The sequence below is a fragment of the Gordonibacter sp. An230 genome (assembly GCF_002159915.1).
In the GTDB taxonomy this organism is placed as follows: Bacteria; Actinomycetota; Coriobacteriia; order Coriobacteriales; family Eggerthellaceae; genus Rubneribacter.
In genome coordinates this window covers 1-57671 of sequence record NZ_NFJP01000008.1, presented here as the reverse complement: position 1 = coordinate 57671, position 57671 = coordinate 1, and the positions used below count along the sequence as shown (strand labels likewise).

The window sequence follows — 57671 nt, the reverse complement described above, 5'->3', positions numbered from 1 at the left end:
CGATGTTGGGTAGGAAGTCCTCGCTTTCCGGCTCGACGACCACAGTGGGCTCGACACCCGGGATCTCCGCAAGCCGCGCGTACAGGCGGTCGCGCAGCGCGCGCAAGCGAACGGACTCGCCCTCGAGCATGCCCACGGCCGCATGGACGGCGGCGGCAAACCCCGCGGCGCCCGCCACGTTCTGCGTGCCGCTGCGCCTTCCGCCTTCCTGGCCTCCCCCGATCAAGTGCGCCTCGAAGGGCGTGCGTGAGCGCAGGTAGAGCGCGCCTGCGCCCTTCGGCCCTCCCACCTTGTGCGCCGACAGCGACGCCGCGTCCACGCCGAGCGCCCCAAGGTCGAGCGGGATCTTGCCAAGCGCCTGGACGGCGTCGGTATGGAAGAGCGACCCCGCATCGTGCGACGCGCGCGCGAGAGCGGCCACGGGCTGGACGCTGCCAACCTCCGAGTTCGCAGCCTGCACCGACACGAGCACCGTGTCGGGGCCAAGCGCTTCGGCGAGCGCGGAGGGTTCGACGAACCCCTGGCGATTCGGAGAGAGGCGCGTGATGCGAAAACCCTCCTTCTCGAGGCGGAGCACGGGCGCAAGGACCGCGTCATGCTCGACGGCCGTTGTGACCACATGCGGAATGAACGCAGCTCCCGCGCCTCGCCGGCGACGCTCCTTCGCCGCCGCGCGCGCGATGCCGAGCACGGCGGCATCGTCGGCCTCGGTGGCTCCGGAAGTGAGCACGATCTCGGAGGGGCGTCGAGCGCCCAGATCGCGGGCAAGCGAGCGGCGCGCGGCCTCGAGCGCCTCGAACGCGGCGCGTCCGGGACCGTGCAGCGAGTTCGCGTTCGCCCCCACGGCGAGGTTCGCACGACCGGAGACTTGGTAGGGCGCCATCGCGGCCGCAGCCTCCTCGCAAAGAGGGGCGGTGGCTGCGTAATCGAGGTAGACGTAGGTGTCGGGATCGAAGGCCACGGTCGATCACGCCCCCTTCGAGGCAGCCTCGAGCGACGCGAGGCGCGCGCTCTCCGCCTCGTCGCGCACCGCCGCGAGAGCTGCAGCGGGATCGCCGGCGGCAAACACGGCGCTGCCGCATACGAGCACGTCAGCCCCTTCCGCCGCCACGCGCGCCGCCGTGGCGGGGCCGATCCCGCCATCCACCTCGACAAGGGGATTCACCCCCAACGAACGCGCCAGCTGCACGACGCGCGCCACCTTCCCCTCGCTTCCTTCAATGTAGCCCTGACCCGAAAAGCCCGGCTCCACGCTCATGACAAGAACCATGTCCAGATCGGCCAAGACTGGCAGAAGCGCCTCGACCGGCGTGTCCGGCTTCACGCTCGCAGCCGCCTTTGCGCCGGCGGAGCGGATCGCCTCCACGGCGCGCGAGAGCTCCTCGGCGTCGAGCGGCTCAACATGAACGGTCACCGAATCCGCACCGGCGTCGAGGTACCATGGCAGCTGCTCGAGGGGGTTCGCGATCATCAGATGGACGTCGAGCGGCAGCGACGTGACGCGCTTGAGCGACCTCACCACCGGAACCCCCATCGTGAGGTTGGGCACGAAATGGCCGTCCATGACGTCGACGTGCACAAAACCCGCCCCCGCCTCCTCGACGAGGGCGACGTCTCGCCCAAGGTTCGCGAAATCGGCCGACAGGATGGACGGCGCGATCTTGACCGGTTCAAACATGCTCTGACCCCTTCCGTCGCATATACGTCGTCCATTCTAGCGCAACGCTTCCGCGCCCGCCCGTCCGACGTCGCCGAGAGGTGAAAAACACATGCCGCCCCTCCCCGCGGACGGGGCACCCCGACGCGCAAAGGCGCGAACGCCTGCCCATCGTCCTCGAAAAGGCCGACGCGACGACCGAGAGCCTGCACTATAATAGGAGGACCCGATCGAAAGAAGGCCCCATGACCATGCGCTCCGCCACGTATTACGCGTACCGCACGCCACACGGGCCCGTCACGATCCGCGCATTTGAAAGCGGCGTCACCAACGTCGCGTTCGGCGACGTGCCGATGGAGGGCGAACGACGCCCCAGCGAGCTCACCAACCGCGCAGCCACAGAGCTCCTGGAGTACTTCGCTGGCAAACGGCGCGATTTCGACCTGCCCCTCGCCCCCGAGGGGAGCAGCTTCCAGCTCGTCGTCTGGGAGGGCATGCGCGGCATACCCTATGGGGAGGCCCTCACGGCCTCTCAGCTCGCCCACGCCATCGGCAGATCCGGGTCGCACCGCGCGACGGGGGCGGCCGTGCGCAGGAACCCGCTCGCAGTGCTCGTGCCCGACCATCGCGTCGTCGGCGCGGACGGCCGTCCCTCCGGCACGGGCGCAGCCGCCCGGCTGCGCGGGGCGCTGCTCGACTTCGAGCGAAGGAACCAGGACACGGCCTCCTGAGAATCCCGCGCCGACCGCTCTCGGAATCCCTTGATCAGAAAGGCCTGCCGACTTGTGAACGTCTACGCCTCCAACATCGCTCCCGCCATCGTATCGCTTCCGTTCATCGCGCTCGCGATCACGTTGCCTTACCTCATCCACCAGCACCGAAAGGCGGACTCCGTGCCCTGGCTGCGCACCCTTGTCGTGTATTCGTTTGCGCTCTACCTCGTGTGCGCCTGCTTCCTCGTGCTCTTGCCCTTGCTCGCCAACTGCTCCGCCGTCGTTCTTTACGCACAAACGCCCCAGCTCGTTCCGTTCAACTTCGCTCGAGGGTTCTTGACAGAGAACGCGTTTTTCTGCGATGCCTACTCATTGTTTCCAACGTTTCGCAACCCTTACGCATACAAGGCGCTCTTCAACGTGCTTCTGCTCGTGCCACTCGGGATGTATCTGCGCTGCTACTTCCGACGCTCATGGCGGCAGACCCTCCTCATCGGCTTCCTGGTCACGCTGTCGTTCGAGGCCACGCAGATCACCGGGTTCTGGGGCCTCTACGAGCATCCCTATCGCCCGTTCGACGTGGACGACCTCATCCTGAAGACGCTTGGCGCGATGGTTGGTTTTTGGGCCGCGGGACCCGCCCTGCGCGTGCTGCCCGACATCCGGCTCATCGCCATGGAGACTCGCGAGGCTGGCGTGCGCGCGAGCGCAACGCGACGCGCCCTGTCGTTCGCCATCGATCTCGCGTTTGCCTTCGCGAGCATGACGGTTCTCATCTTCGCGCAGCTCTTCGTGGCTTTCAACCCTCACACGACCGCCGAGAGCTTTCTTTTCGTTCGTTGGATCGGATGGTTTCCGCTCGTGCTCTTCTTCGGAATCGTCCCCGTTGCCTTCAAGGGTCGAACGTTCGGACAGATGATCTTGAAGCTGCGCATCGTGCGACCAGACGCAGAGCCGGCGCGCTGGTACCAGATATTCGCCCGTTACGGTCTCCTTTTCCTGTTCGCCTGGACGTTCGTCGACATAATCATCGGCGTAGGGGTGCTTGACGTCCTCGCTGAAAGCTATCCTGGATGCCATGATGCCCCGCTCATCGACATGCACGACCCCACGACGACCAAGATATGGCTTGCTTTCATGGCGCTCTGGATCGCGACCCTCGTCGTGCGCGCAGTGCGGGCGAAGCTGAGAGGCGCCCCTTTCGTCATGCTCAACGGGGTGCTGTCGAACACGCGCGTCATGACGGAGGCCGGGGTGACGCTCATGAGGAAGCGCAAACTGGTGCTCGACGTGGACGAGGTGCGCGCCCTCGAGGGGCTTATCGCGAAGGACGGCACGCCGCTTTCCGAACTCATGGAGCGCGCGGGACGCGCCGTGGCCGAAGAGGTGCGCGCCTGGGTGCCCGACCCCGCGCCCGTCGTCGTGCTCGCGGGCGCGGGCAACAACGGCGGCGACGGCTGGGTGTGCGCCCGCATGCTCGCCGAAGAGGGCTACCCCGTCACGCTCGTCACACCCGACATCGCCGAGCGGATGAAGGCCGAGCCCGCGCGCTCGACCGCCCTCGCCGTGCTCGCCGACGCCGCTCGGGACAAGCTGCCGCTGCGCGTGCTCGTCGCGCCTAGCGCCGACATCCTCGACGAAGAGCTCGAAGGAGCGCAGGCCGTGGTGGACGCCGTCCTCGGCACGGGGTTTTCGGGAGAGGAGGTGCGCGAGCCCTATGCCTCGTGGATCAGGGCCGCCAACCGACGCCGCTTCGAAGGCGCGCGCGGAGCGGGCCGCGGCAGTCACCGCAAGCGCGCTTGCGAGCGCGGCGACCATGAGCGACGAGGCGAGTGTGCGCTTGTGCCGAAAGCTCACGACGCCCCCTTTGCCGTGTCCATCGACGTGCCGAGCGGGCTGTCGGCCCAAACGGGCCGGGCGGCCCGTCCCTGCTTCTTCGCCGACCTCACCGTAACGATGCTCGCCTTCAAACCGGGGTTGTCCTCCCCCGCCCCGCGAGCATGCGGCGTCATCAGGCTCGCCACCCTCGTCGACGTCGATCTTTACCTGGAACGACTCCGAGGCGACGGACATAAAGAGGCGTAAGAGGCCGAAACGCCAAAGGTTGCGGAAAGGAAAAGGGAAGCACCTCCGGGATGGGGGGTCCCGGAGGCGCTTCAGCAGTGCGCACCGAGGAGAAGGGGGGAATGTGCGCATGCTCACGGCCCGTCGGAGGTGTTGAGAGAGGGTGAGAGAGGGTGAGAGAGGGGGTTCACACGAGAGACGAGACGACGGGCGCTCGGTTAGGTTGTCAGGGTGCCGACCAACGGCGCGATGAACACTCTATCCGTCAACCTGTGCCCGTGCAACCCGTTCCGCATGACGGTGGACGCCCGGTCAACGCGTCGTTGCCATCATGTTGATCGGGAGGATCAGGCCCTTCGGCCGCAAAGCCTCGTCCGTCGCCGACCGGGAGCAATCGCAAGCCCTGTCGGACAGTGCGCTTGAAGGCGTTCAGACCGACAACCCGTGGAACTCCGTCGTCAAAGGACGGCTCGTGAGCGCGCGAGCCAGCTCGAGCGGATCGGCCCCCTCCCACACCACGCTGCGCACGACATCGGTGATAGGCAGCTCCACATCGTATCGCGCGGAGAGCACGGCGAGGGTCTTGCAGGCAAGTGCGCCTTCGGCGACCATATGGGTCTGCGCGGTGAAGTCCGCAAGCGTCCCCCCTTCGGCGACGAGCCTTCCGAAGCGGCGGTTCCGGGAGTGCTCGGAAGTGCACGTCGCGACAAGGTCGCCCGCGCCGGCCAGGCCCATGCACGTGAGCGCCCGCCCCCCAGCGCGCGCGACGAGGCGGCTCATCTCAGCCAAGCCCCGCGTCATCAGCATGGCCGCCGTATTGTCGCCGAACCCCAGCCCATAGCTCACGCCCACCGCAATGGCGATGACGTTCTTGAACGCGGCGCACAGCTCGACCCCGCGCACATCGTCGCTTGTGTAGGTGCGGAACGACTCCGACGCGAACACCTCCTGAAACAGAGCCGCCGTCTGCTCCGAGGAACTGGCGATCACCGTGCCGGACGGGACGCCTCTGACAACCTCCTCGGCATGGTTCGGACCCGACAGCGCGGCCAGACGGTGCGCGCCGCCCATCTCGGCCTCGAACACTTCCACCGGCAGAAGGCCGCTGCCCTCCTCTACGCCTTTCGAGCAGATGACGATGGGAAGACCGTCGCCCGCCAGGCGGGCCAGCCTCCGCGCCACATCGCGCATAAGACTCGACGGCGTGACGATCACAGCCGCCTGAGCGCGTTGGAGCGCGTCTTCGTACGAGTCCGTCGCCGCGATCCCCTCGCGCAATTCAACGTCGGAAAGATAGCGCGGGTTGCGGCGCTCCTCGTTGATCGAACGCACCACCTCCTGCTTTCGGGCCCATAGCCCCACTTCGTGCCCATTGCCCGCCAGCACCTGCGAAAGCGCGGTACCCCACGACCCCGCGCCGATGACCGCTATCCTCATGGCCGTCCTTTCCACCGCGCCGACCGACCGGCGCGTCTCCCTTCTCCTCTAGGAGGCTCAGGCCTTCCTTCCGCCGATCCTGCTTTCCGTGCCCGCCCGCAAACGTGCGATGTTGCCGCGATGCGCCCATATCACGGTGAAGGCCGCCAGCGTGCACAGGGCGATGGGCGCCGCCTCGCCCCAGAACAGGGCAAGCGCGAAGAAAGGGCATGCGAGCGCGGCGGCAAGCGATCCCGCCGACACGCGCCGCGTCGCGGCGACGACGATGGCGAACAAGGCGAGCTCGAGAAGCGCGCCGATCCAACCGAACGTCGCGAAGAGGCAACCCACCGCAACCGCTATGCCTTTGCCGCCCTTGAAACCCAGCCACGGGCTGAAGACATGACCCCAGATGCAGCCAAGGAACGCAAGGGTCACCATGAGGTCGTAGGAGACGGGGGATTGCGAAGAGAGACCGCCCCCCGGCACGAGCAGCCAGCATGCCGCAAGAGCCAAACCGCCCGAAGCAAGCCCTTTGCCGAAATCGAGCAAGAACACCGCTGCGCCTCCGGCCTTGCCCATCGTGCGCAGGGCGTTCGTAGTGCCGATGTTGCCGCTGCCGTGCTCGCGAATGTCGGTGTGGAAAAACACCTTCGAGATGATCACGCCCCAGGGGATCGATCCGAGAAGCGCGCTCGCGAGGAACACCGCGGCGGCGGCGAACGTCGAGTTGACCGAGCCGGCAATTGCAAATCCGAAGATTGCGCACGCCCAGAGGCACAGCACACCCGCCGCGCGCCACCCGCGCAGCACCGTGCAGGATCGGGAGGAGGAGCCGTCCGCCATGGCTAATCCTTCTTCTTGAACTTCATCTGAATGGGCGTGCCCGTCAAGTCGAAGCGCGCGCGCAAGCGATTCTCAAGGAAGCGCTCGAAGTTGTCGGTGACGAGATCGGGACGGTTCGCGAAAAACGTGAACCGCGGCGGGCGCGTGGAGGTCTGGGTGACGTACTTCATGCGCAGGACGGACTTTCCGCTCGAAACCGTGTGCCCCGTCTCGCGTATCTCCCCCAACCAGGCGTTCAGCTTGCTCGTGGGAACGGTTTGGGAGAAGTTCGCGTATGCGGTGTCGACAGCATCCCAGATGCGATCGACCTTCTTGCCGGTGAGCGCCGAGACGGCGATGACCGGCGCGTAGCCCACGAACGTGAGGCGGTCGGCGATGCGCTCGCGGATCTCCGCCTTCGCCTCGGGTCCCTCGACGAGATCCCATTTGTTCAGCACGATGACCATGGCGCAACCGCGCTCGGCCGCGAATCCGGCGACGCGCTGGTCCTGGTCGGTCAGACCCAGCGTGGAATCAATGACGAGCAGCGCCACATCGGCGCGGTCGATGGCCCGCATGGCGCGCACGAAGCCGTAGTACTCCACGTCCTGGTCGATCTGGCTTTTGCGGCGAAGCCCCGCCGTGTCAACGATGGTGTAGCGCCTTCCGTTGCGCTCGATGCGCGTGTCGATAGCGTCGCGGGTGGTGCCGGCCACGTCCGAGACGATGGAGCGCTCGTTGTCGGTCAGCCGGTTCGTCAGGGACGACTTGCCGGCGTTCGGTCGTCCGATGATGGCCACGTTGACGCCGCCGTCCTCGTCGAAGCCACCGGCAAGATCCGCTTTGCGAAGCTCGTCGACCACCGCATCGAGCAGATCCCCCGTGCCGTGACCATGCGTGGACGACACCGGCCATGGATCGCCCAGGCCAAGCTGGTAGAATTCCCACAGCTCGTCGGTTCGGTTCGGCGTGTCCATCTTGTTCACGACGAGGAACACCGGTTTGTGCGTCTTGCGCAGAATGCGGGCCACCTCCTCGTCGTCGGCGTTGATGCCGGTCTTGCCGTCCACGATGAACACGATGACGTCAGCTTCGTTCGCACCGGCGATGGCCTGCGCGCGAATGGAGCCTTGGAAGGCGTCGTCGTCGCCCATCTCAATGCCTCCGGTGTCGACAAGCTTGAACGAGACGCCGTTCCAGTCTGCCTCGTGATAGGAGCGGTCGCGCGTGACGCCGCGCATCTCATGAACGATGGCCTCGTTGGCCTGGGCTATGCGGTTCACGAAGGTGGACTTGCCGACGTTCGGCCGTCCGACCACCGCGACGAGTGGTAAGGGCATGTGCTACCTCGCATAATAGGATCCGTTTGTTCGGTCGGGGGCCTGGGCGATGCGTCCGACCAGGTCGATGATCTCCAGGAGATAATCCGACGCATTACAGGATACCACGTACAGCGGCGCGCCCGCGCGCTTCTCCATATCCTCCAAACTCATATCGTCAAGCGTTACCGCGTCGTCGTTGAACACGATGCGAGGGACGACGAACAGCTCGCGAACGCGCCCGGCGGAGGATCCGCGGAGGGCCCGCACGGCACGGGCGATGTCGCATCCGCAGAGCAGTCCCGTCACATCCACGTTCCCCCCGAAGTAGTCGTTTTTCACGAACAGCGGCTCGAACAGGCCCGAAAGTGGACTTTGCGCCACAAGCGGCTCGAGGAAATGGAGCGTGGCCTCGCCCGTCACGTAGCGAATGCGCGCTCCGGCCGCGCGAAGGGCGCGCGCGGCGCGTTCGACGGAGCCCGCGTCCTCAGCCGCACGCCAGTCGTCTACGAACGAGCGGATGATGCCCACGCCGTCCTCGAACATGCCGAAGTCGCCGTAGGTCTCGGCTGACGGCAAGTTGTCGAGGAGCGCGGGCCCGAAGGCGCGCGCGTAGAACTCGTCGGCCGGGAAAGCCCACATGCTCCCACGCTCGGCGAGCGCCCGGCGCCGGTACGGCTCGACGAGGTCAATGACGGCGCGCGCCGCTTCCGAACTGTCGAAGCTGCGGTCGAAGGCATTTTGATGCTTCGTGAACCCGAGCGGCACGATGCACACGTCAAGGATGCCGGGACGCGCGTAAGCCCACTCCAACGTGTCAACGAGCACGGCTCCGTCGTTCTGGCCGGGTACGAGCACGATCTGCGCGTGGAACTCGATGCCCGCTTCAAGCAGCCGTTCGAGCGCGTCGATGCCGTGCTGCGCGTGGCGGCCGATCATGTCGCGGCGCACATCCGGGTCGGAGGCGTGCAGGGAGCAGCGCAAAGGGGAGATACGCTGCTCGACGATGCGCGCCTCGTCGTCGGCGTCGAGGTTCGTGAATGTGACGAAGGTCCCCGACAGAAAGCTCAGACGGTAGTCGTCGTCGCGCAGCGTGAGGGACGGGCGGGCGCCATCGGGCAGCTGGCGCATGAAGCAGAACGTGCAGGCGTTGCGGCACTGCCTTACGCCGTCGAACACGACGCCGTCGAATTCGAACCCCCATTCCTCGCCCGGCTCGCGAACGAGCTCGACCGTGCCCGCATCGCCGTCGAGATCGACGTAGCCGAGTTCGACGGCATCGTCCGCCGTAAGCCACCTCCAGTCGATGAGGTCGCGCACGGGAAGGCCGCCCACGCTGGTCACATAGCAGCCCGGCTCGAAACCCGCGTCATCGGCGGGACTGCCCGCCGCGACCGCGCGCACGAGAGCGCGCGGCCGCGCGCCCGCGCATCGGACCGAGCGCGCCTCGCGATCGGCATCTCGACAGGGATAGGCGCTCACGGCCATATCGAAGCCTTCCGAGGCCTTCGAACGCACGAGACGGAAAGCGCGTTGAAGCGCCTTTCGGACAGTCCTGCTGTTCGAATGTTGAAACCTGCTCGCATGCGGTCCATTCTCGCATACGTGCCGCCTCATCGCAACGGAATCGGGGCGGACCCTCTTCGAAGCCCCTCGAACGTCTCTGCTCTCGATCTCGCGAACCCATGTGGTCGCCTCCCAAACGTCACGACGACGGATACCGTATTGCAACCGCGCATCGCGTTGCCGCATGCGAAACCTCTTTGGACGCCCTCCGACCCGCGACGACGGTGCAGCACGGCATCGGCAACGTATCGGCGATTCGCAGCGACGACCTCGCCTCTCTCGCATGCCGACCCTAAAACCGCACGGAACGGCAAAACGGCGCAGCCCTCTTGGAAAAGAGCCGGCAAACCGCGCATCACCCGTATCGTCGATGCAGGATCGTCCATATGGGCGATCCCGTCCGCTTCGGCATTCCCTATCGTGGCAGGCGTAAACGGCCCGCAGGCCGACAAATCGATCAGAGGAGGACCGATGAGGAAGACATCTTTGACGAGAAGGCAGCTCCTTGGACTGGGGGCGACGGTCGCTGCCGGATCATTGGCCTCGGCCAGCCTCGGCGGCTGCGCTCCGGCAGCCAACACCGAAGCGCGAAAGGAAGGATCAGACGAGCCCGAACCGTCCCAAGAAGGGGTCGAATACGAGCTCAATCCGCAGGACGGGTCCTACACGGCGTTCACCACCGACTACTCCCATCTGTTCAGCTCCATGCAAGTGGGATCCCGCACCGTGAAGAACCGCATAGTGAAGTCCGGCGCCACTTCGCGCACGGTCTCCCAAGGCGCCGGCTTCTCCGACGACGTGAAGAACTTCTACGGCAGCATGGCCGCAGGCGGCGTGGGCTTGATCTGGATGGACCAGTTCGTCGACTTCACCGGCAAGGCGGCCAACGGCAACACCCCCATCGCCAACGACGAGGACGCGGCTCTGTGCAGACAGTTCACCGACTATGTCCACGACCAAGGAGCGCTCATCGGCATGCAGGTGTGGGGGCCATGGTCGCAATGCTCCTGCGACGGGGCCATCACGGCCCCTTTCGAGAATCGCGCCGCCGTCCGCAAGATGCTCTCGATCGACGAGATCCACGCCTTCCAGGCCGACCTCGTGCATCGTTGCGAGATGATGCAGAAGGCCGGCTTCGACGGCGTCACGCTCAATGCCGGATGCGACCACACCTTCTCTTCGTTCCTCTCGAGATTCTGGAACACGCAGCGCGATGACGAGTACGGCCCCCAGAGCTACGAGAACCGCGCGCGCATCCTCACCGAACTGATCGGGCAGATCAGAAAGGCATGCGGAGCAGATTTCATCGTCGAAGTGCTCTACAACGGCGTCGAGGACAACGTGGAGTACCTTGGAAAGAACGACGGTTGCATGACCATCGAAGAGGCGAAGGAATTCGCCCGGCTGTTCGAGAAGGCGGGCGCCGACATGCTCCAAATCCGCTACGGAGCCTACGGCTACCATGCCGCGTCGTTCTTCACCGATGCCCTGCACGCCGTGGAGAGCGGAAACACCGGCTATGGAACGCGCGTCGATTTCCGCCGTCATTTCGAAGGCAAGGTCAACGGACAGTTCGATGGCGCGTGCGCCTTGTTGGAGGTGGCCGCCGAAATCAAACAGGCGGTGGGCATTCCCGTGGGCACCGTCGGTGTCATGGACCCGCGTCTGGCTCCCGACCTGATCGACAACGCGCTCGCCGAGGGGAAGATCGATTACATCGCCATGACCCGTCCGCTCATGTGCGACCCCGAACTGCCAAACAAGCTGAGAGAAGGCCGTCGCGACGAGGTGGCACCCTGCAACCACTGCCTCACGTGCCTGCAGGCAGTACTCCCCCATCCTGTGACGGTGGGATGCCGCTGCAACGCCACGTTCGGCCGCGTGAAGGACGGCGGCATAAAAACAAGCGCGAAACCCGAGCCGGCCGCCTCGCCTCGCAAGGTCATGGTGGTGGGCGGCGGGCCCGCCGGCATGGAAGCCGCACGCATCGCCGCCGAACGAGGGCATGAGGTGACGCTTTACGAGGAGGACGGCTCTCTGAGCGGGCTCATGACTTTCGCCGCCACCGTGAAAGGCCCCCATGAGAAGATAGCTGACTTCTGCGCCTACCTCGAGCGCCAGCAGGAGGTGAAGGGCGTCACGGTGACGACCGGAACCAAGGTGGACGCCGGCCTCGTGGCAGAGGAGGCGCCCGACGTCGTGGTGGTGGCCGTGGGGGGCGTGCGCCCCGCCCTCGACGCTCCCGGCGCTGAGGGTTCGCCTTTGGTAAAGACCATCGAAGAGGCTGCCGCAGGAGCAGACCTCGGCGAACGCGTCGTGGTGGTCGGCGACAACCACCATGCCATCGACCTGGCCGTCTTCCTCATCAAGCGGGGTAAGGCCGTGATCATACTGTCTGGCCGCACGCAAGAGTTCTTCGACGTCGAACATCCTTCGTGGGTGCGCTACAGCACGAAGGCGTGGATGGAGAGCAAGGGCCTGCGAGTGTTTTACGAGTCCGCCCTCCTCGCCATCGAAGAGGGCGGTGTGAGCGTCGCCACCAACTTCGGCGCCACCGTCTCCGTGCCGTGCGACTCCGTGGTCAACTGCCAGCCCTTGACGCCCAACACCGAGTTGTTCGACACGATCCCTGCCGACATCGAAAAACATCTCGTCGGCGATGCCGCCGTGTTCTCCACCATCGCCGAAGCCGTGAGCTCCGGCAACCAAGCGGCGCGCGCCATCTAACGCTTAACCGACACCGCCGGCGCGCCTCGAGGGCCCTCTTCGGAGGGCCCTCGCCCGTTCGAGACGGATGCGCCGTCAGAACGCCTGATCGATCAGCTCGTCGCGGCTTCCGACGCCCACCTTCTCGTAGATATGCTTGACATGCGTCTTCACAGTGCTCGATGAGATGAACAGCGTTCTGCCTATCCCCTCGTAGGATCTGCCCTCCAGAAGGCAGGAGAGCACCTCTTTCTCGCGCGGAGTCAACCCGTAGCGTTCGCCCATCCTCATGCTGATGGCCTCCTGCACAGGTGCGGAGGAACCCGCCGCGTCGGACACCTGGTTCACGGCGAGCACCACAACGTTGAAGGCGAGGTAAGCGAGGAGCACGGCCGTCAGGACTGCCGGCAAGGATGCCGGATCCAATGCAAAGGACAAGGCCTTGCCCGCCAAAAATCCCGCACCGTACACGACCATCTTCGCGGCGAACGGCGCCAAAGACGAAACGCCGCTGCCCCGTGAAGCCACGATGATGGCAACGAGCACGTGCACTTCGAACAACGAAAGCCCCACGTAGTACATTGCGTCGAAAAGCACGGGCAGGCCCGCCGCCCCGTCGAAGCGACCCAGCACGAGAGAAGCGAGCAAGAGGATGGTCGAGAGAGGGAACACCGCTCCGAAGAGGGCCGACCGAGCCTTGGGCCCATTGCGGCCGCAGAAGCCAAACACGAGGTTCAAAGCGCAGACCAGAAAAGCCGCGGCCAGTGCGATGGGCGGACGGTACTCTTCCACCGCGGCCTCGCCCCACGTGAGCCCGGTGCCGAACGCAACGGCCGCTGCGGCGGCGAAAGGGCCCCTCAGCGTGAACAAGAGGCCCTTCGCAAACCGTTCACGCCCGAGCGGCCCTTCAGACCTCGTCGCGCCGGCGCTCACGATGCGAAACGAGCGGTTGAGCATGGTCAACGACAGAGCCATCACGGCGCAAAACGCCACGCACCACACCCCTTGGCCGCGCATGTCCACGTACGTCACCGCGCGCGCAAGCGCACTGAGGACTAGCGCGCAGGAGACGGCCGCGAACAGGCGGGGAAGCGGCAGCACCTCGTAGACCTGCACCCACAACAGCGTATACAGCACGAACGCGCATCCGAACAGCATGCAGGCGAAAAGCTGGACGGCAAGGCCCCCTTGCCCGCCCATCACCAAACCCGCCTGATCGACCGCCACTCCGACGATGAAAAGCGCTCCGAGTGCAAGGCACGAACGCGCATCGGGTCTCAAGTCGAAACGGCCTCGGAAGGCCAGCAACGCGAGCGCAACCGCCGCGCACAGCATCATCGCAGCTTGAACGAACACGGGATGATAGTGAAATCCCACCTCGGGAGCGAAGGACAGCCGGTTGAAGAAAATATAGGCGTACACATAGTATCCCGCCAAACAAGAGAGGCGAAGGGCGGAGGCCCGCGGCCCTCGTCGCGGCAACGGGCTCACAGCTCCTCGAGGCGCGCCGTCACGGCGGCTATCTGCGATTCCGGGGTGGAGGCGCCTGCGGTGACACCAACGGTCCCACAGCCCTCGAACCAAGCGGGATCGATCTCGTCGGGCCCTTCCACATGGTGGGTGCGCGCACAAACCGCAGCGCAGATGTCGGCAAGGCGGGTCGTGTTCGATGAGTTGCGCCCTCCGATGACCACGATGGCGTCCACTTCGCCCGCGAGTGCGGCTGCAGCCTCCTGGCGTTGGCGAGTGGCGAAGCAGATGGTGTTCTTCACCTCGCACGCCACACCGTGCTCGGAAAGCGCGCCCACCACCGCGTCGAGCGTTTCGCGCGTCTGCGTGGTCTGCACGACAACACCTGCCGCCTCGCCCGTATCCTCTGGAAGATCGTCGGGCGAGGCCACCACGGCCACCTCGCCTCCCGCTTCGCGCGCGTACGCGACAAGGCCCTCCACCTCTGGATGCCCAGCCTCGCCCACCACGATGACGCGGCCGCAGCGCCGCGCGAGCTCGGCGGCCGCTTTCTGAGCGCGGGCCACATGGGGGCAGGTTGCGTCGATGAGAGGCAGTCCGCGCTCCTCGACGAGGCGGCGCACCGCAGGAGCCACGCCGTGGCTGCGGATTATCACCGGCCCGCCTCCCACGTCGTCAACGCCTTCGACGGCCCGCACACCACGCCTCTTTAAGTCCGCCACCACCTGCGGATTATGGATGAGAGGACCGAGCGTGGCCGCGCCGTCGCCCTCCTCCGCGGCGGCCAGCGCCATGTCGAGCGCCCTTTGAACGCCGTAGCACGCGCCCGCATGACGGGCGAGCATCACCTTCATGCGCGACCCCCTGCCTCGGCTCGCGCGATCCCCAGAGCGGACGCGACCTCCTCGGAAGTTCGCTCGGGCACAGGATGGCGGGCGAACTCGTCCGTGAAATCACGGCCCTCCGGGAACAGCGCCCGCATGTCCACCTGCTCGCGCGGCACGCGCAAAGACAGCGCGAAGCACTCGCGCATGGCGTACCAGGTGCAACCCTCAAGACGATCCTCCTTCGGCAGGAAATCGAAGTCCTCCACGAGGACGGGGTTGCCGTACTCGACGGTGATCTTCGGAAAGCGAAGGAACTTGCCCTTCTGCTTCACGAACTCGGCATTGCGCACGGTCATGGGAAGGATGGGCGCCTTGCCCATCTTGGCGATGAACGCCGCACCCGAATGGATCTCGGGCGTCTTGGAGCCTTTGCCGCGCCGCGTCCCCTCGGGCAGGATCCCCACGATCTCGCCGTTTTTCAGCATGCGCGTCGCGCGCTTGATAGCCGTGCGGTCGGCCGCATCGCGCTTGACGGGAAACGCCCCCACGCGCGAGAGTATCTGCCCGACAAAACCGTGCGCGTTGTCGAACAGGTTTTCACGGCCCATGAAGCGCACCCACTGCCGCGGGCGCGTGGCCAGGTACATGAACGCCACGTCCAAAAACGACGTGTGGTTCGCGACGATCACGACGCCGCATCTCCCGTCGAAAGCGCGAACACGCTCGCGATGGTCCACGCGGTAGCGGAAGCACGCCTTGAACACGCACGACAGGAAGCCCCAGATAAGGTTGCCCGCCCAATGCGGCACCTGCCGTCCTTCGGACACGCCGCCAAGGGGCATGTCCCACATCTTCTCGTAGGGAAGGATGAGGCTCATCGCGCCCCCTCGCTCCCATCGCCATCGACGCGCGCACCGACAGCCCGTCGCGCGAGCGCGCATATATCGCCGATCACGTCTTCGATGAAACGGCCCGTGGAGTCGATGCGAGCCGCATCTTCGGCCGCTCTGAGAGGAGAGGATGCGCGGGACGAATCGATTTCGTCGCGACGGCGGATGCCGGCGAGCACCTCGTCGTAATCGATGGACCCCACCCCGCGATCAACGTTTTGGCGCACGCGGCGATGCGCGCGCTCCTCGGCGGAAGCGGTGAGGAACACCTTCACCGGAGCCTCGGGGAACACGACCGTGCCGATGTCCCGGCCCTCCACCACGTAATCGCCCGAGCGGCCGATGCGCTGCTGCTGCTCCACGAGCGCCTCGCGCACGGCGGACACGGCCGACACGGGACTCACGGCGCGGTCGATCTCCGCCTCGCGTATGGCGGCGCTCACGTCCACGCCGTCGACAGCGACGCCCCTGGGCATGGGGTCCCCCGACCCATGCACGAAGGATATCTCGCATTCGCGCGCGATGCGGCCGAGCCCCTCCTCGTCGTCGAGCGCCACACCGTCCCTGAGCGCCCTCCACGCCACGGCGCGGTACATGGCGCCCGTGTCGAGACAGGAGAAACCGAGCTCTCGCGCCACGGCTTTCGCGACCGTGGACTTTCCGGCCCCGCTCGGGCCGTCGATGGCAATGATCATCGCGCCAACCTTTCGATGTCAAGAAGGAACCGGGGATAGCTGACCTCGACGGAGGCGAAGTTCTCGACTTCGACGGGAGATGTGCCGCACAGGCCGGCGAGCGCCCAGGTCATGGCGAGACGATGGTCGCCCTTGGAGTCGAAAGAGACGCCTTCGGGCGTGCGCAGACCGGGCTGTCCCTCGACAACGAGATCGTTGCCCTCCACCCATGCGTCCACGCCGAGGCGCCCCAGACCCTCGACGATGGCGGCCAGGCGGTCGGTCTCCTTCACGCGAAGCTCCCCCGCCTCGCGAAACACCGTCACACCGCGCGCGTGCGCGGCCACAAGCGCCAGCACCGGCACTTCGTCGACGATGGAAGCTATCTTCTCGGCCGGCACTTCGCACCCGTGCAGGTTCTGAGTGTGGCGCACCGAGATAACCCCGTAGGGCTCCTTTCCCGCCGCGCCCGTGCGGCGCACGCTCACGTCGGCTCCCATGCGCTCGAGCGTGCGCACGAAGCCGATGCGCGCAGGGTTCAGGCTCACGCCCTCGACGCGAACGGAGCTGCCAGACCGCATCGTCGCGGCGCACACGATGAAAGCCGCCGATGACGGGTCGCCCGGCACGCGAACTTCGCACGCTTTAAGGAGGGAGGGACCCGTCACGCTGGCAGCGCGGTCGGCGGCGGTGGTGTCCACGCCGAACTCGGGCAGCATGAGCTCGGTATGGTTTCGAGAGGGAGAGGGTTCGCGCAGGACGGTCGTGCCCTCGGCATAGACACCGGCTAGGAGCACGGCCGTCTTGAGCTGCGCCGAGGCCATGGGCGCATCGTAGGCGATGGCGCGCAACCGCCGCGAACCGCACACGGTGATGGGCAGCGTCTCGCGTCCCTCGGGCTCGAAGCGCGCGCCCATCTTCATGAGCGGCGCGGTGATGCGGCGCATGGGACGGCGCACGAGGGAGTCGTCGCCGGTGAGCTCCACGCGCACGTCCCACGGCGCAAGCACGCCCATGAGCAGGCGCGCGGTAGTGCCGGAATTGCCGCAGTCAATGGGGCCGTCGGGCTGGCTCGGCCCGCGCCCGCCCCATCCGGTCACGGCGCCCGCAAGGCTTCCGTCAGACTGCTCCTCGAGCGAGGCTTCGGCTCCGAGCGCACGCACTGCCCGAATGGAAGAGCGCACGTCCTGCGAGTCGAGCACGCCCGAAAGGCGCGACGTGCCCTCGGCCATCGCGGCGAACAGAACGGCGCGATGAGAGATCGACTTGTCGCCGGGCACGGAGATCGCGCCGGTCAGCGGCGCGGTCAGGGGCGCGAAGAGGGTCGTGCCGGATGTCTGGTCATGCGACATGGGCGTGCTCCTTTGCCGTCAAAGGACTGAACGACACCGAGAACCCCGCGTCGATGAGCCGCGACGACAGCTGCCCTACGTCGCCCTCGTCGGTGAGCACGAGGCTGAGCACGGCGCTGTCCTCAGTGACGTGATCGATTTCGATGGATTGGATATTGCAACCGGCCGAGCTTGCGTACGTAGTGACCTCGGCCACCACGCCGGGACGATCCTCCATGGGGATCCGCACCTCGACCAAGCGCTCGGTCGAGGGCACCCATGCGGCGGGCAGAGCCCGGCGCGCCTCGGCCGCCTCGGACAGAAGAGCAGTGAGCCGCGAACGGTCCCCCGAGGCGAGCGCGTCGGAGAACGACGCGATGATGCCCCGCATCTCGTCGAGGCCCGCCGAAAGCGCATCTTTGTTGTCGAACGCGATGCCGCACCACAGCTCCGGAGAGCCGGCGGCGATGCGCGTGGCGTCCTTGAAGCCCCCGGCGGCCAGGCGCATGAGCGCCTGCCTGTCGTCAGCGTGACGGTTGGCAAGCTGAACGAGCGAAGAGGCTACGAAATGCGGGACGTGACTCACCACGGCCACCGCTGCATCGTGCTCTTCGCGCGGCAGAACCACGACGCGGGCGCCGAGAGAGGTGACGAACTCGTGCATGCGCGCGAAATGCTCGGCCGGCGTTTCCGCGTCCGGACAGAGTATCCAGTGCGCGCCTTTGAACAAGTCGGGCCGCGCCCCGTCGATGCCGTTTCTCTCAGAACCGGCCATGGGATGTCCCGGCACGAAGTTCTCAGGATGCGGAAGCGTCCGCGCCGCCAGCCCGCAGATGCGCTTTTTCGTGGACGCCGTGTCGGTGACGATGCCGCGAAAGTTCCATGACGCGAGGCGCTCGAGATGTCCTTCGACGGCGTCCACCGGCGCAGCGAGCACCACGAGGTCGCAGCCCTCCTCGACGAACTCCCGGAAAGCCGCGTCGTCGGGATGGGAGGCCGCGCTCGCCCACTTGCGCTCAAGCGCCTCGTCGCGCGTGCGCGCGTCCACGTCGACGGCAAGCACCTCCGCACCTGGATGCGCCTCGTGGACGGCGGCGGCAAACGACGCGCCTATCAGGCCGAAGCCCACAACGGCGATGCGCCCGAAGCCCGATTCGCCTCTTTGCGCAGCTTGCCCTTGTGCCATTCGATCAGGTTCCTCCTTGTATGTCGCGCCGATCTTTCGCCCCGAACGGGGCCAAGCGAACTCAACGGCATTCTACCATTAATCTCCTCCGAAGGAGACGGCGTGCAGCAAGCACGTCTTTTCAGCAAACGGAGTTGGATTCCCGGATCATTCGCCGCCAAGGATGCAGGCGGCTTTGCGGGCCGGTCACACGCGAGCCCCCCCTCCCGCCCTTTGAGGAGAGAGCTTTCCCTCGATTAGGTCCAGAAAATTCATACCCTCCCCCTGTGCAAAAATACTGTAATATTACAAATCGCATATGAAATCGCCTCCTACGACGGAGGCGATTTCACGCGCCCTCATCCGGGGCACTCTATATATCTTCCTACAGAAAGACCGACCATGGACAAAACCGTCTACCTGTCAGTATCATCCGACATCGTTCACGAAGGCATCCTCAACGTCATGGAAAGAGCCTGCCAGCTTGGCACGGTGATCGTCGGGGTGCTCTCCGACGAGACGATAGCCTCCTACAAGCGCCCGCCGATCCTCGACGAGGACTCGCGACTGCGCATGTACGCGAACCTTAAAGGCGTCTCGCGGGCCATGCTTCAAAAAACCCTTTCCTATCGGGAAAACCTCCTCGAGGTCAGACCCGACTTCGTCGTGCACGGCGACGACTGGAGAACCGGCATCCAAAGCTCCGTGCGCAAAGAAGTCGTCGACACGCTTGGCGAATGGGGCGGAAAGCTGGTGGAGGTCCCTTACACGCGCGGCGTCTCCATGAGCGGCCTCGAGAGCGACCTGCGGGCGGCATACGCCTCCCCGGACGCGCGCAGGGGAGCGCTGCGGAAGCTGCTCGCGACGAGACCCCGCTTGCGCGCGCTCGAGGCCTCCAACGGGCTTTCCGGCCTCATCGTGGAGGCCGCCCGGTTCTCGGACCCCGAGTCAGGCGCGGTGCGGCAGTTCGACGCCATGTGGGTGTCCTCGCTGTGCGACTCCGCCTTCAAAGGCAAGCCCGACATCGAGCTCGTCGACTTCACCAGCCGCATCGCGACGATCACGGAGATCATGGAGGTGACCACCAAGCCCATCATCCTCGATGGGGACACGGGCGGGCGCGTCGAGCATTTCGCCCACAACGTCCGCACGCTCGAGCGCATCGGCGTGTCGGCCGTGATCATCGAAGACAAGACGGGGCTCAAGCAGAATTCCCTGTTCGGCACCCAGGTGCCGCAGCTCCAAGACGATCCTCACGCCTTCGCCGCCAAGATCCTCGCCGGAAAGAGGGCCCAAAGAACCCGCGACTTCATGATATTCGCCCGGATCGAGTCGTTCATCGCGAAGGCGGGCCTTGACGACGCCATGATGCGAGCCCGGATCTACCTCGAAGAAGGGCATGCGGACGGAATCATGATCCACTCGAAGGAAAAGGACGGCAAGGAGATACTCGAGTTCCTAAGCGCGTTTCGATCGAAGTGGCCCGAGGTCCCCGTCGTCTTGGTCCCCACCTCCTACAACCATATCACCGACGATGAGCTTTTCGGCGCGGGCGCGAGCGTGGTCATCCACGCGAACCATCTTCTGCGCGCCGCGTACATGGCCATGCGGAACACCGCCGACAGCATCCTGGAGCACGGACGGAGCAAAGAGGCCGACTCGCTGTGCCTTCCGATACACGACGTTTTGACCCTCGTGCCCAAGGAGCTGCCATGACCGAGATCCATCCGAGCGCGTTTTGCGAGGCCCTCGAGCAAAGGGGCCTCGAGTTCTTCTGCGGGGTTCCCGACTCCCTGCTCAAAGACCTATGCTCGCACTTGCTGGCAAACGTGCCTTCGAACCGCCACGTCATCGCGGCAAACGAAGGCAACGCCGTCGCCATGGCATGCGGGTGGCACGTGGCCACCGGACGCGCCGCGGTGGTGTACATGCAGAATTCAGGCGAGGGGAACGCCGTGAATCCGCTTTTGTCGCTCGCCGATCCCGACGTGTACTCGATCCCCATGCTCCTCGTAATCGGATGGCGCGGAGAGCCTGGTGTTCCGGACGAGCCCCAGCACCTCAAGCAGGGAAAAGCGACCCTGGCGCTCCTCGACGCGATGGGCGTTCCGTACGAGGTGCTCGACATCGATCGTTGGCGCGAGCAGATCTCCTCCCTTGAAGCGCGCATGCGGATCGAAAGCCGACCCGTCGCCCTCGTGGTGCGCAAAGGCGCGCTCTCCTCCTCCCCCTTGCCCCCTTCCGTCGAGCCCGCGCCCCTCACCCGCGAAGCGATGCTCGAGCTGCTCTTGGACAGCATCGGGAGCGACGACATCGTGGTGGCCACGACTGGGAAGACGTCCCGCGAGCTGTTCGAAGCGCGCGAGAGGCGAGGGCAGGGGCACGCGCGCGATTTCCTCACGGTGGGCGGAATGGGCCACACCTGCTCCATCGCCCTCGGCATGGCGCTCGGCTCCGATCGCACGGTGTGGTGCGTCGACGGGGACGGCAGTTTCCTCATGCACATGGGCTCGCTCGCCGTGGCGGGCGCGATGGCCCCCGACACGCTCAAATACGTCCTCAACGACAACGGCGCCCACGAAAGCGTCGGCGGGTTCCCGACCGCGGGACGGAGCGTCGACATCGCTGGCATCCTGCGCGCATGCGGGTTCGAAACGACCAGCGTCTCCGCGGAGCTCGACGCGAGAGAGGCTTTCGAGACGATGCGCGAACCGGGAAGGAAGGCCCTGGTCGTCCGCACGCGCCAAGGGTCGAGGCGCGATCTGGGGTGCCCGGACATCGCCCCGAAGGACAACAAGCTCGCAATGATCGACATGCTGACGGAAGGGGCGGGGTCCCGAGCATGAAAGCCCTGATATTCAACTCGGGCCTCGGAAGCCGCCTGGGAAGCATCGCCGCGAAGCGACCGAAGTGCATGGCGGCGATCAACGGCGAGAGCATATTCGCACGGCAGGTGCGCATCCTCTCCGATCTGGGAGTCAGGGACTTCGTGGTCACCACCGGCCCCTTTTCCGACCAGATACGCGAGGCGGCAACGCCGTTTCAAGCGCGAGGATGCTCGTTCTCCTTCGTTTCGAATGACCGCTACGCAGACACCAACTACTTGTACTCCTTCTGGCTTGCCCGAAACCTGCTGAGGGGAAACGACGTTCTCCTGCTCCACGGCGACCTCGTGTTCGATCGCTCGTTCGCGCGCAGGGCGCTCCTATCCCCCTTCGAATCGCTCGGAGCCGTGAACCGCGCGGCTCTGCCGCCTCGAAAGGACTTCAAAGCACGGGTCCTGAACGGGCGCATCGAGCACGTCTCCGTCGACGCATCGGGGCCTGACTGCTACGCCTTCCAACCGTTTTACCGGCTTTCGGAACGCTCTCTCGGACTCTGGCTCGACGAGGTGGAGAGGTTCGTGCAGCGCGGTGCCCTCGACGTTTACGCGGAAGAGGCCGCGAACAAGGTTTTTCCCCTGATGAACGTCGAAGCGCTATCGTATGAGGGCTGCTTCGTGGGAGAGGTGGACACCCCGGAGGACCTCCTTCACGCCGAAACCTGCGTCAAGCTGTTCGATTACGAGCAGCAGCCCGTCTACGAGGCCCTCGACCCCGGCTGCCGGCTCATCCTGCGCGATGCCGACGAAAGCGGCGAGCGAACATGGAAGGAGCTCCTCTCCCTCCACGGCATCGGGCGCCCGTTGGTCGTATGCGGCCCGCGCGCAAGGTCATCCGGACCGATCCGCGCCTATTTGGACGACTTGGATCATGCGGCGGCGTTCGACGGTTTCAGCCCGAACCCCACCTACGATCAAGCCGTCGAGGCCTTTCGGTCCTTTCGAGCGCAGCGATGCGACGGCCTGGTGTCCATTGGCGGAGGCAGTGCCATCGATCTGGCGAAATGCGTGAAAGCGCTCCTGGGCGCGCCCGACCCCCTCGAGCTCGGGACGCATCCCGACCTCCCCTCCCCTCGCATCGACGTCCCGCACATAGCCGTGCCCACCACCGCCGGAACGGGAAGCGAGTCGACCCGCTTCGCCACCGTGTACGTGAATGGCACGAAGCGCTCGATCAGCTCCGAGCGGCTCCTTCCCGACGCCGCCGTTCTCGACGCCCGTCTGCTATCGACGCTTCCCGATTACCAGAGGCGCTGCACGCTGCTCGATGCTCTTTGCCAGGCGATCGAGTCTCACTGGTCCGTGCGATCATGCGACGCGAGCAGGCCGCTCTCCGCGGAAGCGATGCGCCGCATCGCGCGCGATGCAGGATCTTACCTCGAAGGAGATGCCGCGGCGGCGCGCTCGATCATGACGGCCTCCAACTTGGCCGGAAAGGCCATCAACCTCACCACCACGACCGCACCCCATGCCCTGAGCTATGGACTGACCACGCTCAAGGGGCTGCCCCACGGCCATGCGGTCGCCATGTGCATGCCCGGATGTTGGCGCATCCTCGCGAAACGCGCCTCGAGCGATCCGGAGCTTGCGGAGAAGCTCGCCGAAATAGAGGGGTCGCTCGCACAGGAGACGTCGCGCGGTCCGTCGTCGGGACTCGAGGCGTTCGAGTCCATCGTCGAACTTGCGGGAACGGCTCGCTCGACCACCCTGTCGAACGACGACGTGGCACATCTGACGGGGACGGTCAACCTGGAGCGTCTGGCGAACTTCCCGGTCGAGCTTTCTCCGGAAGACGTGGCGGAGGTGTACCGCGGCATCGCGCGAGAACCGATTGCGGAGCACGTCGAAGAGCCGCAAGGGAAAGAAGCGTGACCGAAGAGACCGACCGCGCGGGACGAGCGTCCGCGCACGCTTCCCAAGACCGTACCGAAACGCAAGACCGATCGACCCCCGTTCGTCCCTAAAGGAGCAACTCATGGGCTTTCCTCTATCCGAAGCGCTCGCTGCCGCCATGCGGGCCTGTTACGATCTTGTCGGCGTATGGTGGGTGGTTCTGCTCGCCCTCGCCGTCGCCGCCAAAATCATCCTGTTCCCCCTCTCCTTGTGGAGCCATGCGAACAGCATCGCCATGGTGCGCCTCATGCCTCAGATCAATCGCATCAAGGCTCGCCATTTCGGGGATGGCGAGGCCATTTCGGAAAAGCAGCTCGAGCTGTACAGGCAAAACCACTACCACCCTCTCCTCTCCTTGGCGCCGTTCGCCGCGCAGATCGCCGTCCTGCTCGTCGCAGTGGGCGCCGTGAACTCCATCGCCGCCCAAGACGATCTGGGATTCTGGGGGTCCATACCCATGCGCGATGGCGGAGGATCATGGATCATGCCGCCCCTCGCCGCGCTCTCGGCGGTCGCGCTCGGATACTCCCAGAACCGCATCAACCCCCTCCAACGAGAGCAGGGAAAGCGCAGCCAGCTCGTCGCCAACGGCTCGTCTGTCGCCATCTCCTTCGCGCTCGGCATCTTCGTCCCCGCAGGGCTTGCGTTCTACTGGATTTGCTCGAACCTCCTTTCCATCGTCGTCCAAATGCTTTGCAACATCGTGATGGATCCTCGAAAAACCATCGACCGCGACGACCTCGAGGAAAGCAAGAAGGAGATCGCCCTGTTGGAATCGGTGGGAAGGACCTCCGATTCCCGCAAGAGAAGCCTCGAACTTGCACGCAGGGAAAAGGCCGATTACGAGAGGTTCTTCCGCGTGGAGGGAAAGCACGTCGTGTTCTACTCGGAGCGCGACGGGTTCTACAAGTACTTCCAGGGGGCGATCGAATGGCTCCTCGACAATTCGACCGTCCGCATCCACTACATCACGAGCGACCCCGATGACCGCGTATTCGAGCTTGCGAAGCAGCGCCCCCGCGTCATCCCCTACTATATAGGCGAGAGGAAGCTCATAACGCTCATGATGAAGCTCGACGCGGACGTGGTGGCCCTCACGCTCTACGAGCTTGGAAAGCATCACCTCAAACGCTCCCTTGTCCGCAAGGACGCCGAGTACATCCTTTTCCCGCACCACGCAACGAGCATGCACATGGTGTCGGCGGAGGGATCGTTCGACCATTACGACGCCGTGCTATGCGTCGGACCTCATCAGATCGAGGAGCTGAGACGCGAGGAGGAGCTGCGCGAACTTCCGAAGAAAGAGCTCGTCGCCTGCGGATACGATCTGATTGATCGCCAAATCGAATCATGCGCAGCCCTCGGAGGCGCGAAGTCGTCGCCGAACCGCCGTCCGACCGCTCTCCTCGCCCCCTCCTGGCAAGACGACTGCATCCTGGATCTGTGCGCCGTCGAAGTCGTCGAGTCGCTGATCGAAGCGGGCTTTCGCACGATCGTCCGGCCCCATCCCGAATACACCAAAAGAAACGCCGCGCGCTGGGACGCCCTCGTCGCGCAATGCCGAGAGCGTTTCCCCGAGCATCTCGAGTTCGAAGACGGGTTCAAGGCGGACGATCAAGGGTTGGGGGAGGCGGACCTGCTCGTCACCGACTGGTCCTCCATAGCCTACGAATTCTCCTTCTCAACCCTCAGGCCCTCCCTCTTCATCGACACGCCCATGAAGGCGAAAAACCCTCGCTGGGAAGACTACGGGATCATCCCGACCGACATCAGCCTAAGGAAGGAGACGGGAAGGGTCCTTTCCCTCGACGACGTCGGAACCGCAGGAGCCGTCGCCCTAGGCATGCTCGACGACGCGGAATCGTGGGCCAAAAGGATCGAAGCGAGACGCGCCGACTTCTTCTTCAACGGAAGACGGGGAGGAGAAGCCGCCGGAACATACGTCCTCGACCGCATCCTGTCCAAGCAGGATCATGCGCCGAAGGGGGGGGGGTGCGGCATGAGGACGGTCAGAAACCAGCAGCGCCTCCCGCTTGCCGTACTCGCGGTGGATGCGGTCTTTCTCCTCCTCGCGTCCTCTGCGCTTTCCCTCGCATGGACTCAGCCGGCATACGCCTACATCGACCCGTCGGTCGCAAGCTACACGGTGCAAGCCGTCGCAGGGGCCGCCGTCGCCCTTTCCGCCGTCGTCGGCACGGCATGGCGCGCAACGCGCAAGCGGCTTCTGGGAGTGCTCGGACTGAGCGAGGCGACCCGCAAGCAAGCCGAGCCTCCGGTGCGCTTCGTCGACCGCGACGATCCGGAAGGGAACGAAACGCTCCTGCAAGCCGACCAAGACGCCCGAAAGGACGCAAAACGGCTCCGGTCCCCGGTTCCGCTGCAGCCAATCCCCTGGCGCGGTCGTTTTCTCGGCATGCTCGCCCCCCTCTTGCTCGCAGCGCTCACCGTGTGCGTCTCGACGCCGCTCGAGATCGTCGCCAAGAACCCTAACGAATTCCTTTTCCTTCCGACAGACGCGCTGCCCGTGCTGGCCGCTTTCGCCCTGACCGTGTCCGTCGCCCTCTCGCTCGCCCTCTCGCTTCTGCGGGGAAAGGCCTATTGGATCGCGCTCGCCATCGTGTCCAGCGCGATCCTGTCGTCGTACTTCGCCATGTCCCAATTGGGATTTCTCGCCTTTCCCTCAAGGGGAGAGATGGACTTCTCGGATTATCCGTGGTTGCTCTTTGTATTCGACGCGTCTCTCTACCTTGCCCCATTCGCCCTGCTGCTGCTCTTCTTCTTGCGATTCCGCTCCAAATTCGCGCCCATCACCACCCTCACCGCCTTCGCGCTCGTTCTCGCGCAGACGGTGGGCTTGGCGGGCACCCTCGTCTCCCTTCCCGAGGCTGGCAGCTCGTCCGAAAGGCCTTACCTGACCACCGACGGCCTCTACACGCTCTCGGGCGAAGGCGACATCGTGGTGTTCGTGCTCGACATGTTCGACGACAACATCCTCGACAACGCATACGACCAAGCCCTCGCGCCCGAAACCTTGGCCGAATTCTCCGGCTTCACGCGCTTCGACAACGTCTCGCAGCTCGCAAGCCATACGCGCACCGCCATCCCGAGCCTCCTTATGGGACGGCCCTTTCTCGACCTCGACAGTCAGTCATGGTCGTATCAGCAGATCAGCGAGAACTTCGCGCAACGAAACCTGCTCGACGAGCTTCAAGAGCAAGGGTTCTCCACAGGCGTGTACTCCGCTTCCCTCCAAACCCACCTGGAGAGCATCGGCTCAAAAGCGGACAACCTCCGACCCGTAAACGAGCAGGAGGTGTCCGTCGACTGGGCGGGAACCGTGCGCTCCCTTACCAACCTGGGGCTCTACCGCGTATTGCCCCTCGCGTTCAAAAGCTCGCTTTACGAGCAAACGTATGCGGACGAGGTGAACCGCTCCGTCTTGCACGGCAGCACGGGGCCGTACCTGACGGACGACTACGCCTACTACCGGACCCTGCAGGAAACGGGCCTTTCCCTCGACGCCGAAAAGAAGTCGTTCCGCTTCATTCATCTGCACGGAGCCCATTGGCCCTACCACCTCGACAAAGCCGCTCAAAGGACGGACGACGAGACGGACGAGCCAACGCAGGCCCTCGGCTCCCTCGAGATCGTCTCCGAGTACCTGCGCCAGCTGAAAGAGCTCGGGGCGTACGACAGCACCACCATCATCGTCACGGCCGATCACGGGCTCGTGAGCGACGTCCTTCCTCCGAACGAGCGCCCCAACCCCGCCGTTCCCATTCTGCTCGCAAAACCGGCAACAGCCGGCAGCGAGCACTCCCCCCTTGCAACGTCGTCCGACCCCGTCTCCCATCAGGACATCTCGGCAACGATCCTCGAAGCTGCAGGAGGAAACGGCGACCAACGGGGAATGCCTCTGTTCGGAGAGCGTCCGGCCTCCGTCGACAGGAAATCGTACCCCATGATCGTCCGCGAAGAAACGGAGATCATCTTGGAGTACACGGTCGTCGGCGACGCTGACGACCCGAAGAGCTGGCAGGCCACAGGGCGATCCTGGGCTCCGGCGGGCGACAGCGACCAGGCCTAGGGGAGAGCCCCCCTCTCGTCAAGGTTCGCGCGAGAGGTGGCCGCATGCAGCGCGGCCACCTCTCGCTCCGAGAGCGCCCTCCACGCGCCTCGAGGGAGATCCCCCAGATCAAGCGGTCCGAAAGAATCTCGGTGAAGCGCCACCACCGGATGCCCGACGGCTGCGAGCATGCGCTTCACCTGTCGTTTCCTGCCTTCGTGCACGCAGATGCGCACGTAGGCGCGCTCGCGAGCGCGCCTACGGAGCGCATCGGCGCGCTCGCGCGAAGCGTTGGGCGCGACGACAGGGGGAACGTCGAGCACCCGCATGGCGCGACGCGCGTCCGCGCCTTCAAGCACGCTCGCTTCTGCAGGCTGGGAAGGACCGTCGTCGAGCTCGACTCCTTGACGCAGCAGCTCGAGCTCGCGCTCCGAAGGCCGTCCCTCCACGCAAGCAAGATAGCGCTTGACCACATGGCGCCTCGGATGCAGAAGGCCGTTACCCAGCTCCCCGTCGGTGGAGAACAAAAGCAGCCCCGTCGTGTCCGCGTCGAGCCGACCTACCGGGAACAGCCCCGGATGCGCGGAAACGGGCACGAGTTCGGCCACAGTCGGACGGCCTTGAGGATCGGACATCGTGGTCACGTAGCCGGCAGGCTTGTGCAGCATGATCGTAACGGGTCCGTCCGCAAGCCGCACCACTTTGCCGTCGACGGCAACTTCGTCCACGAGCGGATCGACCTTGCTGCCAAGCTCGGTGACCACGTTCCCGTTCACGGTGACACGGCCTGCCGTCATAAGGTTCTCCGACCCCCGTCGACTCGCCGCGCCGGCACGTGCGAGAAACTTCTGCAACCGCATGGGGACGATGCGGCCCGTTTCGTTTTCCTGACTCACAGCTCCTCCAAAATCGTCAAGAACTAGCGCAAAGCCTCATAAGGGCTCGATTCGCGCAAAAGCGGACCGAACCGCAAAGCGACCGGGAAACGCGGAAGGGGCCGCAGCGTCGACACGTCCTGCAGCTCGACAAAGCGGCGAAGGGGTCACTCGTCGTCTGTCTCGAAGGTCAAGTCATCGAAATCGATCTTTTCCACCAGACCGAACCCGCTCGCCATGGCGTCGGCAAGCATCTGCTGGGCAGCTCGGGCCGCCGCATCCTCATGCGCGGTCCGCGCGCCTTCGACCACCGCTTCGTCATCGAAGTCCAACTCCGCTCCGCCCAGCGGGTCATCCTGATCGGGCTCTCCATCCGCAAAAGCCCCTTCAGCGATGCGCACCTCCTCACGAGTAGCGGAAAGGCGCTCCCGGATGAAGGCGCGCGTGTCGTCGTCTGGCGCGAATTGGTCGAGATCGGGCAGATCGGCCGTCGAACGCAAACCGAACTTCTCCAGAAACGCGCGCGTGGTGGCGTAGAGCGTCGGGTTGCCCGGCGCATCAGCCGTACCCGCCTCGCGCACGAGGCCCTTCTCCACAAGCGAGTTGATGGAGCTGTCCGAATTCACGCCGCGCACGCCCGCCACACCCGAACGTGTGACGGGCTGAAGGTACGCCACGACGGCGAGCGTCTCCATGGCCGCATGCGAAAGCTTGCGCGTGTCCCACGAAAGAACGTAGCGCTCGATAAGCTCGTGAAAGGCAGGATGCGTGTACAGACGCCAGCCCCCCGCCACTTCGCGCAGCTGGACACCGCGACCCTCTTCGGCCAACTGCGCGCGCAGCTCGACGAGCGCGCGCTCGGCTTCGGCAGGCTCCACCTCCAGCATATCGGCCAGCGCGATAGTGCCCACCGGCTCGTCTGTGACGAACAGCAGCGCCTCAAGCGCCCCTTTCAACTGACCGTCCTGCAATCCCTGGAACATGACCTACCCCTCCTCGACCGACGTGAGGGCGTCATCACCATCGAGCAGAAGCTCACCCGACCCCTCGATATAGCGTATGTCGATGTCGCCGAACAGCTCCGACTGCTCAATCCTCACCATCGCCCGTTTATACAGCTCCAGGATGGCGAGGAACGTCACCACCACCACCGGCACGGGCGTGCGCTTGTCGACGAGCTCGGAAAAACGCAGCCTCTTCTTGTTCCGGATGCGCTGGTGTATGGCGCGCACGTGAACCTCTACCGGAATCGGCTTGGCCGCTATATGCTCGGATTCCAGCAGAAACACGTCTCGACGCGCGAGAGCGCGAGCCGCGAGAAGCGCCAAGCCTTCGAGCGTGACGTCCTTCAAATAGTCCGGCATGAGATTCAGAAAGCACGCATCGGGGCCGAACGGGCGCGAATGCATGCGCCCCTCGCTCACGAAGCGCGCGTGCAGCGCGGCAGCTGCGTTTTTGTATTGTTTGTAGGACAGCAACCGTTCAACGAGCAGATCGCGCGCCTCGCTGGGCGCCAGCTCCTCTAGCTCGTCGGTCGTCGCATCGCGGTCGCGAGGCAACAAGCTCTCGGCCTTTATCTCAAGCAATGTCGAAGCCACCAGCAGAAAGTCGCTTGCCACATCGAGGTCGAGGCTGTCCATGCGCTCCACCTCGGCGAGGTACTGGTCGGCGATCTGAGTGATCGAGATGGCCCCGATATCGACTTTCTGACGGCTGACCAGATGAAGCAGAAGATCGAACGGACCCTCGAAGCTGTCTATGCGAACCTTGTAGGACACGGATTCGCCTCTTCTACCCACCGAAGGAGAACAGGAGGTCGAACACGTTGTCCGCCGTGACGTCTAGATAGACGCCGACGGGATTCACGCGCAGCACATAAGGCACGAGGACGACCGCGACGAGGAACACCGGCATCGCATAGCGCTGCACCTTGTAGTACTTCGGCAGATACTTCGCCGGCAGGAAGAACGCGAAGATGGACGAGCCGTCAAGCGGCGGAACGGGCAGCAGGTTGAAGAAGGCAAGGTAGAGGTTTATGAGCGAGAACAGGGGAAGGAACAGCACGATGGCATAGTAAAGCAGATCGTTTTCAACGAGCAGGTATGCGGGCATCGTCCATGAGACGATCGCATGCACGGCTGCGCCCAAAACGGCGAGCGCAAGGTTGGCCGCAGGGCCTGCGAGGCCCACAATGAGATCGCCTTTGCGCGGATCCTTGAAGTACGCCGGGTTGTAGGGCACCGGCTTTGCGTATCCGAACGCAGGCATGTTCATAGCCATAAGAAGAAACGGCATGATCACCGTGCCGAAGGGGTCGATATGCTTGAGGGGGTTCATCGACAATCGCCCCGCGCGCTTCGCCGTAGGATCGCCAAGCCGCCATGCCGCGAACCCATGAGCCGCCTCGTGCAGTACGATGGCAGGAACGAAGCTCAAGATGGAGCAGATGAGGTACGGAATGGAAATCATAATGCAGACCAGTCTAGCGCAACCCGGACAGCTGGCGCATCTGACAGGCGAAACTTCACAAGGAAACGCAGGGCGCGCCATCATGCAAAGACACGAGGGCCAGCGGGGAGCTCGCCTCGCGCAGCGGTCGTCGGCAACGATGGTTCAAAGAGCTTTCGCCCGCACCCTAGCCGAAATCGCGTGGAGACAGCCCCCGCGTGAACTCTTCGGAGGAAGAGCGGCGAATCATCGCCAGAAACCTGGAGGGGCCTCGCCGAAACGTCCGGAAAGGCCGCTCGCGGCATACGGCAGGAGGCAGATGGCAGACGGCGACGAAGCCAACCAAATCCGGCTGCGCCGCCAAGGAGCGACCCCTCGCAGCGCAACCGTCCACGCCCTACCCGTTCTCACGCTCGAATCGATCCATGAAGGCGACGAGCGCCTCGACGCCCTCGAGGGGCATGGCGTTGTAGATGCTCGCGCGCATGCCGCCGACGCTGCGATGGCCTTTGAGGCTCTCGAGGCCGGCCGCCTTGGCCTCAGCGACGAACTTCGCGTCAAGATCGCTGCTCCCGGTGACGAACGGCACGTTCATTAGCGACCGGTCCTCCTTGCGGGCCGTGCCGCTGAACAGCCTCGACTGGTCCAGATAATCGTAGAGCAGACGCGCCTTCTCCTCGTTGCGCTCGCGCGCGGCCGAAAGCCCTCCCCTCTCCTTGAGCCATTTGAACACGAGCCCGCACACGTAGATACCGTAAGCGGGAGGCGTGTTCGAGAGACTGCCCGCTTCGGCCTGCGTCTTGTAGCGCATGATGGTGGGCGTGAAGGGCAGCACGTCGTCGCGCACGAGGTCGTCGCGCACGACGACGATGGTCACGCCCGCCGGACCGACGTTCTTCTGCGCACCGCCGTAGAGAAGACCGTAACGGGACACCTCCATCGGCTCCGAGAGGAGCATCGAGGACACGTCTGCCACGAGCGGCACGTCGCCTGTGTCGGGCAGCTTCGGATAGCGGGTGCCGTAGATGGTCTCGTTCTGGCAGATATAGGCGTAGTCGGCATCAGGCGAGAACTCAAGGGCATCCACGTCGGGCACGTAGGAGAAGTTGCCGTCCTGCGACGAGGCGACAAGGCGCGCCTCACCGTAAAGCCCCGCCTCTTTGAACGCCTTCTTCGACCAGGAGCCGCTCACAACGTAGTCGGCCGTGCCTGGGCGGCCGTCGGACCTGGGACGCATAAGGTTCATGGGGACGGCGGCGAACTGCAAGGTGGCGCCTCCTTGCAGGAACAGCACGCGGTAATTATCCGGAACGCTCAAAAGCTCGCGGAGGTCAGCCTCGGCCTGCTCGACGATGCCTTTGAACGCCGCCGAGCGATGGCTCATCTCCATGACCGACATCCCACAACCTCGGTAGTCGAGCATCTCGGACGCGGCTTGGCGCAGCACCTCTTCGGGCAGCACCGCGGGACCGGCGGAGAAATTGTAGACACGGGACATGGACGACCTCCTTAGTTTGGCGCGCGGACGATGCTATCAGTATACGCGCGCAGCTCCCTTCCCCTTCGCTCCATCCCGCTAAAGCAGCGAATCCGCGCCCGGACGGTTGAGGCTCATCGTCGTCCAAAGCGGTCCTCTCCGGATGGGAAGGCCCCTTAAAGGACTCCGAAGGCGCGAGGCCCATGCCGACCAGACAATCGGCCTCTGACCGAAAACGATCATCTCGAACGACAGCATGGCAGCTAGCACAAACTTGTCCTAGCTCAATCCCGGCCAGCCTTGCTGGCGAAGAGCTTCGTAGGTCGCGATGGCGACGGCGTTCGACAGGTTGAGGCTTCGCAGACCCGCGCGCATGGGGATGCGCACGCACCGCTCCGCATGCGCGGTCAAAACATCCTCGTCGAGGCCACGGCTTTCGCGGCCGAACACGAGGAAGGCCCCTTCGCCGTACGATGCGTCGCAGTGCGCACGTGCGGAGCGGCCCGTGAAAAGGTGCAGCTCGTCTTTGCCATGCGCCTCGAGAAACGCCGCCGAGCACGGCCAACGAACCATGTCCACCTCCTCCCAGTAATCGCAGCCCGCACGTGCGAGCTGCTTAGCCGACAGCCTGAAGCCCATCGGCTCCACGAGGTGCAACCGCGCGCCCGTGCACGCGCAGGTGCGCGCGACGTTGCCCGTGTTCTGCGGTATCTCCGGCTCCACGAGCACGACGTTGAGCGGCGCGCCCATGCTAGCGCGCCTCGGCCTGCCGGGCCATCTCGATCTCCAGCTCCTCGTTGAGGGACAGCCACTCTTCCTCGGCGGCAGCCAGACGGCGCTTGAGCTGCGCATGCTCGGCGATGGCGTCTGAGGAAGCATCCTCGTTGATGTAGAAGCTGGGATCGGCCATGAGAGCGAGCAGCTCGGACATGCGCGCATTGTCGCGCTCCATCTGCGCGTCGAGCTGGGCGATGCGCTTGCGATGGTCCTTGAGGGCCGCATAGGCGCGGTTGCGCGCCTCGGCCTCGCGGCGTTTCTGCTCCTTGGTTTTGGGCGCGCTCGAGCGCGGCGCGGTGAGCTCAGACCTCGATCCCGATGCGGAGGAGCCATCGCCCGTCCGACGACCCGGCCCCTTCGCACCCGTCTCCGCCCCTCCGCGCCCCTTCGATCCACGAGGCGTCCCCTCGCCCATGACCTCGTCCACGAGCGAGCGTTCCGTTGGCGCGGCCCCGTCGAGCTGGCCGCTCTTGAACAAGTAGTAGTCGTAGTCGCCGTCGTAGCTCGTCACGCGCCCGGGCACGATCTCGACGATGCGGTTCGCCACACCGCGGATGAGATGACGGTCGTGCGTGATGAAGAGGATTGTTCCTTCGAAAGCGCGCAGAGCCTGCTCGAGGATGTCGGCGCTCGCGATGTCCAGATGGTTCGTCGGCTCGTCCAGGCAGAGAAGCGGCCGCGGGGCCACGAGCATCTTCGCGAGCGCGAGGCGGCTCTTCTCGCCGCCGGAGAGCACGCTCACCTTCTTGTCCACGGCATCGCCTGTGAACAGGAACGCACCGAGGAGCGTTCGCACTTGCGAGATGGTCCATCCGGGCGCCACGCGGTCGAGCTCCTCGAACACGGTGTTGCCGGGATGCAGCTCTTCCAGCTGATGCTGCGCATAGTAGGTCTTGGTGACGTGCACGCCGTAATCGATGGTGCCCCCGTCGGGGGCGAGCGCGCCGGCGACCATCTTCAAGAGCGTGGACTTGCCCGCCCCATTAGGACCCACGAGCGCGATCTTCTCTCCGCGGTACATAGTGAAGTCGAAGCCGTCGTAAACGGTCTTCCCTCCGAAGCGCTTCACGAGGCCGCGGGCGCGCACCACCTCGTCGCCCGTGCGCGGCGGCTGTTTGAAGTTGAAGCGGACCGTCTTTTTCTCCTCGGGTATCTCGATGCGCTTGATCCTCTCGAGCTTCTTCACGCGGTCCTGCACTTGCTTGGCTTTCGTGGGCTTGTAGCGGAATTTCTCCACGAACGCCTCCATGTGCGCGATCTCTTCGTCCTGCTTCGCCTTTTCGGCACGCAGGCGCTCGAGACGCTCCTCGCGCGCCTTGAGGTAGGTGGAGTAGTTGCCCTTGTACAGGTTCACCTGACCGTTGTCCACCTCGGCCACGCGGTCAACCATGTTGTCCATGAACGCGCGGTCGTGGCTCACCACCACCACGGTGCCCGCGTAGCCGCGGAGGAACCCTTCCAGCCATTTCACGCTCTCCAGGTCCAGGTGGTTCGTGGGCTCGTCGAGGAGCAGCACCTCGGGGTTGCGGATGAGGAGCTTCGCCAGCGCGATGCGCATCTGCCAGCCGCCGGAGAACTCGGTGGTCAGACGGCGCAGATCCTCCTCTTTGAACCCGAGGCCGAACATGACGCCGCGCACCTTGGCCTCGATGGTGTAGCCGCCGAGCGCCTCGTAAACATCGCGAGCGCGCCCCGCTGCCGCCAGCTGCTGCTCTGTGGGATCCTCGCCAAGCTCCTGTTCGAGCCGGTGGAGGCGCTGCTCGGCCTCGAGCACCTCCGTCTGCGAGGACATGACCTCCTCGAAGATGGAACGCTCCTCCATCTCGATGGCCTCCTGCTCGAGATAGCCCACGCGCGCGCCCTTGGCGAACAGCACGCGGCCCTCGTCAGCGTCCTCCTTGCCCGAGATGATGTTGAGCATGGTGGTCTTGCCGGCCCCGTTCGGCCCCACGAGCGCGAGGCGGTCGTACTCTTCGAGGCGAAACGTCACGTCGCGGAAGAGCTGGCGGCCTCCGAACGACTTAGAGATATGTTCGAGCTGCATGATCATGATGCGTGCGTGCTTTCTGCTTGCGTCCTTCCTTCGCGGCGCGGCCCGCGGTTGTCGCGAAGCCCTGCGCACGGCCTCTTTATGATACCGGAAGAGGCCGCTTGTGGAAAAGCAGGCCGGCTGACACCAGAAAGCACCTACAATGGAGCGAGGGCCGCGCGGTCGATCAGGGAGCGCGACCGCGCTAAGACCAGAGGAGGCGAGACGCCATGACCAGAAACCCCAACACGAGCATAGCCGACTTGCGCGCGCATCCGAACCGGAGGAAGGCGCCCACGGCGGGCTCGCTCGCAGCGGCGGCCTTCGCCCTGGCCGTCTCGTTCATCGCTCGAAAACTCTACCGATAGATAGGAATCGCAGGCACTTTCGTCGGCTGCGCGCTTCGCTCAGCCGCTTGACTTGGAGTGCACTCCAAGTGCTTCAATGGCAAGACGAAGAGAGGAGCGTTTCATGAAGATCGCCGAAGTGAGCAAGGTATACGGGCTTTCCGCCGACACGCTGCGCTACTACGAGCGCATCGGCCTTCTGCCGAACGTCACGCGCACCGCAAGCGGCATCCGCGACTACAGCGAGCAGGACTGCGCTCGCGTGCAGTTCGTGAAGTGCATGCGCGGGGCGCATGTGTCCATCGAAGCGCTCATCGAGTACATGGCCCTGTTCGAGCAAGGAGACTCGACGCTCGAAGCTCGCAAGGCTATCCTCGAGGAGCAGCGCGACCTCGTGCGGGAGCGCATCGCCGAGATGCAGGCCGGCCTCGACCGCCTGAACTACAAGATCGACAACTACGAGGAGATGATCGCGAAGGAGCGCGAGATGCGCGCCTAGGCTCCCCCGGCGGCGAGGACGCGCTCGTAATCCTCGCAGTTCTTCCGCAGCAGGGCCGGAACGTCCAGGCCGTACGGGCACTTCGTCGTGCAGGCGCGGCACTCGGTGCAACGCCTCGTGTCCTCCATGGCCCGCTGCCACTGCTCGGTGAGCCATGCGCTCGACGGGGCGCGACGCAGCATGAGCGCCATGCGCGCGCACTGGTTGATGACGATGCCCTGGGGACACGGCATGCAGTAGCCGCACCCGCGGCAGAAGTCGCCCACCAACTCGGCGCGCTCGCGCTCGACGAACGCGCGCAGCCCCTCGTCCATCGAAGGCGTGTCGTTCATGTACGACAGCCATTCGGCAAGCTCGCTTTCGCGCTGCACGCCCCAGATGGGCAGCACGTTGTCGAACTGGGCCATGAACGCCATGGCGGCGCGGCTGTTTGCTATGAGGCCGCCCGCAAGGCCCTTCATGGCCACGAAGCCCACGTTCGCCCGGCGGCACTCCTCGACGAGCTCGCGCTCGCGGGAACCCGACAGATAGCTCAACGGAAACTGCAGCACCTCGTACAGGCCGCTGCGCGCGCAGTCGAACGCCACCTCCAGCTTGTGCGCCGTCACGCCGATGTGGCGCACCTTGCCCTGGGCCTTCGCCTTTTGCATGCACTCGTACATCCCCGTGCCGTCGCCGGGAGCGTACGCCTGGTCGACGCAATGGAATTGATAAACGTCTATGTAGCTCGTGCGCAGCTCGGATAGCGACTCCTCGAGGTCTGCCCAGAACGCCTCGGGGGTGCGAGCCATGGTCTTGGTGGCGACGAACGCCTGCTCGCGCATGCCCTCGAAAGCCAATCCGATGCGGTGCTCGCTGTTGGTGTAGGCGCGTGCCGTGTCGAAATACTTCATGCCGCCCGCAAGTGCCGCACGCAAAAGGGCCACGGCCTCGTCTTCGCGCATGCGTTGCAAAGGCAGCGCACCGAACCCGTTCTGCGGCACGGCGATCCCCGTGCTTCCCAAGGCAACGTCGCGCATGGCGCCCCTTCCTTCCCGTTCCCGAAATCGGCGTGCCCTGATCCGACCATCCGGCACGCTGCGCCTTTCCAATCGACATCTCCACATGAACGAGCGAACCCGTCCGATTCAATAGGACGGGTTCGCCTGATGTTCAAATGGCTCCTCGGGTAGGATTCGAACCTACAACCCTCCGGTTAACAGCCGGATGCTCTGCCGTTGAGCTACCGAGGAATGCAGCACGCTCGAGCGCGCAAGTGAGAATTATACCGGAACGTCCCCATTGCGCAAGACCGAATTTCAAAGAATTCCGACGTCTTTGCAAAAGCGCCCCCTTCGGGTGCTCGACCGGGCATACGGGCAGGTGAGGCAGGCGCGCCCATCGCGCTTCCGGACCTCCTGCGCCGAGCGGGATCGAAACGCGCCGCCGCTGGCCCGGCGGAGGGAAACGCAGCCCTCGGCCGGCCCGGCCAACTGCCTTCCAACCAGAGAAAAGGGCGTCTCCTAGCGGGTTTCGACGGAAATCCGCCTCCGATCGGATCCGGCCAGGGAAAGTCGGCGAAGAGAGAAAAAGCCGACCAGGGGGTATCCCGTATCGAAGCCGCGAAGGCGACCGAGCCCTCAGCGCGAAAAGGGGCTCTCCATCGAGACCCGCCGGAAAGCCAGCGCCGAGCGCCCCCGACGGACCCGAAAGGCCGGTGGCCGACTGCGGAGGCCGGACTTCCCGGCGAGACGAGGGGTGGAGCGCTCTACGAGCAGGGCCCCTCGAACACGCAGGGCCAAAGAGCCCGGCGGCAAGTAGGTCGCGGCCCTCCGATCGCGTCCGGCCCCTGCAGCATGGCCCAAATCCGGCCGAGAGTCGGCCTCCGCCAAGCGCAGCCCGAGGCAGCTTCCGCAAGCGCCGGCGCGGCAGCCCGACCACCACCGAAAGAAAGGGGCCCTCCGGCGAGAGCGCAGTTCGCGCACCCCTCCTTCGTCCGCAAGGCCAAGCGCTCGCAAGGCGCTCAGTACACCATCCCCATGGCCGCGCGCACCTCGTCGAGCGTCGCGTCCGCGATCTCGTTGGCGCGGCGATTGCCCTCGCGCAGCACGTCCTCGATGTAGTCGAGGTCGCCTTCCAAGGCGCGCCGACGCTCGCGGATGGGAGCCAAAAAGCCGTTCACACTCTCCGTCACGCATTTTTTGAGCGCGCCCGCGCCCGCATCGCCGATCTCGGCTGCGATGTCGGCCTCGGCGCGCCCGGTGCACAGCGCCGCCGTGGTGAGCAGCGCCGACACGCCGGGGCGGTTCTCCTTGTCGAAGGCGATCAGCCGCTCGGAGTCGGTCTTGGACTTCTTGATGAGCTTGGCCGTCTCCTCCTCGGTGGCAGAGAGGCTGATGGCGTTGCCGTAGCTCTTCGACATCTTGCGCCCGTCGAGGCCGGGGATCTCCACCGCGTCGGTGAGCAGGCCCTCAGGCTCGGGGAACACGCGCCCGTAGCGCTCGTTGAAGCGGCGCGCGATAAGGCGCGTCTGCTCGATGTGGGGCAGCTGGTCTTTGCCAACCGGCACAATGTTGCCCTTGCAGAACAGGATGTCGCACGCCTGATGCACGGGGTAGGTGAGCAGCAGCCCCGTGAGCGCGTGGCCCGACGCCTCCATCTCGGATTTCACCGTGGGGTTGCGCTGTAGCTCGGCCTCGGTGACAAGCGACAGGAACGGCAGCATGAGCTGGTTTAGGGCCGGCACAGCCGAATGCGTGAAGATCATGGTCTTTTCGGGATCCACGCCGCATGCCAGGTAGTCGATCACCATGTTGCGCACGTTGTCCTGGATATGCTCTGTGGTGTCGCGATCGGTTATCACCTGGTAATCGGCTATGATGATGTTCGTGCGCACGCCGAGGCCCTGCAGCGCCACGCGCTCGCGGACGGTGCCGAAGTAGTGGCCGAGGTGCAGCCGCCCGGTGGGGCGGTCGCCCGTCAGCATGAGGTAGTTCTCAGGATGGGAGGAAAGGTCGGCGCGGATCTCGTCGCTGCGCCTCTTGCTCGCTTCAAAGCTGTCGATGCTCATACAAGGTCTCCATCGTCGTCGTGCATGGTTGGTCGGCAACGCAACAGTATAGCGGTTTTGCGCGTCGCGCGGAGCCGCCCGACGAAGCTATACTGAGAAGAGGCGCACGACGCGCCGCCGCACAGACGACGTACGTCCGCGGCCCGAAGAGAGGAGAGGCATGAACGACGCTTTGCACGCGCTTTCCCGGGACGAGCTTGAGGAGCTGCTCGTCATCTACGCCAAGAACCTCGTCGCGCTCGACGGCACATGGTTCCAATCCCTCGAGCGACAAGACGGCATGGACGTCGCCATGCGCCACGACGTGGAGGCGTGGCGACGTTTCAGCAGGGTCGAGGCACGGCGCATCAAAGCGTTCCTCGGCCTGGAAGAGCATCCGGGGCTCGCAGGCCTCGCCCGCGCGCTGCCCTTGCGCTGCCAGTCGGCGGCCAATGCCGACGAGCTCCGCTTCGATGGAGACGGCGCGCTCGTCTACCGCATCACCGATTGCCGCGTGCAGAACGCGCGCAAGCGCAAGGGCATGGGGTTCCACCCTTGCAAGAGCGTCGGCGAGGTGGAGTACGGCGAGTTCGCCCGCGGCATCGATGAGCGCATCGGATGCGAATGCCTCAGCTGCTTCCCCGAGGCGACGGACGCGACGTGCAACTGCGCATGGCGCTTCGTGCTGAGCGCATGAGAACGGCCGCGCCCCGAGAGGCGCGGCCGCTGAAATGCTTGGTGGGCCCAGCAGGACTCGAACCTGCAACCAAGGGATTATGAGTCCCCTGCTCCGCCATTGAGCTATAGGCCCGAAGCGCTCCGCTATTCTATCCCAAAACCGACGAGATGCAAAGGCCGGGAAAAGCCCAATGCGAAAGCAGAACCGAAAAAGCCGGGGCGGGTCGAGGACGGAGCCTGAAAAAGCAGGAAAGAGGGCTTGCAATCCGCTTGGGAAGCCGCTAGAATACTTACTTGCGCTAAGGCGCGTTTTAAAATGGTCGCTTGGCTCAGCGGGAGAGCATCGCCTTCACACGGCGGGGGTCACAGGTTCAAATCCTGTAGCGACCACCATGAAACAGCAGGCCGTCGGATTTCGACGGCCTTTTTTCTTTTACTTGACCTGAAGGGCCAAAGGGTGTTCGCAGGCGGCTGAGCACGCCGCCCCCATCAGCGCTCCGAGCGTTCCGGAGGCCGCGAGCCTCGCTCTTTCAGTAGGTTGGCATGCTGTTTGATCTGAAAGACCACAGCAGCCGCAATCACCGCGCCCGCCATCGCGCCCACGACGCGGGCCGCAGTCCGCAGCTCCTCGCTCAGACAAGCGCTTGCGCTCGCCATCGCGCACCACACGATCGCAACGATCATCCATACCGCCACCGCCGAACTGCGGGCACTTTTTTCGAACTCCGCATCGTCAGGATCGAGCGCCAGAAAACCCTCGCCCCCGCACAGGATGCGAAAGCACGTCCTGCTGCCTGAGAACAAAAACGCTCCGTACACGATGGCGAGAATCGAGACGACGACCAAAACAACGAGGCCGACGATATACCCCATGACGCATCTCCTTCCCATCCCCGATACGAGCCGGCCCTCCCCTGCACCGCCGACTCCGCGCCGATCTCCATTGTACCAATTCCGGCAAACGGGCGGATGGGACTTGCCGGAAGCGGCGCACGGGAATACAATCGAAGACAGCAGGCATGTCGGGCGATCGCCCGCGATCCCGCCTTTCCGAACAACAGACGACAAGGAACCATGAAACAACTCGCAGTGCGATGCTGCCTGCTCGCCTTCGGCATCGCTGCCATGGCGGCGGGTATCGTCCTCATCACGAAAACAGGCTTGGGCACTTCGCCCATCTCTTCGCTCGGCTACGTTCTGAGCCTGACGTTTCCGGACGTGTCGTACGGCGCGTTCATGTTCTGCTGGAACATCGCCCTATTGATCGGGCAGATCGCCATTCTCAGGCGACGCTTCAAAGCGACGGCGCTCCTACAGGTGCCGATATCCGTCCTGTTCAGCATCGGCATCGACGCTTTCGGAGACCTGCTGTCTTTCGCGCAGCCGCAAAGCTACCTCGCGTCGCTCGCCATGCTGACCGCGGGCATCGCGACGCTCGCGTTCGGCGTCGCATGCACCGTCGTCGCCAACATCGTCATGAACAGCGGCGAGGCGTTCGTATGCGCCGTCACGGACGCTACGGGATGGAACTTCGGCCGCACGAAGGCGGGCTTCGACCTCGGCTGCGTCGCACTGGCCTCGGCCGCATCGCTCCTGATCATGGGAGACCTCGTCGGAGTGCGGGAAGGAACCGTGGCGGCCGCCGCGGCAACGGGGTTTCTGGCGAACGCGTTCATCAGAACGATGGGAGGCGCGCGTCCAGCACTGGGAGGGGCACGGGAAAGGAGCTCCGAAGCGAAGCCCTGCCCCACGGCGCGACGGAAGGCGTGAGCGACCTTCGCACAGCCCGCAGCAGCCTCTCCGCAGCTTGGCGGCAGACGGGACCACGCCGTCGCCTGCACGGACCAACGGCGAAGCCCATGCAGGGCATCGGGACGCCCAGCCGCTTTAAGCCCCTTTCGCACGATGCGCCCTTCCGTCCGCGCGATCGGCTCGAGCGCCCTTCGCATTCCGCAGGCCGGGTCCGTCCGCGCCTTCTGCGCGGTTCCGTCCTCTGAAGGCGTCCGACAAAACGCCCCTCGACGGCGTCGATGACCGCCTCGAGCATACTCCAACCCGAACCGCAACGCCCTCCAGCCGCCATGCGGGCAACGCCTCCCGCTCCGCCCCCCTCTCGCCAGAACAGCCCGATCTCCTGCGCCCTGCGGCCGGTTTCCGCCGACGACCCCTCATGCGCACCCCTCGCGAGCCGGCGCAGAGCCCGACCCCCTTCCCCTCGACGGCCCCTCGCCGGTTCGAAACTCGATCGACGGCGAAGCGCGCTCCGAAGCCGTCCGGCCGCGAACGCGCAGTCGACGCACGTCGAAGCTCTTCGCGCAGGCTTCCGCATGACCCCAGATGATGAGCCGTACGCCCCTCTTTCGAACAAGGCGAGCGCACCTCTTTGCGCCGACCGTCATTGACCGGCTATGCGAAATCTCGATAGCGGATGAGAAAAGTGTTGCACTGCCAACAGGCTTTATCCGAACGCGCATGGCTTAATAGGAAGCATAGGAACGGGGCCCTGGTGGACAACTACATAGAGAGGCGGTGTTTGCCTTGGCTCAAAAACGGGTTGACGGCAAAGACGGGCACTTCGCTTTGCAATTCTACGGCACTCAGGTTTTCGCAGCTCTCCCCATCCTGCTCTACATGACCATCGCGGCCATCATCACCATCGGCGTGCACTACTACGGCATGGAAGCGCTCATTTTCGCTTCCATCATCGGCCTGCTCACCGGCTTTTTCCTTTGCAGGAACAAGCTCGAGTACTGGGCTTCGTGCGTGCGGGGCCTCACCCAGTTCGGCAACGCCAACCTCATCTTCATCTTCATCATCATCGCCATCTTCGGCAAGATCCTGGTCGCAGGCGGCATCGGCAGCGGACTTCTCTGGGCAGGTTTGAACATCGGGCTTCAAGGGGGTTCCTTCGTCGTCCTGGTGTTCATCGGATGCGCCATCTTCTCCATGGGCTCAGGCGCCCCCTTTCCCGCCCTGATGGCGCTGGTGCCCATCTTCTACCCGACAGGCATCATGTTGGGAGCGGATGCCACCGTGCTCGTGGGGGCGATGATCAGCGGCGTGCTCTTCGGCGACGCGCTGTCCCCTAGCTCCCAGGTAATCCACGTGACCATCAACTCGCAGCATGACCCGGGCACAGGCAAGCCGGCGGACCTTGTAGAAGTGATGAAGGCGCGTTCGCCCTACCTCGTGGCCATCGCCATCGTGTCCGCAGCGCTGTTCCTCTTCCTCGGCGGCGCCGGCGATGCGACCGCCTCAACGCAGGAGCTGTCCGGCATGGCCGACGCGCGCGGGCTGCTCATGTTCGCTCCCATCGCGCTCCTGCTGGCCATCTGCATCAAGACCCGCAACCTGCTCATGGGCGTCGGGTGGGCTATTCCCGTCGGCATCGTCCTTGGAATGGCCAGCGGGCTCATCGAGCCCTCAGCGCTCGTCTCGATCGACTTCGCGCAGCAGCAGGTGCACGGCGTGTTCATGGACGGCATCACCAGCTCCGTGGACCTCGTGCTCTCCAGCATCCTGTTGTTCGGCATGATCCAGATCGCCACCGAGGGCGGCGTTCTGAAAATGATCTGCGACTTCCTCACGAACCTCAAGATGGCCAAAAAACCGCGGGGCGCCGAGGGTATCGTCGTCTTGGGAACAGGCGCCATCTCCTGCCTGCTCTCCGGGGCCGAGCTGCCCACCGTCATCATGTTCAAGGACGTGGTGGACAACGTTGGGCAGCGCTCCGGCATCTCGGCGAACCGCAGGAGCATCCTCCTCATGGCGATGGCAACCAACATCCCGGCCATCGTGCCCGTGAACTCCATCTTCATCATGACCCCCATCACCCTCGTCGCAGGCCTCGCCGCCAGCAACCCGGCCCTGCCGCTCGTTGCACCGGTGCCCATATTCCTAGCCTGCTTCTACCCCATGCTGCTTGCCGTCGTCTGCTTCATGTGGGTGATGTTCGGCCTCGGACGGAAGCGAACGGCGTGCGAAGCGACGGGTATCGGGAAAGAGGATATGGCGATGAGCGATAGCTAGGATTTGCGGCATGGTCGTCACGTGCGCAGACGGCGGAGGGCTTTCCTGCCGCCGTCTGCACTGGACGCGCCGTGCGCAAGGCGCTTCGCCGAGAAGGGGTGCTTCGACGAAGCGCGCGGCCATGAGGAGGAAGCGCCGCGACGCGAGGGGCATCGCACCGGCGCCCATGTCCGCGCTGGTGCGGACATGGGCATTTCTAGGAGCCGCCTACCTCGAACGACCCGGCGAAGTCTACGTTCGAGGTGCTCAAGGAGGGCGTTGCGCTTCAACGACGAAAGGAACTATCATGACGTCTACGAGCTATTGGATTGCGCGCTCGCGCAAGCGAGGCTGACATGCGAAAAGACGGCATCGATCCCGCAGGTCGCCGCAAGGCCGCCGTCGCCGCCGCAAGGCTGCAGAGCGACGGCGGCCCATACGACGAGAAAGGCCTTACCTTGATCAGCAACGAGCTTGTGAAGCCCATCGCCCCCGCACCCCCCCCCCGTGCCCTTTTCGAAAGGGACCCGCTGCCCCGCGAGGGCGACGACGCGAAGCTTCCCTCCTTCGCCAGCTCGTGCCTGGCCCACCCCGTGTACAGCGACTTTCTGCGACGCCAAACGTACAAGACGGCCGAGACGGTCCGCGCGCAGGAATCGCCCATCAGGGAATTCGGCATCGTGGCCGAAGGGTGCCTGAAATCGGTACGTTACACCGTCGACGGACACGAGTTGTGCAACGGGTACTTCGAGAAGGACGACGTGTTCCCCGAGCTGCTCTACTTCACCGGCAAGAAGGTCTACACCTACAACCTCCTGGCCGTGAGGAAAACCACGGTCATGTGGCTCGACACGTCGTTCTTCGAGTTGATGCTGAGAACGGACAGCCAGATGCTGTACCGCTTCATGCTCTATCTGTCGAAGCGGGGGCTGAAGAACCAGATGCTTCTGTGCTGCCTGCGGTACCAAACCATACGGGAGCGCATAGCCTTCTGGGTGCTATGGATGGACGACGTCGCGCAGAACGGCTGCATTGAGCTGCCCTCGTCGCAGACGATCTGGGCGAACGAACTTCGCGTGTCCCGTTCGTCGCTCAACCAGGAAGCCAAGCGGATGGAGAAGATGGGCTACTTCCGCATGAAGGACCACCGCCTCGAGGTCCTCGACCGCCCAGGCCTCGAGAGGCTCGTGTAGCCACGCTAATACAGCGGAAGAGCGCCACGCCTCAGGGAACGGTCCTTCGGCTGCGCTCCAGGCGGTGAACGGAAAAACCGCCAAGCGCGGCGCCGTCCTCGCGGAGCCGCCTTTTCCTATGCAAAGTTAAAGACTGCTCGAAACGATGCGAGGGCGCGACGCGCGCCCTCGCGCTTTCGTTCTTGCGAAACCCTCGTCGCAGAAGAAGACGTCCGACGCTCCCGTGAAAACCCGCACATCATCGCCCGCTTCGCGATTTGAAAATGCAATGGCCCCCATGCAAAAGTGTTGGATATGCGACAGACTTTTGCGCAGGCACTATGGCTTAATACCGCTAACGAAATAGGCTTTCCAGAACGACAACGCGAAAACGCAATGGTTGACCTGCAGCAACACGCAGGCTGGTCGAGTGCGGCAAAAAGCGGCTCCCATGGTGCTTCCCGCATCTCAGCTTGGCAGGTTCCACGGTTTCGCATTTGTCCGAGAGGGCATTTCAGCGAAAGCTGTGTGCGTATAAGGCAAAGCGTCATCAAGGGAAAGAGGGCAATCATGGGAAGACCAACGGTGTTTCCGACGGGGACGACGATCTACGATCCTGAAAAGTGCCAAAACGGCTACACCCTGTTCACGGGACCGAACAAGGGCGTTCTCCTCATCAACATGAACGGTAAGGCCGTGCGTTTCTGGAAGGACTTCCAAGGGTTTCCTTGCAAGATGATCCCCGGAGGCCACTTGTTCGGGCACTTGGGTGAGCGCGACCCGCAAGCCGCCTACCAAGACCAGACCGATGTGACCGAGGTCGACTGGGACGGCAACGTCGAATGGACGTTCAACCGCAATCAGCAGGTCAACGACGGTGATGCCGGGGAGCAGTGGGTCGCCCGCGCGCACCACGACTACCAGATCGAAGGCAACCCGGTAGGTTACCCCGTTCCCGGACAAGAATCGTCCAACGACTTCAACAAGATGCTTATCCTCACGCACAACAACGTGCGCAAGCCCAAGATCTCGCCGCAGCTTCTTCTGGACGACCGCCTGATCGAGGTCGACCGCGAGGGCAACGTACTGTGGGAGTGGAGCACGCTCGACCACATCAACGACTTCAACTTCACCGAAGCCCAGAAAAACGTGATCTTCCGCGATCCGAACACGCAAGAGGCGGGCGCCGAAGGCGAAGGAGACCTTTTCCATGTGAACTGCGCCAGCTACCTGGGCCCCAACCACTGGTACGACGAGGGCGACGAACGCTTCAAGCCCGACAACATCATCATGGACTCCCGCGAGTCGAACATGCTATGGATCGTCGACCACGAAACCGGCGACATCGTCTGGAAGATCGGTCCCGACTACACGAAAACCCGAGAGCTCCGCATCCTCGGCGCCATCATCGGCCCGCATCACACCCACATGATACCCAAGGGATTGCCGGGCGCAGGCAACATCATGGTCTACGACAACGGCGGATGGGCCGGCTACGGCGCGCCTTCCCAAGTGTCGAAGCTAGGCCTGAAAGCCGAGCGTCGCGACGGATCGCGCGTGGTGGAGTTCGACCCGGTAACCCTCAAGGTCGTTTGGGAGTGCAGCGACACCTCGCAGATCGTAGGCTTCCCATTCACAGCGCACCACTTCTACTCGCCGCTCACCAGCAACGCACAGCGCCTGGAGAACGGAAACACGCTCATCTGCGAGGGCACCACGGGACGCATCATGGAGATGACGCCCGAGAAGGAGCTGGTATGGGAATACGTCTACCCCGACGTGGGCCCCGCCCTGCTCTACCGAGCCTACCGCATCCCGTACGAGTGGATCCCCCAGCTTGAGAAGCCGGAGGAGGTCGCCATCCCCCGCACCGACAATGCCACGTTCCGCCTGCCCGGTGCCGAGGCGACCGGCTACGACGAGGCCGAGGTCACGGTCGAAGGCGCCAAGGGCTTCCACGCCAACATGGCCCACTGCGTGGACAAGCTCAACTAATGCGAAAGGCCGGCTGTCGGCTCGGCCGGCAGCCGGCCCCTGCAAGGCGGTGAACCTGCGCGGCGCGATCCGCCGCGCAGGTTTTCTTCGAGCCGAAAAAAGGAGAGGGGAACATGGAACAGACCAAGTCAAACCTGCCGAATCGATGGCTCGTGTTCGTCGTCGCAGTCATCGGCTCCATCTGCGTCGCCGTTTCGCAGTTCAAGGTGACCGGCACGATGTCCTTCATCAAGGACGATTACGGCATCGACGTCACCATGGCGGGCATGCTCATAAGCATCGTCGCCCTGGCCAACCTCCTCACCGCGCTGCCCGGCGGCTCCATCGTGAGCAAGTTCGGCGTGCGCAGGGTGTGGCTGTTCGGACTTGCCTGGTGCTTCGTCTTCAACATCTTGGGCTTCTTCGCGCCCGATTTCGTCACGCTCGCCGTAACGCGGTTCTGCGAGGGCATCAGCGTGGGGTTCGTGTTCATCGTAGCGCCCGTGATCATCACTGAAGCGTTCCCGGCCGAGAAACGCGGGCTGCCCATGACGCTCTGGTCCATCTGGTCCACGATGGGAACGCTGCTCGCGCTCAACCTGTGCAACATCCTCACCCCGCTGTATGGCTGGCACGCCATCTGGCTCGCCTCCGCCGCATTGCTTGTGATCGCCTTCATCTTGAACCTTCTGTTCTGCAAGGTGGCGTCCGACCAGGACAAGGCCCGAAGCAACGCCGCGGCAAAGAAAGGCGGCGCGCCGAAGAGGAAAAGCGGTTGGGGCGAGTGCTTGAAGAACCCGGCCTGCATGTGCATCTGCATCGTGTTCTTCGCGGCCATCTTCGCGTTCAACGTCTACATGTCCTACTATCCCACGTTTCTACAGAGCACGCTGGGCATTCCCTCGGCTGAGGCGAATTCGGTCTCGACCGTGCACACCTACTGGATGATCTTCCTGTGCCTTACGTTCGGGTTCGCGTTGAACAAGATCGAGAACAGGCACCATCCCAAGATCTTCTTCGTTCTCACCTTCTTCAGCGTCGTGGGCGGCGTGCTCATGTGGAACCTGCCCTCGATTCCTCTCGATATCGTGGCCATCTTGCTGTGCGGCACCGGAATGCAGCTTATCGGGCCCATGGCCCACAACCTCGCGCCCGACGCCGTGCCGCCTCACGCAGTTCCCGTGAGCATGGGCTTGCTGTCCTTCTTCTCGGGACTCGCGGCAATGCTCGGACCGGTTGTGTGCGGGCCGGTGGTCGACCTGACCGGCAATTGGGGCCTGATAGCCATACCGGTGGGCATCGTGGGAGTCGTCGGCATCATCGCTGGAGCTGTCGTGTTGAAGAAGATGTACCGAAACGACGTCGAGAAGCCGGCGGGGGAAGCGCCCGCCGCCGAGAAAGGAGCGACGGCATGAGCGCGTTCGAATCGCTGAATGCGGCGGCATTCGAGGAGATCGTCGAAGACGATGGGGAGCACTGCCTCGTGCTGTTCTCCCGCAAATCTTGCACGGTGTGCAAAAGCGTGCATGCCAAGCTCGAGGCGCTGAAGGAAGACTATCCTTCTGTCCCTTTCTTCGAAGTGGACGTGGAAGAGCAGCCAGGCCTGATGGCGAAGCAGCATCTTAAAGGCGTGCCGCAAACCCTGTTCTTCGCCGACGGCGAAGCTCAAAGCCGCATAACCGGAGACGCGAGCGAGGACGACTTCGCCGACCGGATCGAGGCGCTGTAGCGCCGAGTCGCCCGCCTCGCCTCCGCGCGGGCGAAAGGGAATAAATTGTTGTTGTCAAGGAGAATTTTGCATGGAAGAATACTTCGACCTGATTGTCATAGGAGGCGGCCCAGCAGGCCTGGCAGCCGGCATCTACGGGGGCCGCGCGCGCCTGCGAACGCTCATTTTGGAGAAGGGCAACATCGGAGGACGCGTGTACGACACGCGCGAGATCGTGAACTACCCCTCCGTCGACGAGAGCACGGGACCCGAGCTGATGGAGCGGATGGCGGAGCATGCCCGAAAGTTCGGCGCCGAGATACGGCGGCAGACTGTGCGCAGCGTGGATTTCTCGAGCGACGACAAGCTCGTAAGCGTGCGCAAAGCCACCTACCATGCCAAAGCCGTCATCTTGGCCACAGGCACGAGCCCTCGCGTGCTGGGCATTCCCGGCGAAAAGGAGTTCGCCGGCAACGGCGTGAGCTATTGCGCCACCTGCGACGCCGAGTTCTACCAGGACGAGGACGTTGTCGTGCTGGGCAGCGGCGACCAGGCCATTGAGGAAAGCGAGTTCATCGCGAAGTTCGCCCGCAGCGTCACGATCGTCGTCGTGCACGACGAAGGGGTTTTGGACTGCAACAAACTGGCAGCCGAGCAGGCCCTGAAGAACCCGAAACTGCGCTTTCTCTTCAACAGCACCATCGCTGAAGTGTACGGTCTCGACGAGGTCGAAGGCGTGAAGATCAAAGACGTGCGCACCGACGAGCTGAGCGACCTCCCCTGCCAAGGGGTGTTCTTCTTCTGCGGCATGGTGCCCGCAACCGATTTCCTCGGCGATGCGGTTCCGCGCGACTCGCGTGGCTGGCTGCACACCGGCGATGACATGGACTTGGGAATAGGCGGCGTGTTCGCCGCCGGCGACGTGCGCCAGAAATACCTGCGCCAGGTGGCAACAGCTGTGGGCGACGGCGCGGCAGCGGCAACGGCAGCCGAGCGTTACCTTGCCGAGATGGAGCAGTTCCGCACCGAAGTGCTCGAAAGCGATGAGCCCGTGCTTCTGGGTTTTTGGGATCCAGGCCTTCCCGGCAGCATGGAGGCCTTAGGCGAGCTGCGCGCGAAGAACCGGGAGCAGGAGGAACCGTTGCGCTTCCTCGAGTTCGACGTCAACCTCAAACGGGGCATCGCCGCAAAGTACGGCGTCTCCTTGAACGAGCAGAACAAGGCTCAGGTCGTGCGCGAGAACGGGTGAACCGACCTTCAAAGGACAACACCCCGAACGCCTCCTCGCCAACCGGTCGCGCCCAGTCAGGTAAGGGCGGAGCCATCCCCTTCCGCCTTGAATAGGCCCATGGTTGCGACAAGCGAGGACGGCGCCCCCTTTCGGCGCCCCTGCCCACACGGGCAGGGGCGCCATGAACATGCTCCGCTAAGCACGCCTCACCAGATAGCATTGGTGAATGCGGGGGTTGCGCTCGAAGTCGTGGGGGATCGTAGACGCCGTGATGTCCTCCAACGCCACCCCGTATTTGGCCAACGTCTCCAGGTCGGGCTTGAACGTGCGCAGGTTGCACGAGAACACGGCTTCGCCGCCCTTGGTGAGCAGGCGCGTCACGCCGATGAGCAGCTCCACGTGGTCGCGCTGCACGTCCCAGGTGCGGCTGCCCATGGCCTTCGAGTTGGAGAACGTGGGCGGGTCCACGAAGATCAGGTCGTAGCGCAGGGGCTTGCGGCGGCACTCGGTGATCCAGGCCATGACGTCGGCGCGCTCGAAGGAGTGCTCGGGCCCGGCGAAGCCGTTGCCGGCCATGTTGCGCCGCGCCCAGTCCAGGTAGGTCTGCGAGAGGTCCACCGTCGTCGTCTCCACCGCCCCACCGCCGGCCGCGTGCACGGTGGCCGTGCCCGTGTAGGCGAACAGGTTGAGGAAGCGCTTGCCCGCCGCCTTCGCGCCCACGAGCTCGCGCGTGGCGCGGTGGTCCAGGAAGATGCCCGTGTCCAGGTAGCCCGACAGGTCCACCTCCATGAGGTAGCCGTCCTCTGCGACCTGCGTCACATAGCTGCGCCGGCCGGCGTCGCGATACTGCGAGCCGCCCTTGTCGCGGCGGCGCGTCTTGGCGAACACGTGGTCGGGCCGAACGCCCAGAACCACCGGCGCAAGCGCCAGCACGTCGTCGAAGCGCCGGCGCGCACGGGCGGGGTCGACCGAGGAGGGCGGCGCGTACTCGGCGATATGCAGGTAGGTGTTGCCCTCGGCCTCCCCCGCACCCGCGTACACGTCGATGGCCACGGCGTAATCGGGCAAATCGGCGTCGTAGACGCGGTAGCACGAGACCCCCTCGCGGCGCGCCCACTTGCGGCGCTCCTTGGCCACCTTGAACAGGCGGGACGAGAACTGCTCGGAAGCGGGCTCCAGCACCTCCACGCGGTGCTCGGCGCCGCCGGCAGGGTCGGGCACCATGACCACGGCGGAGACGGCGGGCGGCGCGTGGAACACGAGCGCCTCCACCGCCACGCGGTCGCGCCCGAGCTCGACGCGCGTGCCCGGCGCCCGGCCGAAGCGGTCCTCCACGGCCTCGCTGCCCGCCACCGCGAACGCCGAGCCCTCCGGAGTCGCCGCAGCGGCCGCCGCGAACGCGGCGGCGTCGGCCTGGGCGCTCGCCTCCGAGGAGCGCTCGCGGGCGCCGAGCACGCTCGCCACCAGGCAGCGGCGATGTTCGCAGCAAGAGGGAGCCGCGCCTCGACGTTCGCGCGAGGATTCCGCCGCGGCGACCGCACGCCCTGTCAGCGCGCGCGCCTCCTCTGCACCGCCCAGCTCGATGCTCACCGCCTGTCGCAGCCCCGCTCGCTTGGCGCGTGCACGCGCCCGCGCGATGGCCGGTGAAGAAGCGGACAAGCCGACGAAGCGCACATGCGCGAGATCGGGCGCGGCCGACAAGGGCCTTTCGAGCGTGCCCGGAGCGGTGACTGCTGTCAGACCGCGCTCGAAACGATCATCGGCTTCGGCAATGAGCTCATTCCACCACTCGGGCCGGGACTGGGCCCAACCGAAGAACCCCCAATGCTCCCGTAAGAGCCCCGGTGCGAGATCGCACGCCACGGCCGCCGCCTCCACTACCACGGCTCCGTCGCCGCATGCCGGATCGACGAGCGCCGCGCCGGCGGCGGACGCATCGCCCCATCCAGCCAGCGCCAAAAGCCCGGCCGCAAGCGCGCATTCGAGCGGAGCCTCCGCGCCCTCGTCGGGCGCGAGATAGGTGCGGCGGTAGAGCGAGGCGCCGGTGAGGTCGAGCGAGATGGTAGCGCGATTCTCGCGCACGCGCACGTCGATGGCCGCATCGGGACGCTCGGCGTCCACGTTCGGGCGCTCCCCCCGCGCCTCGCGCAGGCGGTCACACACGGCGTCCTTCACCTTGAGCGCGGTGAAGCGCGTGTTGCGCAGCTCGTCGTTCATGCCGTGGGCCGACACCGCGATGCTCGCGCCGGGCGCGATCACATCCTCCCAGGGAAGCTCCAACGCGTCCTCGAACAGCAGGTCGGCCAGGCGCGCGTCCACGCGCCCCACCACCAGCATGATGCGCGAGGCCAGCCGGGACCACAGGCACGCCGCGAGCGCATGGCGCACGTCGCAGAAGAAAGCCACGCCGCCGCCGAGCGGCCGCACGCTCCTGATGCCGAGCGCCTTCAGCTCGTCGGCGAGCGGAGCCTCCAACCCGGCGAGGCAGCTGGCGAAGAATTCGAGTTTTTCCTGTTGCATGGCGCAATCCCCTCAACTTCGGCGCACCTGCGGCCGATTCGCGCGAAGCGCGAACTGAAGCTCGCAGATCCGTATGCCCAACCGCACGGGTTGGCGTAGCAAGTCAGCGAGAAGGGCCCTGGCGCCCCGAACCGACGAAATGGGAAAGCGAAGCGTACTTCAGTACGCGAGTCTTCGCCATCGCGGCAAGGCGGGGTGCCAGGGCCCTTCGCAACATCGGCACCGTTCCGGAAGCCGTCAGGCCGACGGAACGAAGCGCAGCATCGGCGCCGCTCCGGCAACCTCTAGGCCGACGGAGCCTTAATCTTCAAGGTAATCCTTGAGCTTGGACGAGCGGCTGGGGTGGCGCAGCTTCGCGAGCGTCTTGCTCTCGATCTGGCGGATGCGCTCGCGCGTGACGCCGAACTCGCGGCCAACCTCCTCAAGCGTGCGCGGATGGCCGTCCTCGAGCCCGAAACGCAGGCTGATGACCTTGCGCTCGCGCTCGGCAAGACCGTCGAGCACCTTGCCCAACTGCTCCTGCAGCATACTGAACGAGGCGGCATCAGGCGGCACCACGGCGGCGTCGTCCTCGATGAAGTCTCCCAGCTGGGAGTCCTCCTCCTCGCCGATGGGCGTTTCCAGCGACACGGGCTCCTGCGATATCTTCTGGATCTCGCGCACGCGCTCGGCGGGCAGGCCCATCTCCTTGCCGATCTCCTCGGGGCTGGGCTCGCGGCCGAGCTCTTGGAGCAGCTGACGCTGGATGCGCACGAGTTTGTTGATGGTCTCCACCATGTGCACGGGGATGCGGATGGTGCGGGCCTGGTCGGCGATCGCGCGCGTGATGGCCTGGCGGATCCACCACGTTGCATACGTGGAGAATTTGAAGCCCTTCGTGTAGTCGAACTTCTCCACCGCGCGGATGAGGCCCAGGTTGCCTTCCTGGATGAGGTCGAGGAACAGCATGCCGCGGCCGACATAGCGCTTGGCAATGGACACCACAAGGCGCAGGTTCGCCTCGATGAGCTGCTGCTTCGCATCCAAACCCACCTGCTCGATGCGAGAGAGGCGGCGCTTCTCGCGACGGTCGAGCTCGATGCCCTCGTCCTCGGCGCGGTCCAGCTCCTCCATGGCGGCAACGCCGGCCTCTATCTTCATGGCCAGGTCGATCTCCTCCGCTGCGGTGAGCAGCGGAACCTTGCCGATCTCCTTCAAGTACATGCGCACCGGATCGCCCGTGAGCATGGTCACTCCCGCGTCGGCGCTTCGCTTGCGCGCCGATGAGCGAACCTTGCTCTTGGTCACTTTCGGTAGCTGAACGTCGACGGTCGCCTTGAGCTCCTCCTCGGGAATGCCCTCGAGCAGATCCTCCTCGTCGCCGTCGTCGGCCAAACCGGTGTCGAGCTTGTCGTCGTCGAGCGTGTCCGCTCCGACTACGTCTGGATCGGCGTCGAGCGCCTCGTCGTCAAGTATCTCCTCGGCGTCGATCGGGGCTTTGGCCGAGACGTTCTTCGTCTGCGCGGATGCTTGCTTCTTGGAGGCTTGGGCCACGTGATCTTCCTTTCCAACAGGACGGTGCGGGCGCATACGGGCGCGCGCAGGGCGCAAAGATACAGCCAAACAGTGTATCATAAAAGGCTGGAGCGCGAGCCGCGAATCTCGATCCCCTCCGAACCGCCTCGGCGCATCGCCCGAAAGCGCGTCACAGCAGATCGTCGGGATCAATGTCCACGGCCACGTTGACGAGCTTGTCAGGCTTACGACGCCGGAACAGCGGCAAAAGCGCGCAAGAGAGGTCGGCGTCGGAAGGGCATTTCACCACCACGTGCCAGCGGTACGTGCCGCGCAGCTTCGCGAGCACGCACGGCACAGCGGGAAGCACGCTCCACCCATCCCCACCAAAGTCGCGCACCGCGCACTCGAGGTCGCGCTGAAGCTCGAGCGCGGCGCCGCGCACCGCAGGCTCGTCCTTGCCCCACAGAAGGACGTTCGCCATGCGCACATAGGGCGGATAGCCCAGAAGGCGCCGCTTGGGCAGCTCGTCGCGCAAAAAGAGCGCCCGGTCGTGGGCCGCAGCAGCGCGTATGGGCGCAGCGGCGGCCTCGTAGGTCTGCACGAGCACCCGCCCCGGCAGCGCGGCTCGCCCGGCGCGGCCGGCCACCTGCTCCAACAGCGAGAACGTGCGTTCCGCGGCGCGGTAGTCGGGAAGTTTCAGCATGGTATCGGCGCTGATGACGCCGACAAGCGTGACGTCCTCGAAATCAAGCCCCTTCGCGATCATCTGCGTGCCGAGGAGCACCGCCGCATCGGCTGCGGCGAACTCCTCGAGCAACCGCTGGTGGGCGCCTTTGCCGGACGTGGTGTCGGCGTCCATGCGGACGATGGGGACGCCCGGGCCGACGCCGGGCATCTCGTTGAGCAGCGCGCGCAGCTCAGCCTCGACGCGCTGGGTGCCCGCGCCGAATTTCTTGAGGTAGGGGCTGCCGCACTCCGGGCACGCAGGCGGCGTCGGCACGCGGTAGCCGCAATGATGGCAGATGAGGAAGTTTCCGCGCTCGTGGTAGGTGAGCGAAGTGGAGCACGACGGGCACTCGGGCACGAACCCGCATTCGCGGCAAAGCAGGAATTTCGCGAAGCCGCGCTGGTTGAGCAAAAGCACCGCCTTGCGGCCCGTGGAAAGCTCCTCGGCAAGCGCGCGTGAAAGCGCGCCGGAGAACATGGAGCGCGACCCGCTGGAGAATTCCTTGGCCATGTCGACGACGCGCACCTCGGGAAGCGGCCTGCCGTTGGCGCGCTCGGGCAGCTCGACGCGATGCCATGCGGCATCCTTCGCGCAGGCGTGCAGCGTCTCGATGGAGGGCGTCGCGCTGCCCAGCACCACCGCCGCACCCGCGCGCCGCGCCATCCACACGGCCACGTCGCGCGCGCGGTAGCGCGGGGCGCTGTCCTGCTTGTAGGAGCCCTCGTGCTCCTCGTCGATGACGAAGAGCCCCACGTTGGCCAGCGGCGTGAACAGCGCGCTTCGCGCGCCGACGACGACGCGCGCCTGTCCGCTGCGGATGAGGTCCCACTGATCGAAGCGCTCGCCTTGGCTCATGCGCGAGTGCATGACGGCCACCGTGTCGCCGAAACGGCCGCGAAAGCGCGCCACAGTCTGCGGCGTGAGCGATATTTCGGGCACGAGCACACACGCCGTGCGGCCCGCCGAGAGCGCGCTCTCGATCGCCTGGAGGTACACCTCTGTTTTGCCCGAGCCCGTGACGCCGTCCACGACCACGACTTCGCCCGCGCCGCGCTCGCGCGCCGCATCGATGGCCGCAAGGGCGGCACCCTGACCCTTTGTGAGCGGAGGCTTGGGGCTGGGCGAGAACCCGCCGTCTTCCCCGGAGCGCCCGCGCGCGTCTCCGGGCACCCCGCGCAAGCGGCGGCGGCGCTCCACGCGCACCACGTCTTTCCGCTCAAGCGTTTTGACCGCGTCGGCCACCGCGCCGAACTCGGCGGCAAGCTCAGCCACGCGCAGCTCTCCTGCACGCAGCGCCTCCACGATGGCCGCCTGTTTGACCGCGTTCCTCCGGGCTTCGAACGAGGAGAACTTCGGACCGGGCACAACCCAACGGTCGTCCACCTCTCCTACCGTCGGCTCCTCGAGCCGCCAGTAGCCCTCGCGCGACCGCACCATGCGGGGCACGCCCCCCGGCGGCGTGAACAGGCGCACGCACGACGAGAGCGGCGCGATGTAGCGCTCCGAGAGCCAGCGCGCGCACGCCGCGCCCTCCTCGTCGAAGTAAGGGCGGCTCACCGCGCGCACGATGCCCTTGAGATTGGCGGGATCGAACCCGGCAAGCCAGTCGCATTCCTCGGCCTGCGCCAGGTCGATGACGAAGCCCACCGCGCGCCGACCGTGGAACGGCACGAGCACGGCGCATCCCACTTCGATGGGAAGGTCGCCGTCGCCGCCGTCCTCGGGCACGGCGTAGGTGTAGGGCGCGTCGAGCGCCTGCGTGGGTATGTCGAGGATGACCGATGCGAGCTTCATGGCGTCCAGTATATTCCAAGCCCGGGCCGCAAAGGGCGCGCCCGCCAAGGCCGCACGAAAACCGCGCGGCTCGGCGCGCCCGGAAGCTCCGGCGAAGACGCGTCTCGCGCGCACGACCCCCCCCCCGGCGAAAGAGCCTCGCGCGCCGGGGGAAACGGAGACGACGGCAAGATCGCTCTCGCAAACGGGAGAACGGGCAGGGCGCGCCACCGCATGCGCGGCGCGCGCCGTTTTTTGGCCGCGAAACCGCGCTCTGGCACGGAATCGCGGCCAAAATCCCCTTTTCCCCTTCGAGCTTTCGCCGAAACCCCAGGTCGCAGGAAATAGCAGGAGGAAAAGCAGAGGAGTCCGTGCCAGAACGCGGTTCCGTGGCCATTTCGACGGCGAAATCGAGCACGTCGATCTCGCCCGCCGCCTTGCCGACCGGCTTTCGGAGACTCGGAGCCCGCGAAGGGCGATCAGGGCGAAGCGGAAAGCGGCGACGCCCGTCCGACCGCGCCGCGCCAGGCGGATCCGGGCAGACGCGCCGCATGCGGGCTACGCCAGCCCGCACGCCTTCCGCAGCTCGTCCACCCGGTCGGTGCGCTCCCAGGTGAACTCGGGCAGCTCGCGGCCGAAGTGGCCGTAGGCGGCCGTCTTGCGGTAGATGGGACGGCGCAAATCCAGCGCGTCGATAATGGCGCCGGGGCGCAGGTCGAACACCTCGGCCACCGCGCGCTCGATGTCGGCCTCGGCCACGGCGGCCGTGCCGAAGGTGTCCACCATCACGCTCACGGGGCGCGCCACGCCGATGGCGTAGGCCACCTGCACCTCGCAGCGGCGCGCGAGGCCCGCGGCCACCACGTTCTTCGCCACCCAGCGCGCCGCGTAGGCCGCCGAGCGGTCCACCTTCGTGCAGTCCTTGCCGGAGAAGGCGCCGCCGCCGTGCCGTCCCATGCCGCCGTAGGTGTCCACGATGATCTTGCGGCCCGTGAGCCCGCAGTCGCCCATAGGGCCTCCAATGACGAAGCGGCCCGTGGGGTTCACGTGGATCTCGGCGTCCGGGGAGAGCTCCACGCCCTCGGCCGCGAGCACCGGGCGCACCACCTGCTCCACCACGTCGGCGCGCAGCCGCTCGTAGGGGACCTCCTCGGCGTGCTGCGTGGACACGACCACCTTCTCCACCTGCGTGGGGCGGCCGTCGATGTAGCGCACGCTCACCTGGGTCTTGCCGTCGGGGCGCAGGTAGTCGAGCACGCCTTCCTTGCGCACGGCGGCAAGGCGCTCGCTCATGCGCTGGGCAAGGTAGATGGGCATGGGCATGAGGGCGCTCGTCTCGTCGCAGGCGTAGCCGAACATCATCCCCTGGTCGCCCGCGCCGATGCGCTCGTAGGGGTCGTCCGCGGCCCCGCCGTGGGCCGCCTCCCAGCTCTCGTCCAC

43 protein-coding genes and 3 tRNA genes (1 of these 46 running past the window's edge) are annotated in these 57671 nt (G+C 65.1%); 18 read left to right on the top strand and 28 right to left on the bottom strand.

The features are described 5' to 3' along the window. Positions 1–961, bottom strand: partial view of a cysteine desulfurase family protein gene (locus B5F40_RS05780; RefSeq protein ID WP_087193427.1) — the 5' portion only. Its footprint begins 251 nt before the window's first position; 961 of the gene's 1212 nt are visible here — the first part of the coding sequence; it begins with the start codon at positions 959–961; the stop codon falls past the left edge of the window. Positions 962–967: 6 nt separating this feature from the next. Further along, positions 968–1678, bottom strand: a complete 711-nt coding sequence (gene rpe / locus B5F40_RS05775) for a ribulose-phosphate 3-epimerase (RefSeq protein ID WP_087193426.1) — start codon at positions 1676–1678, stop codon at positions 968–970. Between the two features lie 224 nt (positions 1679–1902). On the opposite strand from rpe, the gene B5F40_RS05770 reads away from it, so the two are divergent. Together B5F40_RS05770 and B5F40_RS05765 are read left to right on the top strand one after the other, a co-directional pair. Then, positions 1903–2388: a methylated-DNA--[protein]-cysteine S-methyltransferase gene (locus tag B5F40_RS05770; RefSeq protein ID WP_087193425.1), complete on the top strand. Its 486-nt coding sequence runs from the start codon at positions 1903–1905 to the stop codon at positions 2386–2388. A 54-nt stretch (positions 2389–2442) separates the two neighbouring features. After that, positions 2443–4455, top strand: coding sequence for an NAD(P)H-hydrate epimerase (locus tag B5F40_RS05765; RefSeq protein WP_087193424.1), 2013 nt, complete (start codon positions 2443–2445; stop codon positions 4453–4455). A 408-nt stretch (positions 4456–4863) separates the two neighbouring features. Here the strand turns inward: B5F40_RS05765 and B5F40_RS05760 are convergent, their stop codons facing one another. Genes B5F40_RS05760 through B5F40_RS05745 form a run of 4 tightly spaced genes read right to left on the bottom strand, consistent with a single transcriptional unit; the run spans position 4864 to position 9482 of the window. Beyond that, a complete protein-coding gene (locus B5F40_RS05760) occupies positions 4864–5871 on the bottom strand; it encodes an NAD(P)H-dependent glycerol-3-phosphate dehydrogenase (RefSeq protein WP_087193423.1) in 1008 nt (335 codons plus the stop codon). 57 nt (positions 5872–5928) lie between these two features. Then, positions 5929–6696 carry a glycerol-3-phosphate acyltransferase gene (locus tag B5F40_RS05755; protein ID WP_087193422.1) on the bottom strand — a complete coding sequence of 256 codons (768 nt, stop codon included), beginning with the start codon at positions 6694–6696 and terminating at the stop codon, positions 5929–5931. Between the two features lie 2 nt (positions 6697–6698). Next, on the bottom strand, positions 6699–8015 hold the full coding sequence (gene der, locus B5F40_RS05750; RefSeq protein WP_087193421.1) for a ribosome biogenesis GTPase Der: 1317 nt from the start codon (positions 8013–8015) through the stop codon (positions 6699–6701). A 3-nt stretch (positions 8016–8018) separates the two neighbouring features. Then, positions 8019–9482, bottom strand: a complete 1464-nt coding sequence (locus B5F40_RS05745; RefSeq protein WP_087193502.1) for a DUF512 domain-containing protein — start codon at positions 9480–9482, stop codon at positions 8019–8021. A gap of 549 nt (positions 9483–10031) precedes the next feature. On the opposite strand from B5F40_RS05745, the gene B5F40_RS05740 reads away from it, so the two are divergent. Further along, positions 10032–12287, top strand: a complete 2256-nt coding sequence (locus B5F40_RS05740; RefSeq protein ID WP_162610906.1) for an oxidoreductase — start codon at positions 10032–10034, stop codon at positions 12285–12287. A 75-nt stretch (positions 12288–12362) separates the two neighbouring features. Here the strand turns inward: B5F40_RS05740 and B5F40_RS05735 are convergent, their stop codons facing one another. The 6 genes from B5F40_RS05735 to B5F40_RS05710 all read right to left on the bottom strand — a co-directional run bounded on the left by B5F40_RS05735 (position 12363) and on the right by B5F40_RS05710 (position 18644). Next, positions 12363–13688 (bottom strand): helix-turn-helix transcriptional regulator, encoded by a 1326-nt coding sequence (locus B5F40_RS05735; protein WP_140396431.1) that lies wholly within the window; start codon positions 13686–13688, stop codon positions 12363–12365. A 65-nt stretch (positions 13689–13753) separates the two neighbouring features. Next, on the bottom strand, positions 13754–14590 hold the full coding sequence (ispH, locus tag B5F40_RS05730) for a 4-hydroxy-3-methylbut-2-enyl diphosphate reductase (RefSeq protein ID WP_087193418.1): 837 nt from the start codon (positions 14588–14590) through the stop codon (positions 13754–13756). Beyond that, complete coding sequence (locus B5F40_RS05725) at positions 14587–15441, bottom strand: lysophospholipid acyltransferase family protein (RefSeq protein ID WP_087193417.1); 855 nt, start codon at positions 15439–15441, stop codon at positions 14587–14589. The genes ispH and B5F40_RS05725 overlap by 4 nt, the downstream gene beginning before the upstream one ends. Next, complete coding sequence (gene cmk, locus B5F40_RS05720) at positions 15438–16148, bottom strand: (d)CMP kinase (protein ID WP_087193416.1); 711 nt, start codon at positions 16146–16148, stop codon at positions 15438–15440. The genes B5F40_RS05725 and cmk overlap by 4 nt, the downstream gene beginning before the upstream one ends. After that, entirely contained in the window at positions 16145–17479 is a 1335-nt protein-coding gene (gene aroA, locus B5F40_RS05715) for a 3-phosphoshikimate 1-carboxyvinyltransferase (protein ID WP_087193415.1), read from the bottom strand. The genes cmk and aroA overlap by 4 nt, the downstream gene beginning before the upstream one ends. After that, complete coding sequence (locus B5F40_RS05710) at positions 17469–18644, bottom strand: prephenate dehydrogenase/arogenate dehydrogenase family protein (protein WP_087193414.1); 1176 nt, start codon at positions 18642–18644, stop codon at positions 17469–17471. Before B5F40_RS05710 ends, aroA begins: the two co-directional genes overlap by 11 nt. Positions 18645–19025: 381 nt before the next feature. On the opposite strand from B5F40_RS05710, the gene aepX reads away from it, so the two are divergent. The 4 genes from aepX (at position 19026) to B5F40_RS05690 (ending at position 27484) form a co-directional block, all read left to right on the top strand. After that, positions 19026–20339, top strand: a complete 1314-nt coding sequence (aepX, locus tag B5F40_RS05705) for a phosphoenolpyruvate mutase (RefSeq protein WP_087193413.1) — start codon at positions 19026–19028, stop codon at positions 20337–20339. Further along, positions 20336–21469 (top strand): phosphonopyruvate decarboxylase, encoded by a 1134-nt coding sequence (gene aepY, locus B5F40_RS05700; RefSeq protein WP_087193412.1) that lies wholly within the window; start codon positions 20336–20338, stop codon positions 21467–21469. The genes aepX and aepY overlap by 4 nt, the downstream gene beginning before the upstream one ends. Beyond that, positions 21466–23376, top strand: a complete 1911-nt coding sequence (locus B5F40_RS05695) for an iron-containing alcohol dehydrogenase (RefSeq protein ID WP_087193411.1) — start codon at positions 21466–21468, stop codon at positions 23374–23376. Before aepY ends, B5F40_RS05695 begins: the two co-directional genes overlap by 4 nt. Positions 23377–23479: 103 nt before the next feature. Continuing rightward, positions 23480–27484 (top strand): YidC/Oxa1 family membrane protein insertase, encoded by a 4005-nt coding sequence (locus tag B5F40_RS05690; protein ID WP_087193410.1) that lies wholly within the window; start codon positions 23480–23482, stop codon positions 27482–27484. Here the strand turns inward: B5F40_RS05690 and B5F40_RS05685 are convergent. The 7 genes from B5F40_RS05685 to abc-f all read right to left on the bottom strand — a co-directional run bounded on the left by B5F40_RS05685 (position 27481) and on the right by abc-f (position 35090). Then, positions 27481–28323, bottom strand: coding sequence for a pseudouridine synthase (locus tag B5F40_RS05685; RefSeq protein ID WP_087193501.1), 843 nt, complete (start codon positions 28321–28323; stop codon positions 27481–27483). The genes B5F40_RS05690 and B5F40_RS05685 overlap by 4 nt on opposite strands. A 182-nt stretch (positions 28324–28505) precedes the next feature. Further along, positions 28506–29321, bottom strand: a complete 816-nt coding sequence (gene scpB / locus B5F40_RS05680) for an SMC-Scp complex subunit ScpB (RefSeq protein ID WP_087193409.1) — start codon at positions 29319–29321, stop codon at positions 28506–28508. Positions 29322–29324: 3 nt separating this feature from the next. Further along, a complete protein-coding gene (locus B5F40_RS05675; protein ID WP_087193408.1) occupies positions 29325–30116 on the bottom strand; it encodes a segregation and condensation protein A in 792 nt (263 codons plus the stop codon). A gap of 13 nt (positions 30117–30129) precedes the next feature. Next, the gene (locus B5F40_RS05670; RefSeq protein ID WP_087193407.1) at positions 30130–30807 is read right to left on the bottom strand and encodes a site-2 protease family protein; all 678 of its coding nucleotides are present in this window, start codon (positions 30805–30807) and stop codon (positions 30130–30132) included. 376 nt (positions 30808–31183) lie between these two features. Then, positions 31184–32284: a 3-phosphoserine/phosphohydroxythreonine transaminase gene (serC, locus tag B5F40_RS05665; RefSeq protein WP_087193406.1), complete on the bottom strand. Its 1101-nt coding sequence runs from the start codon at positions 32282–32284 to the stop codon at positions 31184–31186. A gap of 258 nt (positions 32285–32542) precedes the next feature. Continuing rightward, positions 32543–33013: a tRNA (cytidine(34)-2'-O)-methyltransferase gene (locus B5F40_RS05660; RefSeq protein WP_087193405.1), complete on the bottom strand. Its 471-nt coding sequence runs from the start codon at positions 33011–33013 to the stop codon at positions 32543–32545. Position 33014: 1 nt separating this feature from the next. Then, complete coding sequence (gene abc-f, locus B5F40_RS05655) at positions 33015–35090, bottom strand: ribosomal protection-like ABC-F family protein (RefSeq protein ID WP_087193404.1); 2076 nt, start codon at positions 35088–35090, stop codon at positions 33015–33017. A gap of 209 nt (positions 35091–35299) precedes the next feature. Between abc-f and B5F40_RS16205 the strand changes: the two genes are divergently transcribed. Together B5F40_RS16205 and B5F40_RS05650 are read left to right on the top strand one after the other, a co-directional pair. Further along, positions 35300–35437 (top strand): hypothetical protein, encoded by a 138-nt coding sequence (locus tag B5F40_RS16205; protein WP_162610905.1) that lies wholly within the window; start codon positions 35300–35302, stop codon positions 35435–35437. Between the two features lie 103 nt (positions 35438–35540). Beyond that, positions 35541–35915: a MerR family transcriptional regulator gene (locus B5F40_RS05650; protein ID WP_087193403.1), complete on the top strand. Its 375-nt coding sequence runs from the start codon at positions 35541–35543 to the stop codon at positions 35913–35915. Here the strand turns inward: B5F40_RS05650 and B5F40_RS05645 are convergent. From B5F40_RS05645 to trpS, 3 genes are all read right to left on the bottom strand, one after another. Further along, a complete protein-coding gene (locus B5F40_RS05645; protein ID WP_087193402.1) occupies positions 35912–36934 on the bottom strand; it encodes an aldo/keto reductase in 1023 nt (340 codons plus the stop codon). The two genes, B5F40_RS05650 and B5F40_RS05645, sit on opposite strands and share 4 nt — an antisense overlap. Positions 36935–37072: 138 nt before the next feature. Then, positions 37073–37147 (bottom strand) — tRNA-Asn (locus B5F40_RS05640). A gap of 770 nt (positions 37148–37917) precedes the next feature. Next, on the bottom strand, positions 37918–38964 hold the full coding sequence (gene trpS, locus B5F40_RS05635) for a tryptophan--tRNA ligase (protein ID WP_087193401.1): 1047 nt from the start codon (positions 38962–38964) through the stop codon (positions 37918–37920). 160 nt (positions 38965–39124) lie between these two features. On the opposite strand from trpS, the gene B5F40_RS05630 reads away from it, so the two are divergent. Beyond that, positions 39125–39640, top strand: a complete 516-nt coding sequence (locus B5F40_RS05630; RefSeq protein ID WP_087193400.1) for a DUF6125 family protein — start codon at positions 39125–39127, stop codon at positions 39638–39640. Positions 39641–39679: 39 nt separating this feature from the next. Here the strand turns inward: B5F40_RS05630 and B5F40_RS05625 are convergent. Continuing rightward, positions 39680–39754: transfer RNA gene (locus B5F40_RS05625), tRNA-Ile, on the bottom strand. Positions 39755–39939: 185 nt separating this feature from the next. Between B5F40_RS05625 and B5F40_RS05620 the strand changes: the two genes are divergently transcribed. Next, positions 39940–40014: transfer RNA gene (locus B5F40_RS05620), tRNA-Val, on the top strand. 96 nt (positions 40015–40110) lie between these two features. Here B5F40_RS05620 and B5F40_RS05615 read toward each other — a convergent pair. Continuing rightward, positions 40111–40494 (bottom strand): hypothetical protein, encoded by a 384-nt coding sequence (locus tag B5F40_RS05615; RefSeq protein WP_087193399.1) that lies wholly within the window; start codon positions 40492–40494, stop codon positions 40111–40113. A 201-nt stretch (positions 40495–40695) separates the two neighbouring features. Here B5F40_RS05615 and B5F40_RS05610 point away from each other — a divergent pair, with 201 nt between their 5' ends. The 7 genes from B5F40_RS05610 to B5F40_RS05580 all read left to right on the top strand — a co-directional run bounded on the left by B5F40_RS05610 (position 40696) and on the right by B5F40_RS05580 (position 49732). Then, a complete protein-coding gene (locus tag B5F40_RS05610; RefSeq protein WP_087193398.1) occupies positions 40696–41391 on the top strand; it encodes a YczE/YyaS/YitT family protein in 696 nt (231 codons plus the stop codon). Between the two features lie 768 nt (positions 41392–42159). After that, positions 42160–43650: a hypothetical protein gene (locus B5F40_RS05605; protein WP_087193500.1), complete on the top strand. Its 1491-nt coding sequence runs from the start codon at positions 42160–42162 to the stop codon at positions 43648–43650. A gap of 335 nt (positions 43651–43985) precedes the next feature. Continuing rightward, complete coding sequence (locus B5F40_RS05600) at positions 43986–44822, top strand: Crp/Fnr family transcriptional regulator (RefSeq protein WP_204217342.1); 837 nt, start codon at positions 43986–43988, stop codon at positions 44820–44822. Positions 44823–45371: 549 nt separating this feature from the next. Then, on the top strand, positions 45372–46796 hold the full coding sequence (locus B5F40_RS05595) for an aryl-sulfate sulfotransferase (protein WP_087193397.1): 1425 nt from the start codon (positions 45372–45374) through the stop codon (positions 46794–46796). 113 nt (positions 46797–46909) lie between these two features. Further along, complete coding sequence (locus B5F40_RS05590) at positions 46910–48190, top strand: MFS transporter (RefSeq protein ID WP_087193396.1); 1281 nt, start codon at positions 46910–46912, stop codon at positions 48188–48190. Further along, complete coding sequence (locus B5F40_RS05585; RefSeq protein WP_087193395.1) at positions 48187–48504, top strand: thioredoxin family protein; 318 nt, start codon at positions 48187–48189, stop codon at positions 48502–48504. The genes B5F40_RS05590 and B5F40_RS05585 overlap by 4 nt, the downstream gene beginning before the upstream one ends. Before the next feature lie 70 nt (positions 48505–48574). Further along, positions 48575–49732 carry an FAD-dependent oxidoreductase gene (locus B5F40_RS05580; protein ID WP_087193394.1) on the top strand — a complete coding sequence of 386 codons (1158 nt, stop codon included), beginning with the start codon at positions 48575–48577 and terminating at the stop codon, positions 49730–49732. Positions 49733–49909: 177 nt separating this feature from the next. On the opposite strand, the gene B5F40_RS05575 is transcribed toward B5F40_RS05580, so the two are convergent. From B5F40_RS05575 to metK, 4 genes are all read right to left on the bottom strand, one after another. Continuing rightward, positions 49910–52234, bottom strand: a complete 2325-nt coding sequence (locus tag B5F40_RS05575) for a class I SAM-dependent methyltransferase (RefSeq protein WP_087193393.1) — start codon at positions 52232–52234, stop codon at positions 49910–49912. 300 nt (positions 52235–52534) lie between these two features. Next, positions 52535–53767 carry an RNA polymerase sigma factor RpoD gene (gene rpoD / locus B5F40_RS05570; protein ID WP_087193392.1) on the bottom strand — a complete coding sequence of 411 codons (1233 nt, stop codon included), beginning with the start codon at positions 53765–53767 and terminating at the stop codon, positions 52535–52537. Positions 53768–53918: 151 nt separating this feature from the next. Next, on the bottom strand, positions 53919–56252 hold the full coding sequence (priA, locus tag B5F40_RS05565; protein ID WP_087193498.1) for a replication restart helicase PriA: 2334 nt from the start codon (positions 56250–56252) through the stop codon (positions 53919–53921). A gap of 537 nt (positions 56253–56789) precedes the next feature. Next, a partial coding sequence (gene metK, locus B5F40_RS05560) for a methionine adenosyltransferase (RefSeq protein WP_087193391.1) occupies positions 56790–57671 on the bottom strand: 882 nt, incomplete at its 5' end.

What these genes read in the sequence shown, in the direction of transcription:
- rpe (WP_087193426.1), bottom strand. Translation starts at nt 1,678, where the DNA reads ATGTTTGAACCGGTCAAGATCGCGCCGTCCATCCTGTCGGCCGATTTC.
- B5F40_RS05770 (WP_087193425.1), top strand. Translation starts at nt 1,903, where the DNA reads ATGACCATGCGCTCCGCCACGTATTACGCGTACCGCACGCCACACGGG.
- B5F40_RS05760 (WP_087193423.1), bottom strand. Translation starts at nt 5,871, where the DNA reads ATGAGGATAGCGGTCATCGGCGCGGGGTCGTGGGGTACCGCGCTTTCG.
- B5F40_RS05755 (WP_087193422.1), bottom strand. Translation starts at nt 6,696, where the DNA reads ATGGCGGACGGCTCCTCCTCCCGATCCTGCACGGTGCTGCGCGGGTGG.
- der (WP_087193421.1), bottom strand. Translation starts at nt 8,015, where the DNA reads ATGCCCTTACCACTCGTCGCGGTGGTCGGACGGCCGAACGTCGGCAAG.
- B5F40_RS05745 (WP_087193502.1), bottom strand. Translation starts at nt 9,482, where the DNA reads ATGGCCGTGAGCGCCTATCCCTGTCGAGATGCCGATCGCGAGGCGCGC.
- B5F40_RS05740 (WP_162610906.1), top strand. Translation starts at nt 10,032, where the DNA reads ATGAGGAAGACATCTTTGACGAGAAGGCAGCTCCTTGGACTGGGGGCG.
- ispH (WP_087193418.1), bottom strand. Translation starts at nt 14,590, where the DNA reads ATGAAGGTGATGCTCGCCCGTCATGCGGGCGCGTGCTACGGCGTTCAA.
- B5F40_RS05725 (WP_087193417.1), bottom strand. Translation starts at nt 15,441, where the DNA reads ATGAGCCTCATCCTTCCCTACGAGAAGATGTGGGACATGCCCCTTGGC.
- cmk (WP_087193416.1), bottom strand. Translation starts at nt 16,148, where the DNA reads ATGATCATTGCCATCGACGGCCCGAGCGGGGCCGGAAAGTCCACGGTC.
- aroA (WP_087193415.1), bottom strand. Translation starts at nt 17,479, where the DNA reads ATGTCGCATGACCAGACATCCGGCACGACCCTCTTCGCGCCCCTGACC.
- B5F40_RS05710 (WP_087193414.1), bottom strand. Translation starts at nt 18,644, where the DNA reads ATGGCACAAGGGCAAGCTGCGCAAAGAGGCGAATCGGGCTTCGGGCGC.
- aepX (WP_087193413.1), top strand. Translation starts at nt 19,026, where the DNA reads ATGGACAAAACCGTCTACCTGTCAGTATCATCCGACATCGTTCACGAA.
- aepY (WP_087193412.1), top strand. Translation starts at nt 20,336, where the DNA reads ATGACCGAGATCCATCCGAGCGCGTTTTGCGAGGCCCTCGAGCAAAGG.
- B5F40_RS05695 (WP_087193411.1), top strand. Translation starts at nt 21,466, where the DNA reads ATGAAAGCCCTGATATTCAACTCGGGCCTCGGAAGCCGCCTGGGAAGC.
- B5F40_RS05690 (WP_087193410.1), top strand. Translation starts at nt 23,480, where the DNA reads ATGGGCTTTCCTCTATCCGAAGCGCTCGCTGCCGCCATGCGGGCCTGT.
- B5F40_RS05685 (WP_087193501.1), bottom strand. Translation starts at nt 28,323, where the DNA reads ATGCGGTTGCAGAAGTTTCTCGCACGTGCCGGCGCGGCGAGTCGACGG.
- scpB (WP_087193409.1), bottom strand. Translation starts at nt 29,321, where the DNA reads ATGTTCCAGGGATTGCAGGACGGTCAGTTGAAAGGGGCGCTTGAGGCG.
- B5F40_RS05670 (WP_087193407.1), bottom strand. Translation starts at nt 30,807, where the DNA reads ATGATTTCCATTCCGTACCTCATCTGCTCCATCTTGAGCTTCGTTCCT.
- serC (WP_087193406.1), bottom strand. Translation starts at nt 32,284, where the DNA reads ATGTCCCGTGTCTACAATTTCTCCGCCGGTCCCGCGGTGCTGCCCGAA.
- B5F40_RS05660 (WP_087193405.1), bottom strand. Translation starts at nt 33,013, where the DNA reads ATGGGCGCGCCGCTCAACGTCGTGCTCGTGGAGCCGGAGATACCGCAG.
- abc-f (WP_087193404.1), bottom strand. Translation starts at nt 35,090, where the DNA reads ATGATCATGCAGCTCGAACATATCTCTAAGTCGTTCGGAGGCCGCCAG.
- B5F40_RS16205 (WP_162610905.1), top strand. Translation starts at nt 35,300, where the DNA reads ATGACCAGAAACCCCAACACGAGCATAGCCGACTTGCGCGCGCATCCG.
- B5F40_RS05650 (WP_087193403.1), top strand. Translation starts at nt 35,541, where the DNA reads ATGAAGATCGCCGAAGTGAGCAAGGTATACGGGCTTTCCGCCGACACG.
- B5F40_RS05645 (WP_087193402.1), bottom strand. Translation starts at nt 36,934, where the DNA reads ATGCGCGACGTTGCCTTGGGAAGCACGGGGATCGCCGTGCCGCAGAAC.
- trpS (WP_087193401.1), bottom strand. Translation starts at nt 38,964, where the DNA reads ATGAGCATCGACAGCTTTGAAGCGAGCAAGAGGCGCAGCGACGAGATC.
- B5F40_RS05630 (WP_087193400.1), top strand. Translation starts at nt 39,125, where the DNA reads ATGAACGACGCTTTGCACGCGCTTTCCCGGGACGAGCTTGAGGAGCTG.
- B5F40_RS05615 (WP_087193399.1), bottom strand. Translation starts at nt 40,494, where the DNA reads ATGGGGTATATCGTCGGCCTCGTTGTTTTGGTCGTCGTCTCGATTCTC.
- B5F40_RS05610 (WP_087193398.1), top strand. Translation starts at nt 40,696, where the DNA reads ATGAAACAACTCGCAGTGCGATGCTGCCTGCTCGCCTTCGGCATCGCT.
- B5F40_RS05600 (WP_204217342.1), top strand. Translation starts at nt 43,986, where the DNA reads ATGCGAAAAGACGGCATCGATCCCGCAGGTCGCCGCAAGGCCGCCGTC.
- B5F40_RS05595 (WP_087193397.1), top strand. Translation starts at nt 45,372, where the DNA reads ATGGGAAGACCAACGGTGTTTCCGACGGGGACGACGATCTACGATCCT.
- B5F40_RS05590 (WP_087193396.1), top strand. Translation starts at nt 46,910, where the DNA reads ATGGAACAGACCAAGTCAAACCTGCCGAATCGATGGCTCGTGTTCGTC.
- B5F40_RS05585 (WP_087193395.1), top strand. Translation starts at nt 48,187, where the DNA reads ATGAGCGCGTTCGAATCGCTGAATGCGGCGGCATTCGAGGAGATCGTC.
- B5F40_RS05580 (WP_087193394.1), top strand. Translation starts at nt 48,575, where the DNA reads ATGGAAGAATACTTCGACCTGATTGTCATAGGAGGCGGCCCAGCAGGC.
- B5F40_RS05575 (WP_087193393.1), bottom strand. Translation starts at nt 52,234, where the DNA reads ATGCAACAGGAAAAACTCGAATTCTTCGCCAGCTGCCTCGCCGGGTTG.
- priA (WP_087193498.1), bottom strand. Translation starts at nt 56,252, where the DNA reads ATGAAGCTCGCATCGGTCATCCTCGACATACCCACGCAGGCGCTCGAC.